Origin of the sequence: Nocardioides sp. NPDC057767 (assembly GCF_042798275.1) — a bacterium.
GTDB lineage: Bacteria > Actinomycetota > Actinomycetes > Propionibacteriales > Nocardioidaceae > Nocardioides.
Genome location: NZ_JBHVKJ010000043.1, coordinates 1 through 49,197, shown reverse-complemented (window position 1 = coordinate 49,197; position 49,197 = coordinate 1). Strand labels below are relative to the sequence as shown.

Below are 49,197 nucleotides of genomic sequence, written 5' to 3'. Positions count from 1 at the left end.
GTCCGGGAGCGAACTGCCCATTTACCGGCGAGTAATAGGCAGTTCGCTCCCGGACTACCCCGACAGACCTCACGGCAGCAGCAACCCCGAGTCGCCGAACTCGTGCCACAGGTAGCCCTCGGCGACCGCGGCGTTGTAGGCCCTCTGGGTGAGCTCGGGACCGGCGACCGCCTCGACGAGCAGGAGGTGGCTGGCCTGCGGGTCGTGCCAGCCGGTGATGAGCCCGTTGACGACGTACGGCGGGTTGGCCGGTGTGATCACGCGATCCGTCCAGCCGCTCGCCGCCTGCACCGCACCGGTCGCCGGGACGACCGCCGACTCCAGGGCCCGGGTGACGGTGGTGCCGGCAGCGACGATGCGGCCACCGGCGTACCTGGTCTGCTCGACCAGCCGGGCCGTGGTCTCGGGGACCTCGAACCACTCCGCGCCGGGGGCCTCGCCGGCCTCCTGCGAGGAGACCCCGGTGTGCAGCGTGATCGGGGCGATCTGGATGCCGCGGGTGACCAGCTCGGTGACCAGCGGGTGGGTGAACGGACGGGCGGCCGAGGGCATCTCGGCGCTCCCGGGACGGTGCCCGAAGACCGTCTGGTAGGCATCGATCGGGTAGCGGCGGTCCAGATAGCCGTACGCGATCGGGCGGCCGGACCGCTCGAGCTCGGCGGCCACGTCGCCGGTGACCTCGGCACGCCACAGTCGGTTGCCCTCCCCGGTGGGGGAGGACGGGCGGCCGTCGGGATAGGGCTCGATCAGCGTGACCCGCAGGCCGGCGGTCACGACCACGTCGCCCTCGGCCGCGTCGAGCACGGATCGTGCAGCATCGGGAGCGGAGCGGATCTCCACGGCCCAGCCGGTGTCGAGTCGCTGGGCGAGGTGGAGCACGACCCGGCCACGCCCGATCAGGTCGGCGTCGAGCTGACGCGCCTCGGTGACCGAGTCGTTGACCACGACCAGGTCACCGGGGGAGAGGTGGTCGGCAAGGTTGCGGAACCGGGCATGTCGTACGCCGCCCGGCGTCGCCACGAGCAGGCGCACGCCGTCGCGTTCGAGGCCGCGCCACTCCGCGGGTGCAGGGGCGGTGGTGTCGTCGGGGAAGGGGAACGTGGTGGTCGGTCGTTCGGCGAGCATGGTCATCGGGTTGCTCCGATCGGTGCGAGGTCGGTGGCGCGGTAGCGCCCGGACGGCTGAGTGCCCGCGAGCAGTGCGAGCAGGTGCGGAACGACCGATTCCGGGAGCGGCCGGTCGGAGATGTCCTCGCCGGGGAAGGCGGCCTGGTGCATCGCGGTGCGCATGTCGCCGGGGTCGACGGCGTACGCACGGATGCCGTTCTCGTCACCGAGGGTGAGGACGAGGTGGTCGAGGGCGGCCTTGCTCGCTGCGTACGTTCCCCAGGTCGGGTAGTGCTCGACCGCCGCGTCGCTGGAGATGCCGACGAGGGTGCCGCGCGAGGCGATCAGGTAGGGGAGGAGTCGCTGGGTGAGCGCGAGCGGGGCCACCAGGTTCGTCTCGAGCACGCTGGAGAAGAGACTCTCGGGGACCTCGGCCAGGGGAAGCATCGGGCCGAGCTCGCTGGCGTTGTGCACGAGCAGGTCGAGACGCCCGTGGCGGGCGACGGCGGCGGCGATCGCGTCCTGATGGTCCTGGTCGCGTACGTCGCCGACCAGGGTGGTCACCCGGTCGCTGTCCGGGAGAGAGGTGTGGAGACGGTCGGCGTCACGAGCGTCGGTGACGACGTTCCAGCCCTTGTCGAGGAGTGCCGTGGCGAGAGCGAGACCCAGCCCGGCGGAGCCGCCGGTGACGACGGCTACTTCGTTGTGTGATCTGTTCATGCTGGCTAGCATTCAACCTAAAGTGAACTTGAGATCAAGGCCTGTGACAGAAAAGAGTGACATGAACACCCACGACCTGCTCACGATGGGCGAGGTGACCCGGCGCAGCGGCTACGCGGCCTCCGCGGTCCGTTACTACGAGAGCCAGGGTCTGATCCAGGCCGAGCGCTCGGCCGGGGGACAGCGCACGTTCGAGCGCAGCGTCCTGCGCCGCCTCGCCTTCATCCGGGCGGCCGCGAACGTGGGGCTCTCGCTCGACGAGATCAAGGCGGAGCTGGACTGCCTGCCGGGGGACCGTACGCCCACCAAGGCCGACTGGGCCCGGATGTCGAAGCACTGGCGCCGCCGCCTCGAGGAGCAGATCCACGCCCTGGAACGTCTGCGCGACAACCTCGACTCCTGCATCGGCTGCGGCTGCCTCTCGCTCCAGCGCTGCCGCATCTCCAACCCCGGCGACGCCGCTGCGGCCCAGAGCCCCGGCGCTGCGTACCTCCCCAAGGTCCTGCGCCGCGACCCACCCCGCCGCCGCGCCTGACCCCGCCGAATCCGCAGAAATGGCGGGCCGAGAATGCAGTTGTGGGCGACGAAACTGTTGTTTCGCCGCCCACAACCACCGATCCGGCACGCCAGAAGTGCGGATTCGGCGAAGGGTGATCAGCCGACGGTGATCGTCTCGAACTCGACGGGCGTCTTGGGGGCACCGGTGCCGTCGGCGCCGGCCTCGGCCACACCGGCCTCGCCGACCTCCTGGAGCGTCTTGATGCCGGCCTCGTCCAGGGTGCCGAAGACGGTGTAGGCGGGCGGGAGCTGGGTGTCGCCGAAGACCATGAAGAACTGGCTGCCGCCGGAGTTGGGCTGGCCGGTGTTGGCCATGGCGAGCGTGCCGGCGGGGAAGGTGTCGCTGTCCTTGAACTCGTCGGGGATGGTGTAGCCCGGGCCGCCGGTGCCCTGGCCGGTCGGGTCGCCGCACTGCAGCAGCGCGAAGCCGGGGTTGTTGCCGAGACGGTGGCAGCTGGTGCCGTCGTAGTAGTCCTGCGAGGCCAGCGAGAGGAACGAGTTGACGGTGCAGGGCGCCTTGTCGGCGTCGAGGGTGACCGCGAGCGGGCCGACGGAGGTGTTGATGGTGGCGGCGACCTTGCCGGTGTACTGCGCGGTCTCGTTCGGCGCGTCCACCTCCTTCGAGGCGCCCATCGGGTCCGCGGCGTAGTCACAGCTGGTGGAGCCGGCCTTCACGACCGACTTCCAGTCGCTCGACTCGCTCGACCTCGGGCCCTTGCTCTCCTGGGCGTCGCCCGAGTCTTCGGAGGAGCCACAGGCGGAGAGCGTCAGGAGCAGGGCGGCGGCGGCAGCGGCCGGGAGCATACGAGTCAGCATGCCCAGATGCTAGGGGAGCCGTCCGAATCCTCCCTCGACCGACCCTGCATGGCGATGCCGTCGACAGGCGTCGCCAGCATCGGAGCCGCGCACTATCGCACAGGATGGTTGCCGGCCGCGATACTGCACCAGCCTCGTCGCACCCCGAGAAGCCACGACAGGGAAGGGCCCGGATAGCCTCCAGCCGTGCCACTGCTCTCACTGCGTTTCGAGCTCGACGACCTGACCCGGCCCGAGGTGATCCGGATCCTCGAGGAGCATCTGGAGGACATGTACGCGGTGACGCCGGCCGAGTCGGTGCACGCGCTCGACCTCGAGGCGCTGAAGGTGCCCGAGATCGCGTTCTGGTCGGCCTGGGAGGGCACCGAGCTCGTCGGCTGCGGCGCGCTGAAGTCGCTGGGCGAGGGCGACTACGAGCTCAAGTCGATGCGCACCACGGCCGCCGCCCGTGGCCGTGGCATCGCGACCGCGATGCTGCGCCACCTCGTCGAGCAGGCCCGGTCACAGGGCGCTCGCCGGGTGCTCCTGGAGACCGGGACCGAAGGCTTCTACGAGCCCGCCCGGCGCCTCTACGCGGGCAACGGCTTCACCGAGCGCCCGCCCTTCGGCAGCTACGTGCTCGACCCCAACTCGGCCTTCTTCGAGCTCTCGCTGTAGTCCTCGACCGTCGGGGTGTCGCGTCGGAACAGTAGGTCGTCGAGAGCGAGCTTGGTGCGGCGTACCAGGATCAGATAGACCGCGATCGCGAGCCACCCCAGGTCGCGGAAGGTGTCGGCGAGATAGGTGGGGTCCGCCGAGGCGCCACCACCGCCGAAGCAGCCGCAGTCGATGTTGAGCCCGCGCGCCCAGGCGGAGGTGATCCCGAGGATGAACGAGCACAGGCCGAGCGCCGTCGCCACCGCCGCCGTCCGGGTGAACAGGCCGAGGATGAGCAGCACGCCGAGGACGATCTCGGCGATCGGCATCGCGATGGCGTACGCAGGGGCCAGCTGCCACGGCAGCAGCTGGTAGCCACGCACCGCCTGCTCGGTGACCCCCGGCTCGGGCAGCTTGGCGAGCCCGGCGGCGAGGAACACGAAGCCGAGGTAGAGGCGGCCGGCGAGGCCGATCCAGCCCAGCAGATCTGCCCGGGCCCTCATGAGAGCACCACCCACGAGGTGCGCAGGACGCCGAAGACGACGAACGCCGCCACGACGGCGTAGCCGGTCCACAGCAATGGCGCCGGCGAGACCTCGTCTCTGATCTCACGCCGCACGAACCACACCCCGAGCGCCAGCACGGCCACGGAGACCGCGACCAGCCCGACGACGTACCCAACCTCGTTCACGCGGCCAGCGTGCCACAGTCCGGGCCCGTGACCACTGCTCCGAGGCCCGACTTCAGCGCATCTTCAGACTGGAGGGCGCCTTCTCAGGAAACACAGCTCAGGGTTGCAGCCACCACGGGCTGGTGTAGGCGATACCGAGGTCGTTGCACGGATGCCCCTCCGGCCCGGGCGTCGCGTTGGCCTGGGACGGATCGCTGACGCGCAGCAGCACCCAGTCGCCGTCGTCGTAGGAGACCGGCACGATCACCGAGACGGGCTCGCCGACCCGGAACGCCACGACGTCCGTGACCACCGGCACCGACGGTCCGGGCCGCAGCACCTGCAGGTGGAGCTCCCGCCCGATCCACTCCTCGTCGCGAGCCAGGTCGAGGGTGAACCGCATGTCGCCGCCGCGGCCGGGGATCACCGAGCCCATCCGGTGCTCGACGCCGTCCAGCGTGGCCACGGCGTCGATGCGGAGCCCCGAGGTGCGAGTGGCGAAGAACCGCCGCGCCCGCATGGCCTCGAAGACGCCGGCGCGATCGTGGGAGGCCACCCACAGCCCGGTGCGCCCCTTGCCCTCCGGATGGCCCCAGTCGGTGCCGTGCTCGTCGGTGACGCCGCTGATCCCGGTGCGCCAGCCGGCGTTGAGGCACTGGCACAGGGGAGAGGTCTTGCCGTCGGCAAAGCCCTCGAAGAGGTAGTCGTCACCGCGGTTGAACATCTCCAGGGACACCATCCGCTCCCGCGCCCGCGCGTCGAAGCGGAACTCCTGGAACCGGAACGGCTCGCGCCCGGGATGGTTGAACCCCGCGATGCCGTCCGATCCGCCATCGATCAGCGGCGTCGACGGCGAGCGCATCAGCCAGTCGAAGAACGGCCGCATCGCACCGACATCGACGATGTCGGTGAAGTGCTCGCTTCCCCACACGTTGATATGACCCAACAACGGCTCGGACCACTCGAAGCCGCGGATCGCGGTGAAGGTGCCGTCGGCGTTGGCCGCATCGGCCAGCTCGCGCGTGCGGGCCCAGTCGGAGCGGGTGATCCCACCGAGCTGCTTGTACGCCGGCGGCAGCAGTCCTGCGAGCGCGTCGCCGAGGATGTTGTCGGAGACGGTGGCGTGGTCGGTGAGCGCCGCGACGTCCAGCCCGGCGCTCCGCATCGAGTCGAAGGCGAGGTCCGGGTCGCCGGAGCCGTCCGACATCAGGGTGTGGTTGTGCAGGTCGGCATGGACCAGCGTGGTCCCGTGCGAGAGCCGCGACATCCGGCTCGCACCCACGCCGGGCCGAGCGGTCGCCGAGGCTGCCGCCCCGGTGAACGCCGACGACATCGACGCCAGCAGCAGCCCGGCTCCCGCGGCCCCCAGGGCCGTACGCCGGGTGAGCGGCCCGTTCATCGCCCTCAGGGGCTGGTGCTGATGTCCGTGCTGATGTCCGGGTCCGAGGCACATGGCCCCTATTTGACGCAGATCCCAACGGCCTACGGGAGGCTTTCAGGTCACAGGTCGGTGAAGTCGGCGTAGAGACAGGCGTGGTCGGAGGCCGCGTGCTGCTCCGCGGTCAGGGTCGGGAAGAGGTCCCACGGGTCCTTGGTGCGCGGGCCGTGCCAGACGCCCTTGCGGAAGACGCCGCCGCCGGTCTGCTTCGCACGAAGCGCGGGGGAGAGGAGCAGGTAGTCGATCTTGTCGTCCTCGTTGCCGGAACCGTACGTTCCGCGCCGGTGGTTCCAGTCCCAGTGCTCGTGCTCGCTGGCGTCGACGAGCCCGTCCACCGAGAGGAGAGGCGAGAGCGACTCGCTGGTGGGGGAGTCGTTGAGGTCGCCGGCGACGCAGATGTGCTCGATGCCCTCCTCGAGCAGCCCGCGGTAGATCTCCGCGACCCGCGCCGCCTGCCGGCCGCGGCGCTTGGCGCCCTGCGGATCGCCCTTCTCCGAGTAGCCCTTGGACTTGAAGTGGTTGGCCAGCACGACGATCCGCACGCCGCTGGGAGCGTCGAGGTGGTACTCGCAGCAGTCCCGCGAGAAGATCACGCCCTCGTCGTCGCGGTCGAAGATGTGGGTGCGCATCTGCACGAGGCGGTAGCCGTCGCCGACCATCACGCCGACATCGATGCCGCGCTCGTCGTTGCCCTCCAGGACCATCACCTGCTCGTACGCCTCGGCACCGACCTCCGGCAGGAGGGTCTGGGAGAACATGTGCAGGCCCGGCCGGTCGTCGGCCTCGACGACCACCGCGACCTCGGCCCGCAGCTCGGCGAAGACGCGCGCGATGTTCTCCGTGGCGACCTCGTCGACGGCGGTGGTCTTGAGCTCGACGAACCCGACCCAGTCGTTGCGTCCCTTTGCGACCAGCTGCACGTCGCCCGACCGTGGTCGCTTCAGCAGCGCGCCGCGCAGCTTCCGCAGCCGTGCGAACCGGGCCTCGTCGCTCCTCAACAGTCCGACCTTCTCGAGGTTCTCCAGGATCTCCTGCTCATCCCCCTCGTAGCTGGGTTGGGCGAGAAGAGTCGAGACCCGGGCGTGGGCGGCCAGGATCGTGCGCCGCGTCTTCGCATCGGCCTCATCGGTGTCCATCGCCTTCGGCCGGGCGAAGAGGTTCTCGACATTGAAGGATGCGAGCCGCATACCTCCAGGCTAGGACACCTTGCCGGTCAGCGGGTCGCGATCGGTGAGGCAGTAGACCTGCCCGTACGGAGCCCGCATGACGGTCCACCACTCGAAGACGCCGACCGTCTCGGCGCCGAGCGCCTCATGACGGCAGGTCTCCGAGGCACGGTGGGCGACCGCCAGGTCGGGATGTGCCCGGACGTCGCCGTTCTCGTCCTCGAGCAGCTGCAGCAGGATCCGGAGTCCGCCGTGGGCGTCGGGGTCGACGAGGCGTACGAACTCGGGGGACTTGGTCTGCTCCGGAGTCCGCCCGGTGATCCCGGCCCAGAAGGCGACCTCTTCGTCCCAGCGGGACCGGGGGATGTCGATGCAGATCTGGTCGACCACCCGCTCCGGCTCCGAGCGCGCGAACCGCTGGTCGGTCCCATCGCCGAGGGTGTGGCAGAAGAGCAGTCCACCGGGGGAGCGCATGACCGGCACCCCGTCGTACGTCCAGGCCGGGTGCGCTCCGAGCGTCGTCGACCGCTCGACGGCGGCCTCGCGATCGGCCGAATCGAGGTCGACATGGATCCGTGGCTCGCTCTCGTCGAGAGCCTGCAGCTTCAGCCAGGCGTCGCCTGCCTGCGGCACCAGGGTCACGAACTGCTCGTCCTCGCCCCTGGGCGGCGAGACCGCCCAGCCGGTCGCGGCCGACCAGAACTCGACCGCCTCCGCCCACCCCGGACGCGGGACGTCGAGGAAGAGGTGGAACCAGGCAGGTACGCCAGCGGTGCTCATGTCTGCCGACACTACGCGCGTGGCGAGCCGTGCGCAGGCACACAAAGGGACACGCCGGGGCACGCCGCGAGTGCGGCGCGCCCCGGCGTGTCCGGGGTCGGGATCAGCCCTGCTGAGAGATCCCGAACTGTACGTTGCCGGAGGCATCCATCCCGGCGTCGAGGACCTTGTCGTCGAGCTCGGCGGCGGCGCCCTGGTCGAGGAAGACCCGCGCGCCCTCCTGCTCGATGACCTGGTCCTCGGCCTCGGCCGCAGGGACCAGTGCGGCGCTCAAAGCACCGTCCGGTTCTGCGTTGGAGGCGAGCCGGAGGCCAGCGCCCTGGGACTGCTCGGAGATCGAGCGGACGATCGTGGTGGCGTTCTCGGTCAGCTGAAGCATGTCGAGATCTTCCGTGGTTGGGTTCGGAGTACCCGCTCCACCATTCCTCACCGATCGGCCTCATTCAAGCCCGGCACCCCGAGATCACGCGTCTGGCGCAGGTCCACGGGCACCGGATCGATAGGACCTTTTGCTCTCGAATGCCACCGAGATGGGTGGTTTGAACGCGCTGTCGCGGACCTAGAATCAGGGCAGGACACAGTGTTTCCTCTGGCATTGGGCTGAGGAGGTGAATCAAAATGTCGTCTGAAAACCTGTCCATTCAGGAACACCCAGACATCGCGGCACTTCGGGACCGGTTCGATCTGACCGGATCCTCCGCCACCGCTCAGGTGGTCGATGGTGTCACGATGCTGGCCGGCCTCTATCTGGCCGTATCGCCGTGGATCGTGGGCTTCAACACCACGGCATCTCCGCTGATGATCAGCAACCTGATCATCGGTCTGACGGTGGCACTGCTGGCGCTCGGGTTCGCGTCGGCGTTCGGCCGCACACACGGTCTGGCCTGGACCGTTCCGCTCATGGGGGCATGGGCGATCGTCTCGCCGTGGCTCATGAACGGCGTCGACACAACCGGGGGGATGATCGCCTCCAACGTCATCGTTGGGGCCGTCATCATGCTGTGCGGGCTCGGCTCGTCCGGGTTCGGCACGTTGTTCAACCCGCGTAGGTAGCGCTCGCGGATCCGTCCAGAATCGACCGGCCGAGCGAGGAGCGCTCGGCCGGCCTCAGGCGGATTCAGCCCAGGTCGGCGCCGTACACCTTCGTGACCGCGATGGTGACGAGCACGCGGCGGTCCTTGACCATCACCTCGCGATACTCGTCCCAGTCGGGGTGCTCGCCGGCAACCCGACGGTAGTAGTCGACGAGCGCGTCGACCTCCGGTCCATCGGGTGCGGTGCCCGGGCCGGTCAGCGTGACGGTGCCCTCGGCCGTCGCCCAGGATCGCCCGCCCGGACCGTCGACCTCGATCGCCGCCCGCGGGTCGCGGCGGAGGTTCTTCGTCTTCACCAGCCCCTCGCGGGTCGAGATGAGGATCTCGCCGCGCTCACGGTCGTAGTACTGCCACACCGGCGAGAGCTGCGGGAACCCGTTCGCCTTGATCGTGGCAAGGATTCCGTGGCGGGTCGTGGCGAGCAGCTCGTGCGGGTCGAACGTCATGGTGAAAGCGCCTCCTCGTCGGGCGTTGCCCAGATGGTCGTTGCTTTCTAGAAGGCAACCGGACGCGACTTCCTTCCCGGGTCCCTAATTCGGAGGTGCGTCCCGCGCGGGTCGGCTAGGTTGCCGAGCACCCCGCACCGAAGGAGACCCCACATGCGTGCATTGATCGGCCGGATTCTGGTGGCGATGGGGCTGGTATCCCTGCTCCTCGTCACACCCGCCAACCCCGCGAACGCCGCCGAGGAGGACATTCTCGACCGCCTTCTCGCCATCGAGGGCGTCAGCCTCATCCAGGAGAAGCCGGTCACCGGCTACCGCTACTTCGTCCTGAGCTTCACCCAGCCGGTCGACCACCGGCGGCCCGACGGCGACACCTTCCAGCAGCGCTTCACGGTGCTCCACAAGGACACCGCCCGCCCGACCGTGTTCCACACCAGCGGCTACAACGTCTCGACCAACCCCGGCCGCAGCGAGCCGACCAGGATCGTGGACGGCAACCAGGTCTCGATGGAATACCGCTTCTTCACCCCGTCGCGCCCCGACCCGGCCGACTGGGACGATCTGGACATCTGGCAAGCGGCCAGCGACCAGCACGCCATCTTCAAGGCGCTGAAGCCGATCTACTCCGCGAACTGGCTCGCCACGGGCGGCTCCAAGGGCGGCATGACCGCGACCTACTTCGAGCGGTTCTACCCCCGCGACATGGACGGCATCGTCGCCTACGTCGCACCGAACGACGTGGTCAACAGTGAGGACTCCGCCTACGACGAGTTCTTCGCCACCGTCGGCACGGAGGACTGCCGCGACCGGCTCAACGGCGTCCAGCGCGAGGCGCTCGTCCGCCGTGAGGCGCTGAAGGCGAAGTACGCCGACCTGGCCGCCGCCGAGGGCTACACCTTCGACACCGTGGGCAGCCTGGACGCTGCGTACGAGATGGTCGTGCTCGACTACGTCTGGGCGTTCTGGCAGTACGCCGGCACCAACCAGTGCGCGAACATCCCCGCCGACGCGGCGACCGCCACGGACCAGGCGATCTGGGACTCGATCGACTACTACTCGGGTTTCGGCTTCTACACCGACCAGGGCCTGAGCCCCTACACGCCCTACTACTACCAGGCCGGCACCGAGCTGGGCGCGCCGACGATCGGCTTCCCGCACATCGAGGACGAGCTGATCCGCTACGGCTACGCGCCGCCGCGCAGCTTCGTCCCGCGCGACATCGACATGCGGTTCGACCCGTCCGTGATGCGTGACGTCGACTCGTGGGTGCGCAGGCACGCCCACCAGATGCTCTTCGTCTACGGCGAGGCCGACCCGTGGGGCGCCGAGCGCTTCCGCCCGGGCATCTTCGCGAACGACTCCTACGTCTTCACCGCCCCGGGCATGAACCACGGTGCCAACGTGGCCGGTCTGGTCGCCGACGAGCGTGAGCTCGCCACCGCCCGCATCCTGGAGTGGGCCGGCGTCGCGACCGCCGCGGTCGAGGCCGACGCGACGAAGGCGAAGCCGCTGGCTGCGTACGACGCGAAGCTGGACAGGCGCGACCTGCGTGAGGAGCGGCGCATGCGTCCGTGACCGGGCGAACCGATGGAAATGGGGCTTGTCTTCGAGCGCGCTCGAAGCCATAGCGTCTGAGGTATGGATCTTGGACTCCACTACTTCACGTTCACCCACCCCGAGTGGGAGACCACGCTCGCCGACAAGCTGACCGAGACAGCCCGCATCGCAGACGAGGGTGGCGTCGACCTGCTCACCGTCATGGACCACTGGTTCCAGATGGAGCAGGCCGGCGGCCCCTTCGAGCCCATGCTCGAGGGCTACACCACGCTGGGCTACCTGGCAGGGATCACCGACAACGTACGCCTCAGCCTGCTCGTCACCGGCGTCACCTATCGGCACCCGGGGCTGCTCGCCAAGACAGTGACCACCCTGGACCGGCTCTCCGGCGGCCGCGCGCTGCTGGGCATCGGTGCGGCGTGGTACGAGCGTGAGCACCAGGGTCTCGGCGTGCCCTACCCGCCGACCGCCGAGCGGTTCGAGCGCCTGGAGGAGACCCTCGAGATCTGCCGTCAGATGTGGTCGGACAACGACGGCGCCTACGAGGGCAAGCACTACCAGCTCGCCGAGACGATCTCGCTGCCGCAGCCGGTCAACGGCAGGGTCCCGGTCCTGATCGGTGGGGGAGGCGAGAAGAAGACGCTGCGCCTGGTCGCCAAGTACGGGCAGGGCACCAACCTCTTCGGCGCTGCCGGGCCCGAGGCGGTCGAGATCGTCCGCCACAAGCTCGAGGTGCTGCGCGGCCACTGCGACGACCTCGGCACCGACTACGACGCGATCGAGAAGACGATGCTCTTCCAGGGCCCCGCGGTCGAGGACCCGGACGCGTTCCTGAAGTCGATGGAGGAGTACGCCGCCCTCGGCATCACCCTCGTCGGGCTCATGCCCACGCCGTACGTCGACCCGGTTCCCTGGGCCACCGCCGCCGTCGATCTGGTGCCGCGCCTGAAGGGCCTGTGATCGGCAGAGGTGAGTGACCCGCTCTGAGCCTCATCGCCGATCAACGGGCACTAGGGAACGGTGAACCTGAACCTTTGGCTCGGACTGCCCATGGCTGGCACGATTGCGCGATGCTGACGAAGGACGAGTACCTCGCACGTGCAAAGGCCGAGACGGACTGGGCCCCGGGCTGGGACGCGATCGATGAGGCATTCTCTGCTCTTTACCCGGGGGTCATCCCGCCGCATCTCGGTGCGGACATTCATGCGCGGGCAATTTTCGGAGGTCCCGAGTTCATCGATGGCTACAGCATCTTCCCGAGTCCTCACGGGTATCAGCATCTACTCACATACGGTATGACTTCGCTGTACGTCGATGAGGATGCGTTTGGCGAAGAGTTCAGTGGCTGGGGCTACGAGATGACCATGAAGGTGAGGGCCGACGGCCCGGATGAATGTCGATGGGCGGTCAACTCGCTGAGCAATCTGGGCCGCTACACGTACATGGCGAAGCGGTACTTCGAGCCGTTCGAGTTCATCAATGGGCAGGGTCGACCACTTCGACCCGACGGTGACACGTTGCTTACTAGCTATTTGATCGCACCTGACACGGAAGTCGCTGGGATCGACTCCATTCATGGTCGCGTCGACTTCCTACAGCTGGTCGGGATCACTCAGGATGAGCTTGATTGGATAGCTGGCGAATCACCGGAAGGCGCGGCAGACCGTGCCAAGACGCTCGTCGACCGGATGCGCCAGAGTGGCAATGCTCATCTGGTGACGGACCTCGGTCGAACCGAGAACTTCGTCTGAATCTTGGGCCCGGGTGCGGATCCCAAAGGACTGTGAGCGACAGGCCAACGGGAGGTCACCCGCCTCGGAGAGACATCGCTGGTCAACGCACGCTGGCCTGCGTCAGGCCGAGGCCGATCATGGTGAACAGCGCACCGAACGCCGCGAACGCGATCGCGAACGGGATCACGCAGCCGATGGGGGTGCGCTCGCCGGCCACCATCGAGCGACTCGGATCGAGTGGGTCGACGACGATCGGTAGCGTGACGGGGGAGCCGTCGACCGCGAACCGCTTGCCGGAGAGGGTGCCTTCGTCGGCGTACTCCTCGCCGTTCGGACCCCGATACTCGTAGTGGGCGACCAGATAGGTGCGGGATCCGCCGTTGGAGCTGCTCCTCGTGCGGGTCTCGAACTCGCGGACGGTGGCGGTCGTCGGGGTCCAGCTCCGGAGGCGCTGTCGCTGGACGACGGTCGTCACGACCATCGCGATGCCGAAGCCGACGAAGGCCAGCCCGCCGAGGGCGAAGAACCATCCGATCCACATGGACGACATCGAACCACGAGGATCGGTGAGCGCCGCGCCGAACGCGCCTACCGCGCCCGGCGCAGTGTTGCGGCGATGACGGTGCGGGTCTCGGCGGGGTCGATCACGTCGTCGATCTCGAACACGCGTGCGGCGTTGAGGGCGCTGGCCTGCTTGCGGTACTCATCGGTGAGCGCGGCCACCCGCTCCTCGCGCTCCGCCTCCGGCATCGCCGCAAGCTCGGCGGCCATCGAGAGGCGCACGGCACCCTCCAGGCCCATCGGGCCGAGGTGGGCGTCGAGCCAGGCGACGGTGAGCAGCGGGCGGTGCGTGCTGCCGCCGAGCATCGCCTGCGCGCCGAGGCCGTAGCCGCGGCGCAGGATCACCCCGACCAGCGGGGTGGACAGCTGCGCGCCGGCGACAACCATCCGGGAGGCATGGCGGACCAGGCCGCCGCGCTCTGCCTCGGGACCGACCATGAACCCCGGGGTGTCGACCAGCGAGACCACCGGGAGGCGCCAGCGCTCGCACAGTGCGAGGAAGTCGGCGGCCTTGACCGAGGCGTCGCTGGTGAGCGCTCCGGCCAGGTGAGTGGACTGGTTGGCCACCACGCCGACCGCGATCCCGTCGATCCGCGCCAGCGCGGTGACCAGCTCGGGCGCGAACGCCTCCCGCAGCCAGGTGACCGAGTCGACGTCGGCGAGCGTCTCGACGACAGGGCGTACGTCGAAGCCCTCCCGGTCGTTGCGGGGGAGGATCGTGCGCAGATCGGTCTGGTCGACGGCCTCGCCGCCCTCGGCATTCGGCTCGAGGCAGGCGAGGATGCTGCGTACTGCCTCCACGGCAGCCGCCTCGTCCTCGACGACCAGGTCGATGACGCCGTTGGCGGCCTGGTCCTTGATCGGCCCGATCTCCTCGGGGGCGAAGCTGCCGAGACCGCCGCCGGCGATCATCGCGGGGCCGGCCATGCCGAGGTTGGCGTCGGGTGTGGCGATGCGGAGGTCGGCGCAGCCGGCGAGGACCGCGTTGCCGGCGAAGCAGCGCCCGGAGACGACCGCGATCCGCGGCACGACGCCTTCGAGCTCGCCCCAGAGCGCGAACGAGCCGACGTCGAGCGCGGAGACCAGCGGGATGTCCGTGTCGCCGGGACGACCGCCGCCGCCCTCGGTGAAGAAGACGGTGGGCAGCCGCATCCGGCCGATGATCTCGATGAGCCGGTCCGACTTGCGATGCCCGCGCATCCCCTGCGTACCGGCCATCACCAGGTAGTCGTAGGACAGCACCGCGCACGGCTTCCCGTCGATCGTCGCGGTGCCACCGATGATCCCGTCGGCGGGTGTCTCGACGACGAGGTCGGCCAGGTCGCGTCGCCGCTCCTGGGCGGCGGTGATGAACCTCCCGTACTCGACGAACGAGCCCGGGTCGACCAGGTCGGCGATGTTCTCCCGAGCCGTACGCCGCCCCTTGCCGTGCCAGCGGGCCACCTTGTCGGCGCGCGCCGCGTCCGTGGTGAGGAAGCGGCGCGCGTGCAGCTCGGTCAGCCCGGTCGCGGGTGTGTCGTCGGTCACCCGGACACGATAGGGAACGCCGGGTCGGGCGCCTCGAGCACCCCCAGCAGCCGCTGGAGCACGCCGAGGTCACCGGAGTGCTCGATCCCGTCGAGGCTCCGCGTGCCGAGCAGCCCGGCGAGCCGGCGTCGGGTGAGGGTCAGGGTCAGGTCCGCGGTCGGGTCCGGGGCACTGTCCCGCCGGTGCACGAGCACCCCGTTGCGCAGCCGGGCGTGCCACCAGCCGCCCTCGGCCGCGTCGTCGTGATCGGTGAGGTGCCAGTCGATGCGCAGATCGAGGTCCCATGCCCGAGGGCCGTCGACCCGGATCGCCAAGGATTCCAGCAGCTGCGTGACCATGAGGGCGGCGAGCAGGCCCCGACCGCCTCCGCGGGGCGGCACCTGCGGGCCGTCGAGGAGCTCGCTGGCCCCGGTGAGGTAGACGTTGCGCCAGGTGGCGTTCTCCGCGCCGTGCCCGAGCCGGGTGTAGACCTCGGCCAGCAGCTCCCGTGCCGCACGCTCCGACGGCTCCGCGAAGACCACGTGGTCGAGCAGCGTCGCCGCGAACCGCAGGTCTCCGCCCTCCCCGCTCGCGACGAGCGCCCGGGCGTGGTCCACCGCGGCATCCACGCCACCGAGCAGCCGCACCCAGTGCCCGCCCTCCTCGGCAGGAGGCAGCTCCCACAGATGGGCCGGGTTGGCGTCGTACCAGCCCAGGTAGCGCTGGTAGATCCCCTTCACGTTGTGGCTCAGCGAGCCGTAGTAGCCGCGGGTGGAGGGCTGCGCGTCGAGCGCCGGCGGGAGGACGAGCTCCTCGGCGATCTGCTTCGGCGTCAGACCACGGTTGATGAGACGTACGGTCTGGTCGTGCAGGTAGGCGTAGACGTCGCGCTGCCCGGCGATGAACGCCTCGATCCGCTCCGCGCCCCACGTCGGCCAGTGATGGGTCGCGAACGCGACGTCGGCGCGTGCGGCGAACAGGTCGATCGCCTCGGTGAGGTAGCGCGCCCACAGCCGGGCGTCGCGCACCTCGGCGCCGCGCAGGGTGATGATGTTGTGCAGGGAGTGGACGGCGTTCTCGGCCAGGAGCAGTGCCCGCCGGCCGGGGAGATAGATGTTCATCTCCGCCGGGGCCTCGCTGCCCGGTGTCAGCTGGAACTCCATCTCGACGCCGTCGATCACCCGTGTCTCGCCGGTGCGGGTGATCGAGTCGGTCGGCTCGGCCAGCCCGATGGTGCCCGACGCCAGGCGCGGGCCCAGACCACAGCCGATGTGGCCGTCCGGTGCGATCGGCAGCACGCTGCCGTACATGAAGGTCGATCGCCGGTTCATCGCGGGACCGACGTAGACGTTCTCCGAGACCGCGTGCTCCAGGAACCCCTCCGGTGCCAGCACAGGTACGTCACCGCCGGCGGCCGCGAGCACGCCGGCGATCCCGCCGAAGTGATCGGCGTGCGGATGCGTCAGCACCACCCCGGTGACCGGCCGGTCACCACGGTGCTCGCGGTAGAGCCCGAGCGCGGCCGCTGCGGTCTCGGCCGTGGTGAGGGTGTCGATCACGATGATCCCGCGCTCGCCCTCGAGGATGGTGAGGTTGGCGAGGTCGAGGCCGCGGACCTGGTAGATGCCGTCGGTGACCTCGAACAGACCCTGCAGCGAGGTGAGCCGGCTGTGCTGCCACAGCCCGGCGTGCGCAGTGTCCGGGACGGGGGAGTCGAGGAAGGCGTCGGCGCCCGCGTCGAACACGACGGTGCCGTCGGCCCGCGTCACGACGCCGGGCTTCAGCGCGGCCACGAACCCACGGTGGGCGTCGGCCTCCTCCTGGTGGAAGTCGGTCATCATGCCCCCAGCGCCTTCACCAGATCGCGGATGACGCCGTTGCGCTGGATCTCCGAGGAGCCGGTCAGCACCCGGAACATCCGCAGTCGCCGCCAGATCACCTCGATCTCCGCGCCCCGGACCATCCCGGCCTTGCCGTGCAGCTGCAGAGCCGCATCGGCGATCTCGAAGGACCGCTCGGCCACGAACAGCTTGCACATGAACGACTCGATCCGCGGGCGCCTTCCGGCGTCCAGGTCGGTCAGGGCGGCGTAGGTCATCGACCGGGCGGCGTAGTAGTCGGTCGCCATGTCGGCGAGCCGGTGCTGGATCGCCTGCTTCTCCAGCAGCAGCCCGTCGAAGACGGTGCGGTGGGCGGCGTGGTCGAGCGCCAGCGTGAGCGCCCGCCGCGCCGCACCGAGCGCGGTCGGGCAGTGCAACAGACGATTGGCGGTGACCCGGCCGAGTGCGATCCGCAGGCCCTGGCCGACCTCGCCGAGCAGGTTCTCCTGCGGCACGAAGCAGTCCTCGAGCACGACGTCGCTCTCGATGTTCTGCCCCGACAGCGGCAGATCGCCGGGCAGCACCCGGCAGCCGGGGGAGTCGAGGTCGACGAAGAACGCGGCGTACGACTCCTCCTCGCCCGCCATCCGGGCAACCAGGATCGCGAAGTCGGCGAAGGTGCCGCCGGTGCTGAACACCTTGTGCCCGCTGACCAGGAAGCCGCCCGGCGTCGGGGTGGCGGTGGTCCGCATCCGGCGCACGTCGGAACCGGCGTCGTCCTCGGTCATCGAGAAGCAGCAGGCGCGCTCGCCACGGACGACCGGCATCAGGTACTTCTCCACCTGGTGCTCGGTCGCGTGTTCGAAGATCGCACCGACCCGGAGCGGGCCGCCCATGTCGCCGAGGACGCTGGTGGCGAGCTGGCGGCCAGAGGCGCCGATCTCCTCCTTGAGCGCTGCCAGCTCGGTGAAGCTCAGACCTTGTCCGCCGAGCGACTCCGGCAGGTGGATGCCGTAGAAGCCGAGCTCGCGGCTGCGCCGCCACACCGGCTCCAGCATCGAGCGCTCCAGCGGCGTCTCCGGGCCCAGCCCGAGGCCGCGCTCGTAGTCGGCGAGCTCGCCGTCGAGGTAGTCCCGCAGCCGGGTGACCAGCTCGTCCAGGCGTGGGTTGTCGGGGTAGGACGGGATGAGGGAGAAGGTCATCTCAGCCGACCTTCCGCTCGGTGCCGGCCCAGTCGCGCTCGCGCAGGGCACGCCGGTCGACCTTGCCGTTGCGGTTGACGGGCAGCGCGTCGGCGAACTCGATGATCCGGGGCACCTTCACCCCCGAGAGCCGGGTGCGGCAGAAGTCACGCAGCTCCTCCTCGGTCGCGGTGGTGCCGGCGGTGAGGCAGACGTACGCCTTCACCGTCTCGCCCCACTTCTCGCTGGGCACGCCGACGACACAGGCCTCGCTGACCGCCGGGTGCTCGTAGAGCGCGGCCTCGACCTCGGAGCAGTAGACGTTGTAGCCGCCCGAGATGATCATGTCCTTCTTCCGGTCCACGATGAAGACGAACCCGTCCTCGCGGATCCGGCCGAGGTCACCGGTGTGCACCCAGCCGTCACGGAAGGTCTCGGCGGTCGCCTCGGGGGCGTGGAAGTACTCCCGTACGCAGTCGGGTCCGCGCGCCACGATCTCGCCGATCTCGCCGGCGGGCAGTGGGTTGTGGTCCTCATCGACCACGATCACCTCGGTGTCGTAGACCGGACGCCCGCAGGAGAGCAGCAGCTCCGGGTCCGACTCGATGCCGCGGACGACGTCCTCGGAGCTGAGGAACGTGATCGCACTGGTGGTCTCACCCTGTCCATAGCCCTGGTTGACCACGGGGCCGAACGTCTCCACGGCCTCGCGCAGCCGCGCCGGGCTGACCGGGGCGCCACCGACGGTGATGCTCTGCAGCGCGGAGAGGTCGCGATCGGGCAGTGTGGGGGAGGCGAGGACCAGGTTGAGCATGACGGGGACGACGAAGGTATGGGTCACCCGCTCGCGCTCGAGCGTGTCGAGGTAGGCCTCGACCTCGAACGCCGGCAGCACGACCACGGCCGCACCGCGGAAGAGGCAGCCGAGGATCACCATGCCGCTGGCGTGGGTGATCGGACCAGGGGCGAGGTAGACGGCCTCGGCCGACAGCGAGCCGTAGGGGTTCATGGCCAGCTTGCGCATGTTCGCGAGCCGGTTGCCGACCGTCTGGACTGCCGCCTTGAGCGTGCCGGTCGAGCCGGAGGTGAAGTTGAGGACGGCCGGGGCGTCCTCGTCGACGTCGACGGCGACCGGTTCGGTGGAGCCTTCGGCGAGCAGTGCGTCGTACGCCGCGATGCCGGTGGCGCTGTTGTCGAGGTCGACGATCAGGCAGTCCAGGCCGTGCGCGTCGACGATCTTGCGGACCAGCTCAAGGTGGGCGCCGCCGGTGAAGACGACCCGCACGGCCGCGTCGAGCAGCACGTGCTCGACCTCGGCCGCCGCGAGCCGGGCACTGATCGGGACCCGGAGCGCGCCCGTCTTGCAGATCGCCATCTCCGCGACGACCAGCTCGCCACGGTTGGTGGCCAGGGTGGCGACGGGAGTGCCCGGCGTGCAGCCGCGGGCGATGAGTGCGGCGGCGAGGCGGTTGGTGTCGTCCTCGAGCTGGCGGTAGGTCCATCGGTCGGTGCCGGAGACCAGGGCTGTGGCGTCTGGGGTGAATGTCGCGGTGCGGGTCAGATAGCTACCGAGATTCACGGGTGCCCTCCTGGTGGTCGGGGTTCGCTGCTGTGAGCGCGGTCACCAAGATAATAGACATCGTGTCCAGAAACAGTCCAGCCGTCCGGCATAGTGCTAGAACAGTGCCCATGACGGTGGTTGAAGACCGGCGCAGCCGGCGAACCCGAGGAGCGCTCCGTGATGCGCTCGTCTCCCTGGTGCTCGAGTGTGGCTATGCCGCGGTGACGGTGGAGGACATCGTCACCGCGGCAGACGTGGGGAGGGCGACGTTCTACACGCACTTCAAGGACAAAGAGGCGCTCTATGACCATGTGGTGTCCTCGGTGCTGCAGGAGCTCGAGGCGCGGTTGGCGGAGGTGCTCGCGCCAGAGGACGCCGGGTTCACCGGGCAGCCGGTGGCCGAGGTCTTCCGGCACGCCAGCGAGCGGCCCGATGCGTACCGGATGATCCTGCGGGGAGAAGGGGACGGCCGTGGCCTGCGGGCGTTCGAGGACGCCTGGAGCGCGACCGCCCACGAGATCTTCTCGGCACGGGTGAAGGCGAACGCCGTGCGCCCACGGGTGGATCTGCAGGTGCTGGCCCGGGCCTGGGTCGGCGAGCAGATGGCGGTGCTGCTGTGGTGGCTGGATGCACCGGAGCCGCGGCCGGCCACCGACCAGGTCGTCGAGACGCTCGTCGAGCTCTCGCGTCGGGGCCGCCTCTGGGCGACGGGATTCGACCCCGACGGCCGCTGACATGGGTGCGGTGCTGGGCGCGGTGTTGGACGCGGTGTCTTGTGTGGTGCGGGTCACTCGACCTACAGTCAGACGTGACGACCGTTACTAGACATCGTGTCTAGCACCTTGAAGGGCGGATCCCCGTTGTCCTACCGCACCCTGCTCACCGAGTACCCAGTCGGAGCACGCCGCCGCGTACTGCTGGCTGTCGTCGTGCTCGCCCTGTTCATCTCGGCGTTCGAGGGCCAGCTGGCTCCCGTGCTGCCACTGCTGCTCGACGACCTCGGGATGTCGCTCGAGACCTACGGCCTCATCACGGCCACGTCACTGGTCTTCGGGGCCCTCGCCGGCTACCTGGGCGGCGAGCTCGCCGACCGGGTGGGCCGAGTGAGGATCCTGGTCCCGTTCATGTTCCTCTCCGCTGCCGCCTGCCTGTTCATGGCGACCGCGGACTCGGTGGGCCACTTCGCGCTCGCCCGGGTCGTGCTCGCGTTCGTCGAGGGCGTCGCTGTCGCCGGCACCCAGCCGCTCATCCGCGACTTCACCCCGCGCATGGGCCGCGCCCAGGCCTTCGCGTTCTGGAGCTGGGGCTCGGTGGGGGCCAACTTCTTCGCCGCCGCCGTCGCCTCGGCCACGCTGGGTATCTTCGGCAACCAGTGGCGATCGCAGCTGTTCATCATGGCCGGGGCCGCGCTGGTCGGAGCGATCGTGGTCGCCCTCACCCTGCGCGACCTCGCCCCGGAGGTCCGCCGCGCCGTACGCCTCACCGAGCGGGAGGCTCACACGGTCCAGGTGCCGCAGGGCACGAAGGGCCTGCGCCTCCTCCTCGCGCGTCGCGCATTCTGGACGCACGTGCTCGCGATGTCGTTCCTCTACGTCCTGCTGGCCACGATGAACGCCTATGCCCAGACGATGCTCGTCCAGCAGTTCGGCGTCTCGGTGCGAGCCGCGTCGGCGATGACGATGGTCTTCTGGCTGAGCAACCTCGCCCTCAGTCTGGTCTTCGCCCGACTCTCCGACCGTACGCAGCAACGGAAGGTGTTCATGGTCGGCGGCGGCGTCGCCGCGGCGGTCTTCCTCGGCGCCTTCCTGGCGCTGATGGGCCGGGGGAGCGAGGCGTCCTCGAGCGTGGTGGTCGTCCTCTTCGTCGGCATCGGCGTAGCCCTCGCTGCGACCTTCGGTCCGTGGATGGCGAGCTTCTCCGAGCATGTCGAGGAGGTCCACCCCGACATCCAGGGGCGGGCCTTCGGTCTCAACCACCTGCTCAACCGCACCTTCATCCTGGCCACCGTGCTCTTCGCGCCGCGGGTCGTCGAGGCGACGGGTGGCTGGGAACGGTGGATGACGCTCGCCTGGGTGGCCACGGTCCTGTTCGCTGTCACCGCGGCGCTCGTCCCCGGACTGACCATCCGCCGCCCTCGGGTCGACGCGGACGCCGAGGCCGTCACGCAGCCCGCCTCGTGATCCGCGGGCTCCGCGGTCGGCTGGACAGCTGGCTCTACGGCGAGACCGAGGAACCCGATGTCAGGTTCACCCTGGCCAACGAGCGCACGTTCCTGGCCTGGATCCGCACCTCGCTCGCATTCCTCGCCGTCGCGGTCGCCCTCGACACCCTGGAGGTCGGCGGCGGCACGACGCTGGCCGTGCTCGCCCCGCTCAGTCTCGCGATCCTCGCCGCCGGCTGTGCGGCCTGGTCCTGGTGGAGCTGGGTACGCAGCGAACGCGCGATCCGCCGGCGCGCTGCCCTTCCGACCCGCCGGGCCCCGCTTCCCCTGGTGTTCGGCGTGCTCGGGTCCGTCGCGCTCGTCTCGATGGCACTGCTGGTGTGAGTGGGGGAGACCCGGGGCTGCAGCCCGAGCGGACCGAGCTCGCCTGGCGGCGTACGCACCTGTCGCTCGTCGTCGCCGCGCTCGTCGTCGTCCGCCATCCGCTGACCGACGGTCAGCTGTGGTGGCGTCTCGGTGCGGCGCTGGCGGTGGCCGGACTGGCTGCGTACCTGCTTCTGGGACGCCGTCGCGTCCTGGCCACCGCCGCGGTTGCGACCGCGATCGCACTCGTCGAGGTGCTCGGGACCGCGGCCGCCGTGTAGCCGCCCTTGAATTCGTCTCGTCGCGGGGTAAGCATGATTACATGCTTACAAGCGAGTTGCGCGGGTGGTTCAGCGGACGGCTGCCCGATGGCGTGTACGACGAGATCGTCGATGTGGTGGTCGACCGCGAGGAGATCACCGTCGTCGGGCGGATCCAGGAGCCGAAGACCGCCGAGGGCGCTTCGGACGAAGAGAGAGCAGCGGCCAACGAGGGGCGAGCGAGCGAGTTCCGCGAGCGCACCCGCGAGGACCGGATGGCCGTGGCACGGCAGGCGGAGCGGCGGTTCGACCGGAAGGTCTCCTGGGGCGTGGAGATCGGGGGAGAGCGGCACATGTTCACCACGGTCTCCGCGCCGGTGATGACCCGGCTGCGTCAGCCCGAGCGTAAGGTCCTCGATCTCCTCGTCTCCGGCGGTGTCGCCAGGAGCCGGAGCGATGCGCTCGGCTGGTGCGTCAAGCTGGTCCAGCAGCACTCGAGCGAGTGGCTCGAGGAGCTCCAGGAGTCGCTGGTCAACGTCGAACGGGTACGTGCCAACGGTCCCGACAAGGGATGAGACCTCCATCGGGGCCGGCCCGATGGAGGTCTCGACAGCGGTGTCGCGAAGAGGTCGTCAGTCGACGGGTTCGCCAAAGGCGTGGGTGCCCGGGAGGGCGATCGTCGCCAGGGTGTCCTCATCGGCGATCGAGATGCTCGACCACGTCGACACCGTGTGCTTCGCCGTCTGCCCTCTGGGGCAGTCGAGCACGGTGCCGGGGGCGGGTGCGGTCACCGTCAAGGACCCGGTCACGTTGCCGTTCCTGGCGGCCTTGAACTCGCCGGACTTCGAGTAGTCACCGCTGACCACGGTCTTCTTGGGGTCATCCGGATTGTGGCCACCGCGGTTGACGCACTGATAGGTCGCCTCGAGGTGGGCGGTCACGGTGATCGTCTCGACCGCACCGCTCTCGAGGCCGGCCTCCTTGAACGCGACCGTGATCGAGGAGAGGTCGGCGTCGGTGACCTTGGTCAGGTGCTTGATGAAGTGCGGGCTGCCGCTCGCCGATGCCGGCGCGGCAGCCAAGACCGTGACGCCGGCAGCGACAGCGATCGCCGTGCAGATGCTCTGGATGCGCATGCTCATGTTCCCCCGATAGATGAATGTGCTGGGCGCAGTTGCTCGGACGCCGGGAGTCTGACACGTCGATTCGAGGCGGAGCCATAGTCATTTCAGTTCATTTAGGCGACGACGACGGGAAACGCGCCCAAACACGGTTAAAGGATTTTCAATGAACGAAGCCGGACCGCATCGATGAGATAGGTGCGTCGTTCGTCGCCTGACTGCTGACCTTCGTCCTTGCGGCGGCCGTCGCGGCAGGACCACGATCGGATCGGAGCCATCGGTGCGCACAGATGGGGGTGACGGCGTGATGTCCGGACCTGCAGCGCCACCGCCTGCAGAGGCGGGTGGATCGGCTCGCCGTGTCCTGCGTACGGGCTGGGTGGCGTTCGCGCTTCTTCCTGTCGCGTTCGTGGCAGCCGAGATCTTGGGTGATTGGCTGCTCTCGGTCCAGGGATACTCGAGCGGAGACGAGGACGTGCCCACGGCCGTCGCGCTCAGAGCGGGGCTTCCCGCGCTCCTGGTGCTGATCACGCCCCCGGTCGCCGGAGCTTGGTGTGGCCGCAAGGCTGAGCGTCTTGGCCACCCAGGAGGTCGCCCGCTGTTCATCGTCGGAGCTGTGGTGGCGGCAGCCTCGGTCTCCCTCAACCTCGTGCAGGTGCTCGCCTCATGGGTTCTCGAGCTCTGACCTGTGCCGGCCACGGGCGCCGAGGCTTCGATACCCCTAGGGCTTGATGTTCTGGTTGTGGCTGAACAGATTCCCCGGGTCGTAGGTCTGCTTGATCTGCCTGAGTCGCGCGTAGTTGCTGCCATAGGTGTCGGTGACGCGGCCCTGGTCGTCGTCGGACATGAAGTTCACGTATCCGCCGGCCTCGGAGTGCGGGGTGAGGGCGGCGGCGTAGTCGCGGACCCAGGCGATGTTGGCGGCGTCCTCGGAGGCGTCGGGCCAGGCGGAGACGATGACCGTCGAGAACGTCGCGTGCCGGTAGGAGAACGCGGTGTCCGTCGCGCCAACGCGGGAGGCGGCGCCGTTGATGGGGTACAGGTGCATGGTCGAGCTCGCGTTCGGTGCCTTGGGGCCGTGGGCCAGGTGCACGTCGATGGCCTCGTCGGTCAGCTCGGTGACGTAGTTGCCCTTCCAGTAGCTGCGTACGCCACGGGGGAACAGGTCGTCGAAGGCGCCGTTGAGCCACGGGTACGGCATGGGCTCGACGAGCTCGCCCACGCGTGGCGCGAGGTCACGGAACGGCCGCATCACTGCCTCGCCCTCCTCGATCGGACCGCACCAGTGGACGATGGCGACGCAGAACGTGTCGCCGTGGCGCTTCTCGGGGAGGAACGGCAGGGGAGGAGCCACCTGGAATGCCGGGAAGCCGCCGCACCGCTCGTCGGCTTCGGTGACCCAGGTGCGGAAGAGGCGGAGCAGGTCGCCGGCGTGCTCGAGCTCGTAGAAGAAGAGTCCGACGACCACCTGGTCCACCGGGTGCAGGTCGAACTCGAAGGTGGTGACCACCCCGAAGTTGCCGCTGCCACCACGAAGCGCCCAGAACAGGTCGGGGTTCTCGGAATCGCTGGCGCGACGCAGCTGCCCGTCCGCGGTGACGACGTCGGCCGAGCGCAGGTTGTCGATCGTGAGCCCGAAGCCGCGGGTGAGATAGCCGATGCCGCCACCGAGCGTGAGGCCGCCGACGCCGGTCGTCGACACGATCCCGCCCGGCACGGCCAGGCCGTGCGCATGCGTGACGTCGTTGAGGTCGGCCAGCGTCGCGCCGCCAGCCACGCGAGCGGTCCGAGCGGCGGCGTCGACCTCGACGGAACGCATGGGGGACAGGTCGATCACGAGGCCGTCGTCGATCGTCCCGAAGCCCGGAGCGCTGTGCCCGCCGCCCCGTACGGCCAGCGGCAGGCCGACGTCTCGTGCGAAGTTCACCGCGGCGGTGACGTCGTCCGAGCTCTCGGCCGGAACGACAGCGGCTGGCCGCCGGTCGATCATGCCGTTCCAGACGGCTCGAGCGACGTCGTAGTCGGAATCCTCGGGCGTGATCACCCGGGTCACGTGCTTGCGAAGTTCGTTGATGGATGTCATGTCGCCAGCGTCATCCGCTGCCGTCGCAGCGATCTGTCCTGAAGCACCACGTCATCGAGTTCCGGTACGCAGCCCCGAAAGCGCGGGGGACCACCCGAGAGAGGTGCCTTCCCGTGGAGATTGACATAATGTGCATTATCGGCGACTAGATGCTGAGCGGCGAGGCCGTCCTGCGGCGGTTAGAGTGCACTGCTGTGAAAGAGGACTTCGACCCAGTTGCGCACAACCGGGTCGCCTGGGACGGACTGGTCGACAGCGACAACGAATGGTCTCGGCCGGTCGGCCCCGAGGTCATCGCCCGGGCACGTGCCGGCGACTGGTCCGTGGTGCTCATCGGCCACGAGCCGACGCCACGTGAATGGCTGCCCGCCGACCTGAGCGGCGTCCGCGTGCTCTGTCTCGCGTCCGGCGGCGGTCAGCAGGGTCCGATCCTTGCGGCAGCGGGCGCCACGGTGACCGTCTTCGACAACTCGCCCAAGCAACTGGCACGCGACGACGAGGTGGCCGCTCGTGAGGGCTTGGCGCTGCGTACCGTGCTGGGCGACATGCGTGATCTGGGCGCCTTCGACGACGCCGACTTCGACGTCATCGTCAACCCGGTCTCGAACGTGTTCTCCCCGGACCTGGCGCCGGTGTGGAACGAGGCGTTCCGCGTGCTGCGTCCCGGTGGGACGCTCCTGACGGGATTCATGAACCCGGATGTCTACATCTTCGACGAGGTGGCGCTCGACCGTCGCGAGCTGGTGGTGCGCCACCGGCTGCCGTTCAGCTCGCTCGACCTCTCCGAGGCGGATCGTATGCGCGCCTACGGAGACGGCCCGATCGAGTACAGCCACTCGCTGACCGAGCAGATCGGCGGGCAGCTGGCCGCCGGGTTCGTCCTGACCCATCTGACCGAGGCCCCGCACCATGCGGACGTCACCGCGCAGCACCTCTCGGCCTACATCGCCACCCGGGCGGTCAAGCCACCCGTCGCCCCGGGTCACTGAGGTTCCCTGGCAGCCGTTTCCCGCAGCACCTCACGCGCTGGCGAGAGCAGGACGGCGTCGCGGGTGTCGGCAGCGGTCGCCTTGACGTAGATCCCTGTCGTCTTGAGGTCTTCGTGGCCGAGCAGTCCTTGAACGGCAGGCACTGGTACGCCGGAACGGATCAGTCCCTTGGCGGCGCTGTGCCGGAAGGCATGCGCGGCTTCACCAGGCTGCTTAGGGACGCCGGCGAGGCGGATCCAGGTCTCGACCAGGTGGTTGAGCGCGCCCGGACGCAGCTGCTTGCCCGAGGTCAGCACGAACAGGCTGTCGGCCGCGTCACGAGCGCCGAAGCGTGCCTCGAGCTCGGCCAGATAGAGATCGACGGCCTCGACGGCCTCTGGTGGCAACGGCAGGTTGCGCTGCTTGTCTCCTTTGCCGATGACCCGCACCAGTGTCTCGCCGTCTGGCTCGCGGCGGATGGAGCCGACGGTCAGGCCGCAGAGCTCCGCGGCACGTACGCCGGTGGTGACCAGGACCGCGAAGATAGCCCGGTCGCGGGCCGGCCAGCGGCGCCGGTCGGTGCCTTCGCGTGGGGTCGAGGCGACCCGTGCCAGCCGGCGGAGCTCGTCGACGCTCCAGCCGGCCGGCAGGCGGCTGGGTCGTTCCGGAGCCTCGATACGCAACGTGGGATCCACCAGCAGATGCCCCTCCAGCTGCAGCCAGTGGGTGAAGAGCCGCAACGTGCCGACCCGGCGCTGGCAGGTCGCCGCGGCAGAGTTCTCACGCAGTGACCTGTAGGCGATGCGTACGTTCTGGTCGGTCAGCTCCGAGATCGGGACCAGCGCCAGCACGTCGGAGTCAGGCTCGCCACCGGCGTCGACGTGGAGCTGCCGGGCCCAGGCGGCGATGTCCTGCCGGTAGGCACGGCGTGACCTGTCGTTGAGGCCGCGCCGCGTGAGGGTGGCCCGGTCGGTCAGGAAGTCCTCGACGACGTCGCCGAACATCACACCATCGTCAGGTACGCTCACATTCCCCGATATTACACTCTTTTCGAACATTTCTACGATAGGGGGTACTATCGCGGATCTCGGATGAGGTGGCAGACTCCAGCCGTGCCCGACACCGCTGTGACTCACCACACCGAGAACGTCAACGGGATCGACCTGCACTGGGTGGAGGCAGGGCCGGCAGACGGCCGGCTCGTGATCCTGGTGCACGGGTTTCCGGAGTCCTGGTACTCGTGGCGGCACCAGATCGCCGCGCTCGCCGATGCGGGCTACCGGGCGGTCGCGATCGACGTGCGCGGATACGGCGGATCCTCGAGACCGAGTGCCATCGAGGACTACCGGATGCTGCGCCACGTCGGCGACAACGTCGGCTTGGTGCATGCGCTGGGTGCGGAGACGGCCACCATCGTCGGACACGACTGGGGCGCTCCGATCGCCTGGACATCGGCGCAGCTGCGGCCGGATCTCTTCACCGCTGTGGCCGGTCTGTCGGTGCCGTTCAGTCCCTCCGGGCGCCGTCGGCCGACGGAGGCGATGGCCCAGGCCGGCGGTGACGACGAAGACTTCTACATCTCCTACTTCCAGGCTCCGGGTGTCGTCGAGGCCGAGATCCTGCCCGACGTACGCCGCTGGCTGCTGGGCATCTACTACTCGATCTCGGGCGACGGCGTGCTCGCCGCCGGTAGGGGTCCGCGCGGGGCGCTCGGGCTGGTGCCACGTGGCGACCGGCTCTCGGACCAGTTCGTCTACCCGGTCGGGATGCCCGAGTGGCTGACCGAGGCCGATGTCGACTTCTACGCCGGCGAGTTCGCCGGCTCCGACTTCTTCGGTCCGCTCGCCCGCTACCGCAACATCGATCGCGACTGGGAGGATCTCGCGGCCTTCAGCGACGTGCCGATCACCGTGCCGTCGCTCTTCGTCGCCGGCGAGTACGACGGCCCGGCGATCACCGGTCGGCGTCAGATCGAACGTTTCGACAAGACCCTGCCCGGCCTCACGCGGTCGGTGGTACTCCCCCGGTGTGGGCACTGGGTCCAGCAGGAGCGTCCCGCGGAGACCAACCAGCTCCTTCTCGAGTTCCTCACGGCGGCTTCCCGGCGCAGCTGATGCAGGTGCGGGCCACCGGGCGCGCTTCGAGCCGCCCCTCGGCGATCGGACGGCCGCATTCCTCGCAGATCCCGTACGTGCCCGCGCCCAGGCGCTCCATGGCCGCCTCGATCTCGGCGAGATGCTCTCGCGCCTGACGTACGAGTGCTTGGACCTGGGACCGCTCGAAGGCGATCGTCGCTCCCTCCGGATCGTGCTCGTCGTCGGCGTTGGTGTCGCGCGAGGCCGCGACGACTGCGTCGAAGTCGGCGCTCAGGTCCGCCAGGCGCGCAAACGTCTGCCGGCGCTCCGCCTCGAGCCGTACGCGAGCCTGTTCCATTCGGAGGCGCTTGGCCGACCCTCTCCCCGAGACGGCTGCGTCCGCGCGGCAGCAGCGCGAGTCCGTGCTCTCCTCGGCCGGGATCATCGCTCTCCTCGGTTCATCGGGTGGTCGGGTCCGGGACCGTCGGGGTGGGTGAGGTCGTAGGCCGCGGCGACCTTCTTCGGTACGCAGAGCCGCCAGGCGTCCACGACGAACTCGCACGCCTCGATCGGGTCGAGCTCACCGAGAGAGGACTCGACCCAGTTGAACCGCATCTCCGACTCCCGGGGCAGGTGGAACTTGTCGGGTGCGCCGGCGACCAGCGCGGCCCGCTCCTCCTTCGGGAAGCCGAAACCCATCTCGGTCTCGTCCAGGGAGAAGGCGACGTAGACGATCGAACCGACCCGGAACTTCAGCCGGCCGCGTACGAAAACCTCGTAGGACCTTTCGAGGCTCGAGCCGAGCCACCGGACATCTTCCACAGTTGCCATGGTTCGGAGCGTACGCGTGTCGGAATGGCGACGGCGTCCGTTACCAATCAGTTAAATCCCTCCGGCGACGGACAAATCTGGAGACGTTACATTCCCGTGCAATGAAATTTGGTGTTGAGTCAGCGTTCGAAATCCGTGCCCCAGACCCCGTGGGCCCGGACTGAGTGAGAGGACCTCATCACATGACGTTGAACCGTTCAGCTCGCATCGCAGCCACGGCGGTCAGCCTGGCGCTCGGTGCCGCCTCGGTGGCCATGACCGCCGTCCCGGCAGCGGCGTGGGCACCGCAGGAGTCGAAGGCAGCCTGCATCGAGCCGACTGACCATGACGAGGCCGACGCCGCCCGAGGTGGCTCCGGCGGGGACCACCGCGACATCTCCGCGGCGGAGCAGAAGCGGATCGAGGCCCGCACCGCGGCGATCCTGGCCAAGAAGGGCAGCAACGCGCGCACTGCGGCCACCGTTCCCGTCTATGTCCACAAGATGCTCGGCACGGACGGTTCCGGCGACGTGACCCAAGCGCAGATCGACGCGCAGATCGCCGAGCTCAACCAGGACTTCGCGGGTCAGGAGCTGCCCGGCACGGCTGCGGACACCGGGTTCACGTTCACCCTCGCCGGCGTCGACACCTACTACAACAACCAGTGGCACAAGGACCGCCAGTCGACGACGTACCGCACCCAGACCCGTCTGGGCGGCAGGAACGCGCTCAACATCTGGCTCGTCGACTTCGGTTACCTCGGCATCGCGACGTTCCCGTGGGACTACGCGCGCAACCCGGGCATCGACGGTATCCGCGTGCAGTACAGCTCGCTTCCCGGCGGCTCGGCGACCAACTACGACCAGGGCAAGACCGCGACCCACGAGGCCGGTCACTGGTTCGGGCTCTATCACACCTTCCAGGGCGGCTGCACCGCGACCAACGACGAGGTCGAGGACACCCCGGCTCAGGCCAGCTCGACCTCGGGCTGCCCCACCGGCCGTGACTCCTGCAGCCTGCCCGGCCTCGACCCGATCCACAACTACATGGATTACAGCTACGACAGCTGCTACAACCAGTTCACCCCGGGTCAGAGCACCCGGATGGACCAGATGTGGGCGGCGTACCGAGCCTGATCATCGGGCCTCATCATCACTGCTGCTCGCCTGGCGCGTCCTGCGTGACTCGCCAGGCGAGCAGCTTCCCCGTCCGGAGCGTCATCATGTGTCCATGGCGACGAAGACGGATCTGAAGAAGACGCTCGACGGCTATCGGGCGCGGCGGGGCGAGTTCCGGGTGCTCGAGGTGCCGCCACTCCCCTACCTGATGGTCGACGGGCACGGTGATCCCAACACCGCCCAGGAGTACGCGGACGCGCTCGCGGCGCTGTACCCGGTGGCGTACAAGCTGAAGTTCGCCAGCAAGAAGGACGGCCGCGACTACGTGGTGCCGCCACTGGAGGCGCTGTGGTGGGCCGAGGACATGGACGCGTTCACCCGGGCGCGGGACAAGTCGCAGTGGGACTGGACGGCGATGATCATGACCCCGAACTGGATCACCGAACAGATGATCGAGGCCGCGCTCGCGACGGTCGCCGCCAAGGACCGCCCGGCAAGCCTGGACAAGGTCCGCCGGGAGACGCTGAACGAAGGCACCTGCGTGCAGACCCTGCACATCGGGCCGTACGACGCCGAGGGCCCGATCCTCGAGGAGATGCACGAGCGGTTCATCCCCGAGCGCGGACTGCGGATGACCGGGAAGCACCACGAGATCTACCTCGGCGACCCGCGTCGGGTCGAGCCCGCGAAGCTGCGGACGATCCTGCGTCAGCCGGTCATGACTGCATGACCGAACCGGCACCGTCATTTCGGTGTACGAATGTTGACTGAAACTCTTGTCGGCGTGAGCGCGGTCACATTACTCTTCAGTAACTCGGGACGGAGCAGTCCCGCTCACGTGAGGAGAGTTCCCCCATGCCTCTGCACGCATCGAGGATGTTCGTCAAGCGTCCGGGCCGGCACGCGGTACGCATGCTCGCCACTGCCCTGGCTGTCGCCGCCGTCACCCCGGCCGCACTGGCCGCCCCTGCCGCAGCCGCCGAAGCCGGCACCTCCGTGGTGTCCCGCGGCGTCGAGATCCCACCGTTCTACAACCCGCCGGCGAGCCTTCCGGCGGCCGACGGAGCGCTCGTACGCACCGAACCCCTCCGCCTCGGCTTCGGACTGTCGATCCCCGGCGTCGGGTCACTGCCCGGCACCGCGACCCGGGTCATGTACAAGACGACCGACAACAACGGTGCCCCCACCGCGGTGACCGGTGCCTACATCGAGCCGTTCGCCGCCTGGAGCGGTGCCGGCGACCGTCCGCTCGTGGTCGTCGCGCCCGGCACCATGGGCCAGGGCGACCAGTGCTCGGCCTCGCTCGGCCTCGAGCGACCCATCTTCTTCAACGGCAGGACCGTCTCGGTGGGTTACGAGGACATCGGGATCTACCGACTGCTCCTTCGCGGCGTGGCGGTGATGGTGACCGACTACGTCGGCCTCGGCGCCACCGACAGGCTGCACACCTACGTGGACCGGGTCGACGGCGGCCACGCCGTCCTCGACGCGGCGCGCGCCGCCCGCAGCGTTCCGGATGCGTCGGTGACCAGCGGGTCGCGGGTCGCGCTCTACGGCTACAGCCAAGGTGGCGGCGCGACCGGGTCGGCCTCCGAGCTCGCCGCGGAATATGCACCCGACGTCAACCTCGTCGGCGCCTATGTCGGCGCACCACCGGCCGACCTGCGGGCGACAGCGGAGGGCATCGACGGGTCGGCCCTGGTGGCGGCGCTCGGCTGGACGATCAACGGCCTGGCCCAGTCCAACCCGGAGCTGCAGCCGATCCTCGACGAGAACCTCAACGCCAAGGGGAAGGCGGCCCTCGAGGACCTGGCGACGGCCTGTGTCGGGGACGGGATCATCCGCTATCCGTTCCAGCGGAGCAGCAGCTGGACCACGACCGGCGAGAGCCTCGACGACATCATCGAGCGGGAGCCCACGGTGCAGGCGATCATGGCCGAGCAGAAGCTCGGGAACCTGGCGCCGCGGATCCCGGTCCGCCTGGCCACAGGCACCGAGGACGACATCGTCCCGCACGACCAGGCCCGTCAGCTGGCCGTCGACTGGTGCGGTCAGGGATCCAGGGTGACCTACCAGGCCGTGGTGCTGCCCGACCTCGGCGACGGGCTGATCACCAACCACATCACGCCGCTCCTGGTCGACCAGACCGCCGCGGTCAACTGGATCACCGACCGCGTCAAGGGCGTCGCGGCCGGATCCACCTGCGCGACGCTGCCGAGTCAGCCCTGAGCGGCTCGTAGCCGCACGGACAGGCAGGTGACACAGCCCTCGAGCTTCTCGAACTCGGAGATGTCGACCGCCACCACCGTGTAGCCACGCTCCTCGAACATCGCCCGGCTCAGCGGCGCCGAGGAGGCCATCAGCAGCGTGTCGTCGTCGAGGACGACGACGTGGGAGCCCGACTCCTCCGGGACCGGCAGGAACCGGGCTCCCCACACGGCCGGGTCGTCGACGAGCGGTTCGTGGCCGATCACGGTGCCGTCGGGTAGCGCGGTGACGGCCGACTTCAGATGGAGCACCTTCGAGAGCGGGACGGCGACGACCTCGCCGCCCAGCGGCCCGAGCAGCGCGCGGAGCTGGGCGATCCCCTCGGCGTTCGTGCGCCCGCCCTCCCCCACCCAGACGGTCCCGCCGTGCTTGAGCACGTCGCCGCCGTCGAGCGTGCCGGGCTCCTCGATACGGGCGATATCGACGTCGACCGGCGCCCGCTCGATGTGGGTGACGAGCCCGTCGGCGAGGCGGGGCGAGGGGCGGCGTACGAGAGCGTGCATGGGTGAAGTATCCCTACCCGATCCAGAAACCGGAGCTCGTTCCCGAGCTGCTCGTCGGGACAGGCGAGGTGGTGCGGGCAGCGTGATCATCGCCGGTCGGGGAACCACACGCCCTGCTGCGATCGCACCAGGATTTGCTCGGGACGCGGGCTAGATTGAGGCCATGAGCGAGCACGAGGGACGCGAGATGTTCGAGCCGGAGTCGTGGGAGGAGCGCTACGCCGGTGAGGAGAAGGTCTGGAGCGGCAACCCCAACCCTCAGCTCGTCGCCGAGATCGCCGCGCTGACGCCGGGGACGGCGCTGGATGTCGGCTGCGGCGAGGGCGGCGACGTCATCTGGCTGGCGCAGCAGGGCTGGACGGTCACCGGCGCCGACTTCGCCGCGAACGGGCTTGCTCGAGCCAAGCGGCACGCCGAGGAGGCCGGGGTGGCGCAGCGTACGTCGTGGTGGCAGGTGGACGCCCGCACTCTCGACGCCGAGGGCCGAGCGTTCGACCTGGTCACGTGCCACTTCCTGCACACGCCCGACGGGAGCATGGTCGAGGTCGCCGGGCGCCTGGCAACCGCGGTCGCGCCCGGAGGCCATCTCCTCGTGGTCGGCCACGCACCGTCGGAGGTCTTCGCGCGCCACAGCCACCACGACGCGATGTTCCTCGCCGCCGACCTGCTCCCCGGGCTGCCGGAGGACTTCGAGCCGGTCGTGGTCGAGCAGCGCCCCCGCCTGACCATCCGCGACGGCGTCCCGGTCGAGATCGACGACTCGACGCTGCTCGCGCGGCGTACGGCCTGACTAGGCCCGGACCATCCGTCGGTGGAGGCCGACGGACTCGGCCTTGGTCTCACCGTCGAACCGAAACCCCTGGCGCTCGTAGAACGCGATCGCCCGCTGGTTGCCGTCGAGGACCCACAGGTATGCCGCCGACGACCCGATCGCCTCCTCGAGCAGCCGACGACCGAGGCCGGTGCCGTACCTCTCCGCGCGGACGTAGAGGGCGGAGAGCTCCAGCGGCGGCACCCCGGCATCGGCGTCACGACCCGGTCCGGCGCTCGCGAAGCCGAGCAGCCGGCCCGGATCGTCGCCCTCGGCGACCAGGGTGGTGAACGGGCCGGTCCCGAGGTTCGTACGCCACCGGTCGACCCGCTCGGCCCGCAGGGAGCGGCGCTCGGTGAAGATCGGGTCCGGTATCAGGCCGGCGTACGCCTCCTCCCACACATCGAGGTGGAGATCGGTCAACGCCTCGGCGTCATCGGCGAGAGCCGCTCGGATCAGCATGTCGCGAGGATAGGGAGAACCTCAGTCGAGGCACCACTCGTTTCCCTCGGGGTCCTGCATGACGATGAAACCGTCGCTCATCGGCGGCTCGGGCTCGGAGCGGCGCACGCGGGTGGCGCCGAGCGCGACGACCCGCTCGCACTCCGCCTCGAGCGCCGCCATCCGCTCCTCCCCCTGCAGCCCCGGAGCCGCCCGGACGTCGAGGTGGACGCGGTTCTTGGCGGTCTTCGACTCCGGGACCCGCTGGAAGAAGACCCGCGGGCCGGTGCCGGCGGGGTCCTCGATCGCCGAGGCGTTGTTGCGCTGGTCCTCCGGCACCCCGACACGAGCGAGGAACTCGTCCCAGGCGTCCAGCGGGTCGCTGCCCTCGGGGACCTCGACTCCCGGCGGACCCGGGTGGACGTAGCCGAGCACGTCACGCCAGAACGTGGAGAGCGCGCGGGGGTCGTGTGCGTCGAAGGTGATCTGGAAGGTTCGAGTCTCGAGAGCCATGGGTCCACCATGGCATCGAATCAGGACAGTCTGCGTCCGCTATCGGCGGTGGGCGGGGCCGGGCAGTCCGAGGCCGCGGCGCTCCTCCATCCGGAGCGCGATCATCGGCACCACGATCGCGGCGGCGACGACGTGCGTCAGGCAGAGGAAGCCCACGAAGGTCAGGTCGAACTCGAAGACGGGCAGCACGTCGGGGATCAAGGAGAGCCCGGTGAGCACGATCATGGTGATCTGGAAGGTCGAACGGGGCATCGCTGCCACCCGGATCATCACCTCGGCGATGATGATCCCGATCAGCGAGCAGTAGATGGTGAGCATCGGGAACGCGGAGAGCGGTACGTCACCGAGACTGCTGCCGAAGTCGACCCCGGCCGACTTGGCGACCAGAGCCATCACGGTGGTGGTGACCGCTGCGATGGCCGTGGCCACCAGCCCACGCGGCCATACCGGCGCCGGTCGCTCCCGGACCGGCGTGATCTCCACCGCCGTGGTGCGCCTGTGGTCGGGAACGTAGAGGGTCATTCTCGGGTGCTCCTTGATTGATGCTGCAACCAATGCACACTAAGCGTGATCCTCCACCGCGACCGCATCCAGATGGCCGCAACCGGACGTGATTCGCACCACCCGGCGGGTCGGATCACGCCCCCACGTACGCCGCCAGGTGCTCGCCGGTCAACGTCGACCTCTTCGAGACGAGCTCGGCCGGCGTACCTTCGAAGACGACCAGGCCACCGTCGTGACCGGCGCCCGGACCGAGGTCGATGATCCAGTCGGCGTGCGCCATGACGGCCTGGTGGTGCTCGATCACGATGACCGACTTCCCGGCGTCGACCAGCTTGTCGAGCAGGGCGAGCAGGTTGTCGACGTCGGCCAGGTGGAGGCCGGTGGTCGGCTCGTCGAGGACGTACGTCCCGCCCTTCTCCCCCAGGTGCATGGCCAGCTTGATCCGCTGCCGCTCGCCGCCGGAGAGGGTGTTGAGGGGCTGGCCGAGCTTGAGGTAGCCGAGGCCGACGTCGGTCATCCGCTCCAGGATCTTGGCGGCCGGAGGCACCTTCGACTCGCCCGCGGAGAAGAACTCGTGCGCCTTGGCCACCGACAGGTCGAGCACCTCGGCGATGTTGAGCCCGCCGAGGCGGTACTCCAGCACCAGCGCCTGGAACCGCTTGCCACCGCAGTCCTCGCACGGCGAGGCGACGGTCTCCATGAACCCGAGCTCGGTGTAGATCATCCCGTTGCCCTTGCAGGTCGGGCAGGCACCTTCGGAGTTGGCCGAGAAGAGCGCCGGCTTGACCCCGTTGGCCTTCGCGAACGCCTTGCGGATCGGCTCGAGCAGGCCCGTGTAGGTGGCCGGGTTGCTCCGGCGTGACCCCTTGATCGCGCTCTGGTCGACGAACTCGACGTCCTCGCTCGCGGGGATGGAGCCGTGGATCAGCGACGACTTGCCCGAGCCGGCGACACCGGTGACGACCGTCAGCACGCCGAGCGGGATGTCGACGTCGACGTTGCGCAGGTTGTGGGAGGTCGCCCCCCGGATCTCCAGCTGTCCCTTCGGCGTGCGGACGGTCTCCTTGAGCGAGGCCCGGTGGCCGAGGTGGCGTCCGGTGAGCGTGTCGGCCTTCGCGAGGCCCTCGTAGGTGCCCTCGAAGCAGATCGTGCCGCCGTCGCTGCCCGCGCCCGGGCCGAGGTCGACGACGTGGTCGGCGATGGCGATCGTCTCCGGCTTGTGCTCGACGACCAGGACGGTGTTGCCCTTGTCGCGCAGGTCGAGAAGCAGCTTGTTCATCCGCTGGATGTCGTGCGGGTGCAGCCCGACGGTCGGCTCGTCGAAGACGTAGGTGACGTCGGTCAGCGCGGACCCGAGGTGACGGACCATCTTCGTACGCTGCGCCTCACCGCCGCTCAGGGTGCCGGAGGGCCGGTCGAGGGAGAGATAGCCCAGACCGATCTCGACGAACGAGTCGAACAGGTGCAGCAGGCCGGCGACCAGGGGCGCGACGCCCGGGTCGTCGATGCTCCGCAGCCACTCGGCCGCGTCGGTGACCTGCATCGAGCACACGTCCGCGATCGACGTGCCGCGGATCTTCGAGGAGAGCGCGGACTCGTTGAGCCGGGTGCCACCACAGGCGGGACACGGCTTGAAGACCGCGGCCGCCTCCACGAACTTCTTGATGTGGGGCTGCAGCGCCTCGACGTCCTTGCTGAACATCGACTTGCGGATCTTCGGGATCAGGCCCTCGTAGGTGGCGTTGATGCCCTCGAGCTTGATCTTGCGCGGCTCGGCGTAGAGCAGGTCGTGACGCTGCTCCTCGGTGAGGTCCTTGATCGGGACGTCCGGCGGCACGACCACCTTGAACGCCGCCACCATCCAGCCGTCGGCGGTGTAGCCGGGCACCAGGATCGCCCCGTCGACCAACGACTTCGACTCGTCGATGATGACGGCGAGGTCGAGGTCGGAGATGGTCCCGCGTCCCTCGCACTCGGCACACATGCCGCCGAGGTAGACCGCGTCCTTGACGATCGTCTTCTCACCCTTGGGTCCGGTCATCACTCCCGACGCCCGGGTGGTGGGGATGTTGAAGGAGAACGCGGTCGGACCGCCGATGAACGGCTCCCCCAGCCGGCTGAACAGCGAGCGCAGCATCGCGTAGGCGTCGGTGACGGTGCCCAGGGTCGAGCGCGGGTTGGCGCCCAGCCGCTCCTGGTCGACCAGGATGGCGGTGGTCAGCCCCTCCAGGGCGTCGACCTCCGGCCGCGGCAGGCTGGGCATGAACCCCTGGATGAACGTCGAGTAGGTCTCGTCGATCAGCCGCCGCGACTCCGCCGCGATCGTGCCGAAGACCAGCGACGACTTCCCCGACCCCGACACCCCGGTGAACACCGAGAGCCGGCGCTTGGGGATCTCGACGGAGACGTCGTTGAGGTTGTTCTGCCGGGCGCCCTGGACGCGGATCAGATCGTGCGTGTCGGCGTCGTGCGCGGCCGTGCTGGGATCGGTCATGGCGGTCAGGCTAGCCGGAGGATTGAACCCGGGCGTGCACATTTTTTCCAGGCTCACTTGATCTGCTGGAGACGGACCGTGTTGCCCGCCGGGTCGCGGAACGAGCAGTCCCTCATCCCCCAGTCCTGGTCGGTCGGCTCCGACATGATCTCGCCGCCGGCGGCGTCGATGCCGGCCTGGATCTTCTCGAAGGCGGCGTCGACGTCCGGGGAGGAGAGCATCAGGCTGGCGAAGGTGCCCTTGGCCATCATCTCCTGGATGACACGGCCCTCGTCCTCGCTGATGTTCGGGTCGGCGAGCGGCGGGTAGAGCACGACGCTCACGCTCGGCTGAGACGGCGGTCCGATGGTGAGCCAGCGCATCGCCTCGTACCCGACGTCCTTCCTGACCTCGAAACCCAGCAGGTCGCGGTAGAACCGCAGCGAGGCATCGGGGTCGGTGTGGGGAAGGTAGCTGTGGCAGATGTTGATGTCCATGGCCCTTACGTTATGTAGGGGTCAGGCACCTTCGCTTCTCGATTTCTGACCGGTCTGGTGACCTGTTTCGAGACGCACGGCGGGATGCCGGCGCCACCGCTCGTCGCCTTGTCCCGGTAGACGCTCGGCGACATCCCGACGAGCTCGCTGAAGCGCGTCGAGAACGTACCCAGCGACCCGAAGCCGACCGCGAAGCAGATGTCGGTGACGCTGAGGTCGCCACGTCGCAGCAGCGTCATCGCGCGCTCCACCCGCCGGGTCATCAGGTAGGAGTAGGGCGGCTCGCCGTAGGCCTTGCGGAACTCCCGGCTCAGGTGCCCGGCCGACATGTGTACGCCGCGGGCCAGTGCCTCCACATCGAGGGGCTGCGCGTACTCCCGGTCGATCCGGTCCTTGACCTTCCGCAGCAGCTTCAGGTCACGAAGTCGCTGCTCCTGGTCGGGTTTGGTGGTCACCCGGCGATCCTCCCATTTGATGAATCTGCCGCGTGTCGAAGTAAAGGTGTCGAAATCGGCCGCGCACACTCGTGGAGTAGGTGAAGGCACGAACACGGATAGGAGAAAGTCATGTGGGACACAGCTCAGGACACCGAGAACACCAACGTACGCAGCTTCCCGATGTCGCACTTCCTGCCGTGCCCGCGATGCGGCCACGAGGTGCACACCTACCTTGCCTGCAGCGACACCTGCCCTTGCGCGCCCGTCGTGATGCCCGGCAGCATCCCGCAGGCCGCCTGAGTCCGGCGCCCGGCTAGACCTTGAGGCCCGACTCGATCGCGAAGACGACGAGCTGGGCACGGTCACGGGCATGCAGCTTCACCATCGCGCGCGAGACGTGGGTGCGTACCGTGTCCGGGCTGACCACGAGCTCGGCGGCGATCTCGGCGTTGGAGCGGCCGGTCGCCACCCAGGCGACCATCTCCCGCTCACGCTCGGTCAGGTCACCTAGCCGCGGATGCGGATTGGCCGCCCGGCGGGATGAGCCGAACTCCTCGATCACCCGCCTGGTCACCGTCGGTGCGAGCAGTGATCCGCCCTCGGCGACGACCCGGATCGCATCGAGCAGCGCGACCGGCTCGGCGTCCTTGAGCAGGAAGCCACTCGCTCCCAGTCGCAGTGCCTCGAAGACGTACTCGTCGAGCTCGAAGGTCGTCAGCATCACCACCCGTACGTCTTTCAGGGAGGCGTCTCGAGTCACCTGCTCGAGCATGCCGAGGCCGTCGAGGACGGGCATCCGGATGTCGCAGAGCACGACGTCGGGGTGGGCGCGGCGCAGCATCGGCAACGCGGCACTGCCGTCGGAGGCCTCGCCGACGACCTCCAGGTCGGGCTCGGCGCCGATCATCGTCGCCAGGCCCATCCGGACCAGGGGCTGGTCATCGACCAGAGCGACCTTGATCAGGGTGTGATCACTGATGCTCATGCCAGCCCCTCCGCGCCACCCGCCGAGGACCCAGTAAGCGGGATGGAAGCCCGCAGCCGGAAGCCCCGTACCTCCGGCCCCGCCTCTAGCCTGCCGCCAAGTGCCTCCACGCGCGACCGCATTCCCACAATTCCCATCCCAGAGCGCCTTTCTTTGCTCGGAATGTCCGATCCCCGCCCGTCGTCGTGCACCGTCACGACCATCTCGGCGGTTTCCCCGATGGTCGAGACCAGGAGCGAGACCTCGGCACGGGACGCTCCCGCATGCCGCAGCACGTTGGTGAGCCCCTCCTGGACCACGGCGTACGCAGCCCGCTCGGCCTCGGCCGGAGCCGAGGTCACCTCGAGCCGGAGCGAGACGTCCAGACCGCCGGTGCGCACCCGCTCGATCAGTGCAGGCAGGTCGGCGAGCCCGTGCTCCGGCGCTCGTGGTGCCGCCGACCCGGCGGTCTCGGTGTCGGTCAGCCGGGCCAGCTGCCGGCGCAGCAGGTCGAGCGACTCCTTGCTCTCGGCCCGGATGGCCTCGAGGTTGCGGCGGGCCGCGTCCGGGTCCCGGTCGAGCACGTGCAGCGCGGCACCTGCCTGCATCGCGATCACCGCCAGCCCGTGACCGACGCCGTCGTGCAGGTCGGCGGCCATCCGCACCCTCTCGTCGCTGACCGCGCGGCGCTGACGCTGGGCGCGAGCCTCGTTGCGCGAGCGCATGGCGGACGCGATGGCGCCGCACGCGGCGATCAGCGCCACCTGCCCGAAGGCCTGCCACTGGGAGAGGTCGCCGTCCGGGCCGCCGGGTCCCCACGGACCACGGCTGCCGTCGAACCGCGGACTCTCGGTCGGGTTCAGGATGATCCCGGTGGCCACGAGCGCTGCCCCCACCACCGCCCAGCCGATCCACCTGCGTGGCGGCAGTGACAACGCCGTCGCGAACGTGACCACGGGCATCGCCATGAAGATCGGCCCGTCGGCGTAGCCGGCCGTGAAGTAGCCGCCGACGCATGCCCCGCTCGCCGCGAGCGTCCACGCGGGCGGCCGATTCAACAGCACCGGGAGGACGGCGACGAGTGCGATCAGCGCCGGCAGCACGGCCGGCCCCCGGGTGTCGGCCTGGGCGTTGCTGCCCAGCGAGCCGACGAGCTCCACCACGACGATCAGCCACGGGAGCCAATGACGACGGATCCGGGACATGGACACACCGTAGTTCGATCAGGGGCCCGGGACGTACGACACAGGCGGCCGGCGGGGTACGCAGATCTGCGTAACCCGAAGCCTCCGCCGCGCCGATGTCGACCCGGGGTCGGCCACGAGAGCGTGGGAGGCATGAAGGAACTCGTGGTTGAGACCGACGGGCTGACCAAGCGGTACGGCGACAGACTCGCCGTCGACCGGGTCAGCATGACCGTCAAGCGTGGCGAGGTGTACGGCTTCCTCGGCCCCAACGGGGCCGGCAAGACGACGACCTTGCGGATGATGCTCGGCCTGATCCGGCCCACCGCCGGATCCGCCAGCGTCCTGGGCCGTCCCGCCGGGCGACCCGAGGTCACTGCCCGCATCGGCGCCCTCATCGAGGGTCCTGGCTTCTACCCCTACCTGAACGGCCGGGACAACCTGTGCACGATGGCGCGCTACCAGGGGCTGCCCGACACCGAGGTCGACCGGGTGCTCGAGATGGTGGACCTCGCCGACCGGGCGAAGGACGCCTTCAAGGGCTACTCCCTCGGAATGAAGCAGCGCCTCGGCGTCGCCGCCGCGATGCTCGGCTCTCCCGACCTGCTCGTGCTCGACGAGCCCACCAACGGGCTGGACCCGGCCGGTATGGCGGACATGCGGGCGCTGGTCGTCTCGCTCGCCGAGGCCGGCCAGACGGTCATCCTCTCCAGCCACATCCTCGCGGAGGTGCAGGAGATCTGCGACCGCGTCGGTGTGATCGACAACGGCCGGCTGCTGCGCGAGTCGACCGTTGCCGACCTGCGCGGTGGCGCGACCCTCCGGGTCCGGGCCACCCCCGAGGACGCCGCCCTGGCGACACTGATGCGGATGGCCGGCGACGAGGGCGTACGCCGCATCGGCAACGAGACGCTCGAGGTCGACCTGCCCATCACCGCGGCCCCCGATGTCGTACGTCACCTGGTCGCCCATTCCATCGATGTCCACGAGGTCACCGCCGCGGAGCGCTCCCTGGAGGACGTCTTCTTCGAGATGACCAGCTCCGAGACGAGCAGGAAGAAGGAGGCCGTGTCATGAACGCCTTGATGAACAGCACCCGCGCCGAGCTGCTGCGGCTGCGCAAGTGGACGGCGGTCTGGGTGATCGTCGGCGCCTGGCTGGCGCTGTCGCTCTCCTTCGGCTACGTCTTCAACTACGTCGCCTACAAGACCGGCGATGACAACTTCGCCGGCGACGGTGCCAGCAACGCCCAGCTGTTGGCCGAGCTGATGCCGAGCGCGATCCCGGACGTGATCGTCAGCGGGTTGCCGATGTTCGGCGGTGCGCTGGCGATGGTGGTCGGAGCGCTGGTGGCCGGCAACGGGTTCGGCTTGGGCACCTGGAAGACCGTCTTCACCCAGGGGCCGAGCCGGTTGGCCGCCGTCGTCGGCTCGCTGGCCGCGGTGACGATGTTCATCGTCGCGATGATGACCGCGACCCTGGCCCTGTGCGCCGGCGTCTCGGTGGCGATCGCCGCCACCGAGGGGCAAACGATCGACATGCCCGCGCTGAGCGACCTGGCGCAGTCTTTCGGCGCCGGGTTCCTGGTGCTGGAGATGTGGGCGCTGCTCGGGTTCCTGGTCGGCGTGCTGGCCAAGGGGCCCGCGCTTGCCGTCGGCCTGGGCCTGGTCTGGTCGCTGGTGGTCGAGAACCTGCTGCGCGGTGTCGGCAGCCTGCTCCCCGGCATCGAGACCGTCACCGACGCCCTCCCCGGCACGGCCGGAGGCTCACTGGCCGGCTCGATCGTGGGCGGGCCCAACGGCACACCAGGAATCCTCGACGCGATCTCCGGCGAGCGAGCGCTGCTCACCGTCACGGCGTACGTCCTGGTCGCCGCTGTCGCGGCGGTGATCGTGATGAGGCGACGCGACCTCGCGTGAACGGCGCCTAACACACCTCGAGGCATGTCGATGACATGATCTCGGGGTGTGGCCGCGTGCGCGGGTGTGATCCTTGTTAAGTCTACTGTGTTGGTGGACAACAACCGCGTTGTCCCAGCATTCTCAACGTCCAGAAGAGGTTCCCACCCGTGTCCTCCAACACGCCTGAGCCCACCCCGCTCATCGAGGCTCCCAAGTCCAAGCTCCCGCTGATCATCGGCATCGTCGTCGCCGCCGCGATCGTGATCGGCGGCCTCGTCTTCTTCCTCACCCGCGACGACGACTCCGCAGGCGACCTGACCAAGGTCACCATCGGTGTCGTCGGTGCCGACGACCCCTACTGGAAGACCTTCCAGGACGCCGCCCGAGAAGAGGGCATCGACCTCGAGGTCAAGAACTTCGGCGACTACAACCAGCCCAACCCGGCGCTCTCCGAGGGCGAGCTGGACCTCAACCAGTTCCAGCACATCATCTTCCTGGCCGACTACAACGTCCAGAACGACGACGACCTGGTTGCGCTCGGCTCGACCGCGACCTACCCGCTGGGTCTCTACTCCGCCAAGTACAAGAGCCTCGACGACATCAAGGCCGGCGAGACCGTGATCGTCCCCGACGACGAGACCAACCAGGCCCGCGGCCTGGTCCTGCTCCAGTCCAAGGGCCTGATCGAGCTGACCGACGGCGGCACCCCGTTCAGCACCATCAAGGAGGTCGACACGGCCGCCTCGAAGGTGAAGGTCAAGGCGGTCCAGGCCTCGATCACCGCCTCCTCGCTGCCCGACGTCGCCGCGGCGATCATCAACAACGACTTCGTCGAGGACGCCGGCCTGAAGTTCGAGGACGCGCTGGCCACCGACGATCCCTCCGACCCGAAGGCACTCCCCTACGTCAACGTCTTCGCCGTACGCGCCGAGGACAAGGACAACGCGACCTACAAGAAGCTGGTCGAGATCTTCCAGACCGACGAGGACGTCCAGCAGGGGGTCTACGAGACCTCCGGCAACACTGCCGAGCTGGTGAAGATCCCGGTCGGGGACCTGCAGAAGTCGCTCGATGAGACCGAGAAGCAGGTTGAGGAGCGTCAGTGACGACGTCCGCCACCGAAGCGGTGCCGCTGGTGCGGCTCCGCAACGTCACCAAGAGCTATCCGGCGGCCAAGGGGCGCACGGAGGTCCGGGCGGTCGACGACGTCGACCTGGACATCGCCGCCGGTGACGTGCAGGCGATCGTCGGATACTCCGGCGCCGGCAAGTCCACCCTGGTACGCCTGCTGAACGGCCTCGAGCCGGCCACCTCGGGCTCCATCCAGGTCGGCGGCACCGAGCTCGTCGGTATGCACGAGCGTCAGCTGCGGCCGATCCGGCTCGGCATCGGGATGATCTTCCAGCAGTTCAACCTCTTCGAGTCGCGTACGGTCTGGGGCAACCTCGCCTACCCGCTGCAGATCGCCGGCGTCGGCAAGGCCGAGCAGCAGCGCCGGATATCCGAGCTGCTCCACTTCGTCGGTCTCCCCGACAAGGCCCACACCTACCCGCGCAACCTGTCGGGTGGGCAGAAGCAGCGTGTCGGCATCGCCCGCGCCCTGACCACCAACCCGTCGCTGCTGCTCGCCGACGAGGCCACCAGCGCGCTCGACCCGGAGACCACCCACGAGGTGCTGCGGTTGCTGAAGCGGGTCAACCAGGAGCTCGGCACCACGATCGTGGCGATCACCCACGAGATGGAGGTCGTCCGCGAGCTCGCCGACCACGTCGCCGTCATGGAGAACGGGCGGATCGTCGAGTCCGGCGCCGTCTACGACGTCTTCTCCGCGCCGCGACAGCCGGTGACCCGGCGCTTCGTCGGCACCGTCGTCGACGACGAGCCCTCCCCCGACGCCCTGGCGGCGCTGCGGTCGCGTCATCCCGGCCGGTTCGTGAAGGTCGAGCTGCGCGAGGGCGGACCCCGCCAGACCGACGTCTTCGCCGTCCTTCTCCGGCGCGGGATCGCCTTCGAGCTCGTCTTCGGCGGCATCGAGGAGATCCGGGGCGCCACCTTCGGCAACCTGACCCTCGCCCTCGACGGGCCCGCGTCCTCGGTCGACGAGGCCGTACGTGAGCTGGCCGCCCTCGTCCCCGCCAAGGAGCTGTGATGCTGACCGCTCTCCCCACCGACACCCGGCTCGGCGAGCTGTGGCCCGACATCTGGCAGGCAACCGGCGAGACGCTGCTCATGGTCGCGCTGACGATGCTGATCGGCGGCACCCTGGGTCTGCTGCTCGCCCTGGGCCTCTATCTCACCCGCCGTGGCGGCCTTTACCAGAACGCGGTCGTCTCGACGGTCCTCAACGTGCTGGTCAACTTCTTCCGGCCGATCCCGTTCATCATCTTCATCGCCGCTGTCCAGCCGGTCGCGCGACTGATCGTGGGCACCGGGATCGGGATGCCGGCGGTGGTGTTCTCGCTCATCCTCGCGGCGATGTTCGGGATCGCCCGGATCATCGAGCAGAACCTGGTGACCGTCCCACCGGGCGTCATCGAGGCCGCTCGCGCGATGGGCGCAAGCCGTGCCCGGATCGCCGCGACCGTCGTCCTCCCCGAGGCGCTGGCGCCGATCATCCTGGGTTACACCTTCGCCTTCGTCGCGGTCGTCGACATGTCCGCGGTCGCGGGCCTGATCGCCGGTGGCGGTCTGGGCAGCTTCGCCCAGACCTTCGGCTACCGGCAGTACGACCCGACCGTCACCTGGGTCTGTGTGCTGATCCTCGTCGCCCTGGTGCAGGTCATCCAGCTGATCGGCAACACGCTGTCGGCGCGGATCCTGCGCCGCTGACGCGGAGCGCTCAGGCGCGAGCCAGGATCTCGCCGTGAAGGACGGAGAACCAGCCGTCCTCAGCCTCGGCCCACGACCGCCACCCGTCCGCGACCCGGGCGAGGTCGGCGGTCGTGGCATCTTTGGAGTCGACGAGCTGGCGGGCCACCGCCGAGTCGGTGAACCGGTCGGCCCACATCCCGCCCCACCAGGCCCGGTCCTCGGGATCGGCGAAGCACCAGGTGCTCGAGGAGACCTCGATGTCGGTGAACCCTGCGGCCCGCGCCCAGGAGACCAGTCGCCGGCCCGCGTCGGGCTCGCCGCCGTTGGCGCGGGCCGCCCGCTGGTAGAGCCGCAGCCACTCGGTCAGCTCGGCCGACTCCGGCCACCAGACGAAACCCGCGTAGTCGCTGTCACGCACCGCGACCAGGCCTCCGGGCCTCGTCACCCGCCGCATCTCCCGCAGCGCCTGCACCGGGTCCGCCACATGCTGCAGCACCTGGTGCGCGTGAACGATGTCGTACGCAGCGTCCTCGATGCTCAGCGCGTGCACGTCCTCGACCCGGAAATCGATGTTCATGACTCCCCCGGCCGAGGCCACCTGCCGGGAGAGCCCGAGCTCGGTCTCCCCGATCTCGGTCGCCGTCACCTGAGCGACCCGGCCGGCGAGATCCAGCGTGATCGTGCCCGGCCCGGCGCCCACGTCGAGCAGTCGCTGCTCAGGGCTCAGCCACGGCAGCAGGTACGCCGCGGAGTTCTCCGCCGTGCGCCACCTGTGCGAGCGCAGTACCGACTCGTGATGGCCATGGGTGTAGGTCGACATGCCTCGACTCTACGCACGGAATCCCGAAGAATGAGATGCGAATATCGCTATGCGGACAGGCGGGGAAGTGCTGTATCGGCGCAGCCCATCCGCCGGCGGGCGAACAGGATCCCGCCCACGAGCGCGCCCAGGAGCAGGGTGTTGGCCACGATCACCACACCGGTGTCGAACGGTGCCGCGCCGCCGCCCGGACGCGCGTCCTCGGGCGCCACCTCGTGACGGTCGAACACGACCTGGCCCTGGTCGGAGGCACGCGGCTCGTCGGCCGCAGCCGCGCTCAGCGCCGCGGCGGCGACGACGACAGCAACCATCCCGGCGAGCAGAATCCGCAAGGTGCGACTCATCATGCTCCCGAGCGTGGGCGCCGGTCCCGTCAGGAACCCGACGCACACCGCCCCTACCGGCAACAACCCGGTGAACAATCGGAACGGCTGCGGGTGGAGCCTCCCCCTCAGGTCCTGGCGTAGTCGTTGCTGATGTCGAAGAACCAGACCGTCGAGTCGGTGCACACGATCCGGTCGAGCTTGCCGACCGCCACCTGCGACCGCGGCGTCTTGCCCGAGGCCAGCACGACGTCGTACACGTCGCTGGTCCGCATCACCGACCACGGCTCGGACTCGGTGCCCTCGCCGGTGCTGATGATGCTGTCGAGCGCCGCCTGGGCCAGGATCGACTCGCGCTGCGCCTGCTCGACGTTGCCGAGGCCGCGCTGGGCATCGGCGAGGGCGGCGTGAGCCGAAGGGCTGAAGATCGCGCCGGGCATGAGCGCGTGGACGGCGGAAACCGCGCCGGCGTAGTCGCCGACCGACATCATCGGGGCGACCAGCTCGGTGATCTCGAGATCGGGCCTGAAGTTGGGAGCCTCGAGGATCGCCTCACGCAAGGCCCTCAATGACTCCGGGCCGGGTTCGCGAAGATAGACGTCAAGCAGCTCTGCGTACGTAGCCAACAGGGTCCCCCTTGAATATCGGTCGCCGTGCACGGTAGCCAATGGCGCGGCCACGTGGGGCGGTTGACAACGATTATGCGCCCTTTTGTGACCCGGAAGTTGTGCGGTCCCACCCACGCGATCTCCTGCTATCGCCAGCCGAGACCGGGTGCGACGTGGGTCAGGATGCTCTCCAGGACGTGGGCGTTGTAGTCGACGCCGAGCTGGTTCGGGACGGTGAGCAACAGCGTGTCCGCGGCCTGGATCGCCTCGTCCTCGGCCAGCTCCTGGATGAGGACGTCGGGCTCGGCGGCGTACGAACGTCCGAAGATGGCCCGGGTCTGGTCGTCGATGTTGCCGATCTGGTCCTTGGCCTGCCGGTCGAGGCCGAAGTAGCGGCGGTCCTCCTCGTTGACGAGGGCGAAGATCGAGCGGGAGACAGAGACGCGCGGCACGCGGTCGTGCCCGGCCTCCTTCCACGCCTCGCGGTAGGCCTCGATCTGCTCACGCTGCTGGATGTGGAACGGCTTGCCGTTCTCGTCGTTCTTGAGGGTGGAGCTCTGCAGGTTCATGCCGAGACCGGCAGCCCAGCGCGCGGTCGCCAGCGAGCTCGAGCCCCACCAGATGCGGTCGCGCAGCGTCTCGGAGTAGGGCTCGACGCGGAGCTTGCCGGGCGGGTTCGGGAACATCGGACGCGGGTTGGGTTCGGCGAACTGCGCGCCCTCGATGATCTTCAGATAGGTCTCGGTGTGGGCGCGGGCCATGTCGGCCTCCGAGGCGTTCCCGCCCGGCTCGTAGCCGAAGTAGCGCCACCCCTCGATGACCTGCTCGGGTGAGCCGCGGCTGATTCCGAGCTGCAGGCGCTCGCCGGAGATCAGGTCGGCCGCCGCGGAGTCCTCGGCCATGTAGAGCGGGTTCTCGTAGCGCATGTCGATGACGCCGGTGCCGATCTCGATCCTCGACGTGCGGGCACCGATCGCGGACAGCAGCGGGAACGGCGAGGCGTACTGGCGCGCGAAGTGATGGACCCGGAAGTACGCGCCGTCGACGCTGAGCTCCTCGGCGGCGACGGCGAGGTCGATGCCCTGGAGCAGCGCGTCTCGTGCGGACTGCGTCTGCGAGTAGGGCGACGGTGTCCAGTGACCGAAAGACAAGAATCCGATGTTCTTCACGGGTAGTGGAACTCTCAACGGAGCGACGGGATTCCCTCGACGCGGGGCCAGGCGGGGCCTGGTCATGTCCGGCGGGATGACCGGGACCTTCGCCTCTGGGCGTTCTGCACTCCGGAACTGTCTCCGTCCCGACACCACCTTGTCGGTGGTCGCGTGGCGGTCTGCGTTCTGTTTTCATTCCGTCCACACGCCAAGAGGCCCGTCGTACGTGCCGTAAAGCGGACGCCCACACGGCATCAACAGGAGCCCCTTATGAGTTTATCTATCGGTCGACCGAATAATCATATCGGTCGACTGACCAGGGAAAACATTGTCTCGGCGTGTTGTCCGAGCACTTCCGAAGTCGCGGATTATCGTGTTACATATCAGGCAGCTTCACCGATGCAGTTTCACCGATAAAGGCCGACCAACATTCTCTGGGGGATGAATTAGTTATGTGGGACACCGTTGAGGTGCAGAGCTTCACGCTTTCTCACGACATGCCGTGCCGCGACTGCGGTCACGCACGTCACCGCTTCTTGCCGTGTGACGCCGACTGCGACTGCCGCGCCCACGAGGTCGCGGAGCTACTGGAGGTCGCCGGCGCTCGCTGAACGACCTGACGTCAGCTGTCTCGGGCGTCCAGAACGGTGGCCACCGCATCGCCTTGGCCTACGTTATTG

57 protein-coding genes are annotated in these 49,197 nt (G+C 69.0%); 24 read left to right on the top strand and 33 right to left on the bottom strand.

Going from position 1 to position 49,197, the window contains the following annotated elements:
- Positions 1-69 precede the first annotated feature (69 nt).
- Together ACFVDI_RS20845 and ACFVDI_RS20840 are read right to left on the bottom strand one after the other, a co-directional pair.
- The gene (locus tag ACFVDI_RS20845) at positions 70-1,131 is read right to left on the bottom strand and encodes an S-adenosylmethionine:tRNA ribosyltransferase-isomerase (RefSeq protein WP_378909447.1); all 1,062 of its coding nucleotides are present in this window, start codon (positions 1,129-1,131) and stop codon (positions 70-72) included.
- On the bottom strand, positions 1,128-1,826 hold the full coding sequence (locus tag ACFVDI_RS20840; RefSeq protein ID WP_378909445.1) for an SDR family NAD(P)-dependent oxidoreductase: 699 nt from the start codon (positions 1,824-1,826) through the stop codon (positions 1,128-1,130). Before ACFVDI_RS20840 ends, ACFVDI_RS20845 begins: the two co-directional genes overlap by 4 nt.
- Before the next feature lie 61 nt (positions 1,827-1,887).
- On the opposite strand from ACFVDI_RS20840, the gene soxR reads away from it, so the two are divergent.
- The gene (soxR, locus tag ACFVDI_RS20835; protein WP_378909441.1) at positions 1,888-2,361 is read left to right on the top strand and encodes a redox-sensitive transcriptional activator SoxR; all 474 of its coding nucleotides are present in this window, start codon (positions 1,888-1,890) and stop codon (positions 2,359-2,361) included.
- A 119-nt stretch (positions 2,362-2,480) separates the two neighbouring features.
- On the opposite strand, the gene ACFVDI_RS20830 is transcribed toward soxR, so the two are convergent.
- Complete coding sequence (locus tag ACFVDI_RS20830) at positions 2,481-3,200, bottom strand: peptidylprolyl isomerase (RefSeq protein ID WP_378909439.1); 720 nt, start codon at positions 3,198-3,200, stop codon at positions 2,481-2,483.
- 186 nt (positions 3,201-3,386) lie between these two features.
- On the opposite strand from ACFVDI_RS20830, the gene ACFVDI_RS20825 reads away from it, so the two are divergent.
- Complete coding sequence (locus ACFVDI_RS20825) at positions 3,387-3,857, top strand: GNAT family N-acetyltransferase (RefSeq protein ID WP_378909435.1); 471 nt, start codon at positions 3,387-3,389, stop codon at positions 3,855-3,857.
- On the opposite strand, the gene ACFVDI_RS20820 is transcribed toward ACFVDI_RS20825, so the two are convergent.
- The 6 genes from ACFVDI_RS20820 to ACFVDI_RS20795 form a co-directional block, all read right to left on the bottom strand.
- Entirely contained in the window at positions 3,812-4,339 is a 528-nt protein-coding gene (locus tag ACFVDI_RS20820) for a MauE/DoxX family redox-associated membrane protein (RefSeq protein WP_378909430.1), read from the bottom strand. The genes ACFVDI_RS20825 and ACFVDI_RS20820 overlap by 46 nt on opposite strands.
- Complete coding sequence (locus ACFVDI_RS20815; protein WP_378909428.1) at positions 4,336-4,527, bottom strand: hypothetical protein; 192 nt, start codon at positions 4,525-4,527, stop codon at positions 4,336-4,338. The genes ACFVDI_RS20820 and ACFVDI_RS20815 overlap by 4 nt, the downstream gene beginning before the upstream one ends.
- Positions 4,528-4,624: 97 nt before the next feature.
- Entirely contained in the window at positions 4,625-5,905 is a 1,281-nt protein-coding gene (locus tag ACFVDI_RS20810) for a hypothetical protein (RefSeq protein WP_378909426.1), read from the bottom strand.
- A 101-nt stretch (positions 5,906-6,006) separates the two neighbouring features.
- Positions 6,007-7,131, bottom strand: coding sequence for an endonuclease/exonuclease/phosphatase family protein (locus ACFVDI_RS20805; RefSeq protein ID WP_378909422.1), 1,125 nt, complete (start codon positions 7,129-7,131; stop codon positions 6,007-6,009).
- 9 nt (positions 7,132-7,140) lie between these two features.
- Positions 7,141-7,890 carry a VOC family protein gene (locus tag ACFVDI_RS20800; RefSeq protein WP_378909418.1) on the bottom strand — a complete coding sequence of 250 codons (750 nt, stop codon included), beginning with the start codon at positions 7,888-7,890 and terminating at the stop codon, positions 7,141-7,143.
- 103 nt (positions 7,891-7,993) lie between these two features.
- A complete protein-coding gene (locus ACFVDI_RS20795) occupies positions 7,994-8,269 on the bottom strand; it encodes a Fe-S cluster assembly protein HesB (RefSeq protein WP_336737993.1) in 276 nt (91 codons plus the stop codon).
- A 239-nt stretch (positions 8,270-8,508) separates the two neighbouring features.
- Between ACFVDI_RS20795 and ACFVDI_RS20790 the strand changes: the two genes are divergently transcribed.
- A complete protein-coding gene (locus ACFVDI_RS20790; protein ID WP_378909413.1) occupies positions 8,509-8,943 on the top strand; it encodes an SPW repeat protein in 435 nt (144 codons plus the stop codon).
- A 64-nt stretch (positions 8,944-9,007) separates the two neighbouring features.
- Here the strand turns inward: ACFVDI_RS20790 and ACFVDI_RS20785 are convergent, their stop codons facing one another.
- Complete coding sequence (locus ACFVDI_RS20785; protein WP_378909411.1) at positions 9,008-9,430, bottom strand: PPOX class F420-dependent oxidoreductase; 423 nt, start codon at positions 9,428-9,430, stop codon at positions 9,008-9,010.
- 153 nt (positions 9,431-9,583) lie between these two features.
- Between ACFVDI_RS20785 and ACFVDI_RS20780 the strand changes: the two genes are divergently transcribed.
- From ACFVDI_RS20780 to ACFVDI_RS20770, 3 genes are all read left to right on the top strand, one after another.
- Complete coding sequence (locus ACFVDI_RS20780; protein ID WP_378909409.1) at positions 9,584-11,005, top strand: aminopeptidase; 1,422 nt, start codon at positions 9,584-9,586, stop codon at positions 11,003-11,005.
- Between the two features lie 63 nt (positions 11,006-11,068).
- Positions 11,069-11,947: an LLM class F420-dependent oxidoreductase gene (locus ACFVDI_RS20775; RefSeq protein WP_378909406.1), complete on the top strand. Its 879-nt coding sequence runs from the start codon at positions 11,069-11,071 to the stop codon at positions 11,945-11,947.
- A gap of 110 nt (positions 11,948-12,057) precedes the next feature.
- Positions 12,058-12,738, top strand: a complete 681-nt coding sequence (locus ACFVDI_RS20770) for a suppressor of fused domain protein (protein WP_378909403.1) — start codon at positions 12,058-12,060, stop codon at positions 12,736-12,738.
- Positions 12,739-12,820: 82 nt separating this feature from the next.
- Here ACFVDI_RS20770 and ACFVDI_RS20765 read toward each other — a convergent pair whose 3' ends face one another.
- Genes ACFVDI_RS20765 through ACFVDI_RS20745 form a run of 5 tightly spaced genes read right to left on the bottom strand, consistent with a single transcriptional unit; the run spans position 12,821 to position 19,367 of the window.
- The gene (locus ACFVDI_RS20765) at positions 12,821-13,261 is read right to left on the bottom strand and encodes a DUF3592 domain-containing protein (RefSeq protein WP_378909400.1); all 441 of its coding nucleotides are present in this window, start codon (positions 13,259-13,261) and stop codon (positions 12,821-12,823) included.
- Positions 13,262-13,308: 47 nt separating this feature from the next.
- Entirely contained in the window at positions 13,309-14,808 is a 1,500-nt protein-coding gene (locus ACFVDI_RS20760; protein ID WP_378909397.1) for an acyl-CoA carboxylase subunit beta, read from the bottom strand.
- Positions 14,805-16,628 carry an alkyl/aryl-sulfatase gene (locus ACFVDI_RS20755; RefSeq protein ID WP_378909395.1) on the bottom strand — a complete coding sequence of 608 codons (1,824 nt, stop codon included), beginning with the start codon at positions 16,626-16,628 and terminating at the stop codon, positions 14,805-14,807. Before ACFVDI_RS20755 ends, ACFVDI_RS20760 begins: the two co-directional genes overlap by 4 nt.
- On the bottom strand, positions 16,625-17,809 hold the full coding sequence (locus ACFVDI_RS20750; protein ID WP_378909393.1) for an acyl-CoA dehydrogenase family protein: 1,185 nt from the start codon (positions 17,807-17,809) through the stop codon (positions 16,625-16,627). Before ACFVDI_RS20750 ends, ACFVDI_RS20755 begins: the two co-directional genes overlap by 4 nt.
- A gap of 1 nt (position 17,810) precedes the next feature.
- Positions 17,811-19,367, bottom strand: a complete 1,557-nt coding sequence (locus ACFVDI_RS20745) for a class I adenylate-forming enzyme family protein (RefSeq protein WP_378909390.1) — start codon at positions 19,365-19,367, stop codon at positions 17,811-17,813.
- Positions 19,368-19,477: 110 nt separating this feature from the next.
- Here ACFVDI_RS20745 and ACFVDI_RS20740 point away from each other — a divergent pair, with 110 nt between their 5' ends.
- The 5 genes from ACFVDI_RS20740 (at position 19,478) to ACFVDI_RS20720 (ending at position 22,708) form a co-directional block, all read left to right on the top strand.
- Positions 19,478-20,083 carry a TetR/AcrR family transcriptional regulator gene (locus ACFVDI_RS20740; RefSeq protein ID WP_378909387.1) on the top strand — a complete coding sequence of 202 codons (606 nt, stop codon included), beginning with the start codon at positions 19,478-19,480 and terminating at the stop codon, positions 20,081-20,083.
- A 96-nt stretch (positions 20,084-20,179) separates the two neighbouring features.
- The gene (locus tag ACFVDI_RS20735; RefSeq protein ID WP_378909385.1) at positions 20,180-21,529 is read left to right on the top strand and encodes an MFS transporter; all 1,350 of its coding nucleotides are present in this window, start codon (positions 20,180-20,182) and stop codon (positions 21,527-21,529) included.
- Positions 21,526-21,894: a YidH family protein gene (locus tag ACFVDI_RS20730; RefSeq protein ID WP_378909383.1), complete on the top strand. Its 369-nt coding sequence runs from the start codon at positions 21,526-21,528 to the stop codon at positions 21,892-21,894. Before ACFVDI_RS20735 ends, ACFVDI_RS20730 begins: the two co-directional genes overlap by 4 nt.
- On the top strand, positions 21,891-22,154 hold the full coding sequence (locus tag ACFVDI_RS20725) for a DUF202 domain-containing protein (protein ID WP_378909380.1): 264 nt from the start codon (positions 21,891-21,893) through the stop codon (positions 22,152-22,154). Before ACFVDI_RS20730 ends, ACFVDI_RS20725 begins: the two co-directional genes overlap by 4 nt.
- Before the next feature lie 41 nt (positions 22,155-22,195).
- Positions 22,196-22,708: a hypothetical protein gene (locus ACFVDI_RS20720; RefSeq protein ID WP_328530817.1), complete on the top strand. Its 513-nt coding sequence runs from the start codon at positions 22,196-22,198 to the stop codon at positions 22,706-22,708.
- A 57-nt stretch (positions 22,709-22,765) separates the two neighbouring features.
- Here ACFVDI_RS20720 and ACFVDI_RS20715 read toward each other — a convergent pair whose 3' ends face one another.
- Entirely contained in the window at positions 22,766-23,275 is a 510-nt protein-coding gene (locus ACFVDI_RS20715) for a hypothetical protein (protein ID WP_378909376.1), read from the bottom strand.
- A gap of 286 nt (positions 23,276-23,561) precedes the next feature.
- On the opposite strand from ACFVDI_RS20715, the gene ACFVDI_RS20710 reads away from it, so the two are divergent.
- Positions 23,562-23,939: a hypothetical protein gene (locus tag ACFVDI_RS20710; protein ID WP_378909374.1), complete on the top strand. Its 378-nt coding sequence runs from the start codon at positions 23,562-23,564 to the stop codon at positions 23,937-23,939.
- Positions 23,940-23,975: 36 nt separating this feature from the next.
- Here the strand turns inward: ACFVDI_RS20710 and ACFVDI_RS20705 are convergent, their stop codons facing one another.
- A complete protein-coding gene (locus ACFVDI_RS20705) occupies positions 23,976-25,337 on the bottom strand; it encodes an FAD-binding oxidoreductase (protein WP_378909372.1) in 1,362 nt (453 codons plus the stop codon).
- 194 nt (positions 25,338-25,531) lie between these two features.
- Between ACFVDI_RS20705 and ACFVDI_RS20700 the strand changes: the two genes are divergently transcribed.
- Positions 25,532-26,326: a class I SAM-dependent methyltransferase gene (locus ACFVDI_RS20700; RefSeq protein WP_378909370.1), complete on the top strand. Its 795-nt coding sequence runs from the start codon at positions 25,532-25,534 to the stop codon at positions 26,324-26,326.
- Here the strand turns inward: ACFVDI_RS20700 and ACFVDI_RS20695 are convergent.
- The gene (locus tag ACFVDI_RS20695) at positions 26,320-27,333 is read right to left on the bottom strand and encodes a tyrosine-type recombinase/integrase (protein ID WP_378909367.1); all 1,014 of its coding nucleotides are present in this window, start codon (positions 27,331-27,333) and stop codon (positions 26,320-26,322) included. The genes ACFVDI_RS20700 and ACFVDI_RS20695 overlap by 7 nt on opposite strands.
- An 84-nt stretch (positions 27,334-27,417) precedes the next feature.
- On the opposite strand from ACFVDI_RS20695, the gene ACFVDI_RS20690 reads away from it, so the two are divergent.
- A complete protein-coding gene (locus tag ACFVDI_RS20690; RefSeq protein WP_378909365.1) occupies positions 27,418-28,419 on the top strand; it encodes an alpha/beta fold hydrolase in 1,002 nt (333 codons plus the stop codon).
- Here the strand turns inward: ACFVDI_RS20690 and ACFVDI_RS20685 are convergent.
- Together ACFVDI_RS20685 and ACFVDI_RS20680 are read right to left on the bottom strand one after the other, a co-directional pair.
- Entirely contained in the window at positions 28,394-28,825 is a 432-nt protein-coding gene (locus ACFVDI_RS20685) for a TraR/DksA family transcriptional regulator (RefSeq protein ID WP_378909363.1), read from the bottom strand. The genes ACFVDI_RS20690 and ACFVDI_RS20685 overlap by 26 nt on opposite strands.
- Entirely contained in the window at positions 28,822-29,211 is a 390-nt protein-coding gene (locus tag ACFVDI_RS20680; protein WP_378909360.1) for an MmcQ/YjbR family DNA-binding protein, read from the bottom strand. The genes ACFVDI_RS20685 and ACFVDI_RS20680 overlap by 4 nt, the downstream gene beginning before the upstream one ends.
- A 182-nt stretch (positions 29,212-29,393) precedes the next feature.
- Here ACFVDI_RS20680 and ACFVDI_RS20675 point away from each other — a divergent pair, with 182 nt between their 5' ends.
- The 3 genes from ACFVDI_RS20675 (at position 29,394) to ACFVDI_RS20665 (ending at position 32,537) form a co-directional block, all read left to right on the top strand.
- Positions 29,394-30,326 carry a zinc metalloprotease gene (locus tag ACFVDI_RS20675; RefSeq protein ID WP_378909357.1) on the top strand — a complete coding sequence of 311 codons (933 nt, stop codon included), beginning with the start codon at positions 29,394-29,396 and terminating at the stop codon, positions 30,324-30,326.
- 94 nt (positions 30,327-30,420) lie between these two features.
- A complete protein-coding gene (locus ACFVDI_RS20670; protein WP_378909355.1) occupies positions 30,421-31,038 on the top strand; it encodes a GyrI-like domain-containing protein in 618 nt (205 codons plus the stop codon).
- Between the two features lie 125 nt (positions 31,039-31,163).
- Entirely contained in the window at positions 31,164-32,537 is a 1,374-nt protein-coding gene (locus ACFVDI_RS20665) for a lipase family protein (protein ID WP_378909352.1), read from the top strand.
- Here ACFVDI_RS20665 and ACFVDI_RS20660 read toward each other — a convergent pair.
- Positions 32,528-33,079 carry a N(G),N(G)-dimethylarginine dimethylaminohydrolase gene (locus tag ACFVDI_RS20660; RefSeq protein WP_378909350.1) on the bottom strand — a complete coding sequence of 184 codons (552 nt, stop codon included), beginning with the start codon at positions 33,077-33,079 and terminating at the stop codon, positions 32,528-32,530. The genes ACFVDI_RS20665 and ACFVDI_RS20660 overlap by 10 nt on opposite strands.
- A 163-nt stretch (positions 33,080-33,242) precedes the next feature.
- Between ACFVDI_RS20660 and ACFVDI_RS20655 the strand changes: the two genes are divergently transcribed.
- Positions 33,243-33,869: a class I SAM-dependent methyltransferase gene (locus ACFVDI_RS20655; RefSeq protein WP_378909347.1), complete on the top strand. Its 627-nt coding sequence runs from the start codon at positions 33,243-33,245 to the stop codon at positions 33,867-33,869.
- On the opposite strand, the gene ACFVDI_RS20650 is transcribed toward ACFVDI_RS20655, so the two are convergent.
- The 6 genes from ACFVDI_RS20650 to ACFVDI_RS20625 all read right to left on the bottom strand — a co-directional run bounded on the left by ACFVDI_RS20650 (position 33,870) and on the right by ACFVDI_RS20625 (position 38,773).
- The gene (locus tag ACFVDI_RS20650; RefSeq protein WP_378909345.1) at positions 33,870-34,352 is read right to left on the bottom strand and encodes a GNAT family N-acetyltransferase; all 483 of its coding nucleotides are present in this window, start codon (positions 34,350-34,352) and stop codon (positions 33,870-33,872) included.
- 21 nt (positions 34,353-34,373) lie between these two features.
- On the bottom strand, positions 34,374-34,844 hold the full coding sequence (locus ACFVDI_RS20645; RefSeq protein WP_378909342.1) for a VOC family protein: 471 nt from the start codon (positions 34,842-34,844) through the stop codon (positions 34,374-34,376).
- Between the two features lie 39 nt (positions 34,845-34,883).
- On the bottom strand, positions 34,884-35,366 hold the full coding sequence (locus ACFVDI_RS20640) for a DUF6069 family protein (RefSeq protein ID WP_378909339.1): 483 nt from the start codon (positions 35,364-35,366) through the stop codon (positions 34,884-34,886).
- A 115-nt stretch (positions 35,367-35,481) separates the two neighbouring features.
- Entirely contained in the window at positions 35,482-37,842 is a 2,361-nt protein-coding gene (locus tag ACFVDI_RS20635) for an ATP-binding cassette domain-containing protein (protein WP_378909336.1), read from the bottom strand.
- Between the two features lie 53 nt (positions 37,843-37,895).
- Positions 37,896-38,318: a VOC family protein gene (locus tag ACFVDI_RS20630; protein WP_378909332.1), complete on the bottom strand. Its 423-nt coding sequence runs from the start codon at positions 38,316-38,318 to the stop codon at positions 37,896-37,898.
- A gap of 5 nt (positions 38,319-38,323) precedes the next feature.
- Positions 38,324-38,773: a helix-turn-helix transcriptional regulator gene (locus tag ACFVDI_RS20625; protein ID WP_378909330.1), complete on the bottom strand. Its 450-nt coding sequence runs from the start codon at positions 38,771-38,773 to the stop codon at positions 38,324-38,326.
- A gap of 111 nt (positions 38,774-38,884) precedes the next feature.
- Between ACFVDI_RS20625 and ACFVDI_RS20620 the strand changes: the two genes are divergently transcribed.
- The gene (locus tag ACFVDI_RS20620; RefSeq protein WP_378909327.1) at positions 38,885-39,055 is read left to right on the top strand and encodes a hypothetical protein; all 171 of its coding nucleotides are present in this window, start codon (positions 38,885-38,887) and stop codon (positions 39,053-39,055) included.
- A gap of 13 nt (positions 39,056-39,068) precedes the next feature.
- Here the strand turns inward: ACFVDI_RS20620 and ACFVDI_RS20615 are convergent, their stop codons facing one another.
- Complete coding sequence (locus ACFVDI_RS20615; protein WP_378909318.1) at positions 39,069-39,740, bottom strand: response regulator; 672 nt, start codon at positions 39,738-39,740, stop codon at positions 39,069-39,071.
- The gene (locus ACFVDI_RS20610; protein WP_378909315.1) at positions 39,737-40,924 is read right to left on the bottom strand and encodes a sensor histidine kinase; all 1,188 of its coding nucleotides are present in this window, start codon (positions 40,922-40,924) and stop codon (positions 39,737-39,739) included. The genes ACFVDI_RS20615 and ACFVDI_RS20610 overlap by 4 nt, the downstream gene beginning before the upstream one ends.
- Before the next feature lie 132 nt (positions 40,925-41,056).
- On the opposite strand from ACFVDI_RS20610, the gene ACFVDI_RS20605 reads away from it, so the two are divergent.
- The 5 genes from ACFVDI_RS20605 to ACFVDI_RS20585 all read left to right on the top strand — a co-directional run bounded on the left by ACFVDI_RS20605 (position 41,057) and on the right by ACFVDI_RS20585 (position 45,633).
- A complete protein-coding gene (locus tag ACFVDI_RS20605) occupies positions 41,057-41,980 on the top strand; it encodes an ABC transporter ATP-binding protein (protein ID WP_378909311.1) in 924 nt (307 codons plus the stop codon).
- Positions 41,977-42,822: an ABC transporter permease gene (locus ACFVDI_RS20600; protein ID WP_378909307.1), complete on the top strand. Its 846-nt coding sequence runs from the start codon at positions 41,977-41,979 to the stop codon at positions 42,820-42,822. Before ACFVDI_RS20605 ends, ACFVDI_RS20600 begins: the two co-directional genes overlap by 4 nt.
- Before the next feature lie 149 nt (positions 42,823-42,971).
- The gene (locus tag ACFVDI_RS20595) at positions 42,972-43,910 is read left to right on the top strand and encodes a MetQ/NlpA family ABC transporter substrate-binding protein (protein ID WP_378909305.1); all 939 of its coding nucleotides are present in this window, start codon (positions 42,972-42,974) and stop codon (positions 43,908-43,910) included.
- The gene (locus ACFVDI_RS20590; protein ID WP_378909301.1) at positions 43,907-44,953 is read left to right on the top strand and encodes a methionine ABC transporter ATP-binding protein; all 1,047 of its coding nucleotides are present in this window, start codon (positions 43,907-43,909) and stop codon (positions 44,951-44,953) included. Before ACFVDI_RS20595 ends, ACFVDI_RS20590 begins: the two co-directional genes overlap by 4 nt.
- On the top strand, positions 44,953-45,633 hold the full coding sequence (locus ACFVDI_RS20585; RefSeq protein WP_378909298.1) for a methionine ABC transporter permease: 681 nt from the start codon (positions 44,953-44,955) through the stop codon (positions 45,631-45,633). The genes ACFVDI_RS20590 and ACFVDI_RS20585 overlap by 1 nt, the downstream gene beginning before the upstream one ends.
- 10 nt (positions 45,634-45,643) lie before the next feature.
- Here ACFVDI_RS20585 and ACFVDI_RS20580 read toward each other — a convergent pair whose 3' ends face one another.
- From ACFVDI_RS20580 to ACFVDI_RS20565, 4 genes are all read right to left on the bottom strand, one after another.
- A complete protein-coding gene (locus tag ACFVDI_RS20580; protein WP_378909295.1) occupies positions 45,644-46,435 on the bottom strand; it encodes a class I SAM-dependent methyltransferase in 792 nt (263 codons plus the stop codon).
- A 47-nt stretch (positions 46,436-46,482) separates the two neighbouring features.
- Positions 46,483-46,782 carry a hypothetical protein gene (locus tag ACFVDI_RS20575; RefSeq protein WP_378909293.1) on the bottom strand — a complete coding sequence of 100 codons (300 nt, stop codon included), beginning with the start codon at positions 46,780-46,782 and terminating at the stop codon, positions 46,483-46,485.
- Between the two features lie 104 nt (positions 46,783-46,886).
- A complete protein-coding gene (locus tag ACFVDI_RS20570) occupies positions 46,887-47,384 on the bottom strand; it encodes a DUF4919 domain-containing protein (RefSeq protein ID WP_378909291.1) in 498 nt (165 codons plus the stop codon).
- Between the two features lie 128 nt (positions 47,385-47,512).
- A complete protein-coding gene (locus tag ACFVDI_RS20565) occupies positions 47,513-48,535 on the bottom strand; it encodes an LLM class flavin-dependent oxidoreductase (protein ID WP_378909285.1) in 1,023 nt (340 codons plus the stop codon).
- Between the last annotated feature and the right edge of the window lie 662 nt (positions 48,536-49,197).

Bases quoted from the DNA above. Each gene is read 5' to 3' on its own strand.
- ACFVDI_RS20845 (WP_378909447.1), bottom strand. From the start codon at position 1,131: ATGACCATGCTCGCCGAACGACCGACCACCACGTTCCCCTTCCCCGAC.
- ACFVDI_RS20840 (WP_378909445.1), bottom strand. From the start codon at position 1,826: ATGAACAGATCACACAACGAAGTAGCCGTCGTCACCGGCGGCTCCGCC.
- soxR (WP_378909441.1), top strand. From the start codon at position 1,888: ATGAACACCCACGACCTGCTCACGATGGGCGAGGTGACCCGGCGCAGC.
- ACFVDI_RS20830 (WP_378909439.1), bottom strand. From the start codon at position 3,200: ATGCTGACTCGTATGCTCCCGGCCGCTGCCGCCGCCGCCCTGCTCCTG.
- ACFVDI_RS20820 (WP_378909430.1), bottom strand. From the start codon at position 4,339: ATGAGGGCCCGGGCAGATCTGCTGGGCTGGATCGGCCTCGCCGGCCGC.
- ACFVDI_RS20810 (WP_378909426.1), bottom strand. From the start codon at position 5,905: ATGAACGGGCCGCTCACCCGGCGTACGGCCCTGGGGGCCGCGGGAGCC.
- ACFVDI_RS20805 (WP_378909422.1), bottom strand. From the start codon at position 7,131: ATGCGGCTCGCATCCTTCAATGTCGAGAACCTCTTCGCCCGGCCGAAG.
- ACFVDI_RS20800 (WP_378909418.1), bottom strand. From the start codon at position 7,890: ATGAGCACCGCTGGCGTACCTGCCTGGTTCCACCTCTTCCTCGACGTC.
- ACFVDI_RS20795 (WP_336737993.1), bottom strand. From the start codon at position 8,269: ATGCTTCAGCTGACCGAGAACGCCACCACGATCGTCCGCTCGATCTCC.
- ACFVDI_RS20790 (WP_378909413.1), top strand. From the start codon at position 8,509: ATGTCGTCTGAAAACCTGTCCATTCAGGAACACCCAGACATCGCGGCA.
- ACFVDI_RS20785 (WP_378909411.1), bottom strand. From the start codon at position 9,430: ATGACGTTCGACCCGCACGAGCTGCTCGCCACGACCCGCCACGGAATC.
- ACFVDI_RS20780 (WP_378909409.1), top strand. From the start codon at position 9,584: ATGCGTGCATTGATCGGCCGGATTCTGGTGGCGATGGGGCTGGTATCC.
- ACFVDI_RS20775 (WP_378909406.1), top strand. From the start codon at position 11,069: ATGGATCTTGGACTCCACTACTTCACGTTCACCCACCCCGAGTGGGAG.
- ACFVDI_RS20770 (WP_378909403.1), top strand. From the start codon at position 12,058: ATGCTGACGAAGGACGAGTACCTCGCACGTGCAAAGGCCGAGACGGAC.
- ACFVDI_RS20765 (WP_378909400.1), bottom strand. From the start codon at position 13,261: ATGTGGATCGGATGGTTCTTCGCCCTCGGCGGGCTGGCCTTCGTCGGC.
- ACFVDI_RS20755 (WP_378909395.1), bottom strand. From the start codon at position 16,628: ATGATGACCGACTTCCACCAGGAGGAGGCCGACGCCCACCGTGGGTTC.
- ACFVDI_RS20750 (WP_378909393.1), bottom strand. From the start codon at position 17,809: ATGACCTTCTCCCTCATCCCGTCCTACCCCGACAACCCACGCCTGGAC.
- ACFVDI_RS20740 (WP_378909387.1), top strand. From the start codon at position 19,478: ATGACGGTGGTTGAAGACCGGCGCAGCCGGCGAACCCGAGGAGCGCTC.
- ACFVDI_RS20720 (WP_328530817.1), top strand. From the start codon at position 22,196: ATGCTTACAAGCGAGTTGCGCGGGTGGTTCAGCGGACGGCTGCCCGAT.
- ACFVDI_RS20715 (WP_378909376.1), bottom strand. From the start codon at position 23,275: ATGAGCATGCGCATCCAGAGCATCTGCACGGCGATCGCTGTCGCTGCC.
- ACFVDI_RS20710 (WP_378909374.1), top strand. From the start codon at position 23,562: ATGTCCGGACCTGCAGCGCCACCGCCTGCAGAGGCGGGTGGATCGGCT.
- ACFVDI_RS20705 (WP_378909372.1), bottom strand. From the start codon at position 25,337: ATGACATCCATCAACGAACTTCGCAAGCACGTGACCCGGGTGATCACG.
- ACFVDI_RS20685 (WP_378909363.1), bottom strand. From the start codon at position 28,825: ATGATCCCGGCCGAGGAGAGCACGGACTCGCGCTGCTGCCGCGCGGAC.
- ACFVDI_RS20680 (WP_378909360.1), bottom strand. From the start codon at position 29,211: ATGGCAACTGTGGAAGATGTCCGGTGGCTCGGCTCGAGCCTCGAAAGG.
- ACFVDI_RS20675 (WP_378909357.1), top strand. From the start codon at position 29,394: ATGACGTTGAACCGTTCAGCTCGCATCGCAGCCACGGCGGTCAGCCTG.
- ACFVDI_RS20670 (WP_378909355.1), top strand. From the start codon at position 30,421: ATGGCGACGAAGACGGATCTGAAGAAGACGCTCGACGGCTATCGGGCG.
- ACFVDI_RS20665 (WP_378909352.1), top strand. From the start codon at position 31,164: ATGCCTCTGCACGCATCGAGGATGTTCGTCAAGCGTCCGGGCCGGCAC.
- ACFVDI_RS20660 (WP_378909350.1), bottom strand. From the start codon at position 33,079: ATGCACGCTCTCGTACGCCGCCCCTCGCCCCGCCTCGCCGACGGGCTC.
- ACFVDI_RS20655 (WP_378909347.1), top strand. From the start codon at position 33,243: ATGAGCGAGCACGAGGGACGCGAGATGTTCGAGCCGGAGTCGTGGGAG.
- ACFVDI_RS20650 (WP_378909345.1), bottom strand. From the start codon at position 34,352: ATGCTGATCCGAGCGGCTCTCGCCGATGACGCCGAGGCGTTGACCGAT.
- ACFVDI_RS20645 (WP_378909342.1), bottom strand. From the start codon at position 34,844: ATGGCTCTCGAGACTCGAACCTTCCAGATCACCTTCGACGCACACGAC.
- ACFVDI_RS20640 (WP_378909339.1), bottom strand. From the start codon at position 35,366: ATGACCCTCTACGTTCCCGACCACAGGCGCACCACGGCGGTGGAGATC.
- ACFVDI_RS20635 (WP_378909336.1), bottom strand. From the start codon at position 37,842: ATGACCGATCCCAGCACGGCCGCGCACGACGCCGACACGCACGATCTG.
- ACFVDI_RS20630 (WP_378909332.1), bottom strand. From the start codon at position 38,318: ATGGACATCAACATCTGCCACAGCTACCTTCCCCACACCGACCCCGAT.
- ACFVDI_RS20620 (WP_378909327.1), top strand. From the start codon at position 38,885: ATGTGGGACACAGCTCAGGACACCGAGAACACCAACGTACGCAGCTTC.
- ACFVDI_RS20615 (WP_378909318.1), bottom strand. From the start codon at position 39,740: ATGAGCATCAGTGATCACACCCTGATCAAGGTCGCTCTGGTCGATGAC.
- ACFVDI_RS20610 (WP_378909315.1), bottom strand. From the start codon at position 40,924: ATGTCCCGGATCCGTCGTCATTGGCTCCCGTGGCTGATCGTCGTGGTG.
- ACFVDI_RS20605 (WP_378909311.1), top strand. From the start codon at position 41,057: ATGAAGGAACTCGTGGTTGAGACCGACGGGCTGACCAAGCGGTACGGC.
- ACFVDI_RS20600 (WP_378909307.1), top strand. From the start codon at position 41,977: ATGAACGCCTTGATGAACAGCACCCGCGCCGAGCTGCTGCGGCTGCGC.
- ACFVDI_RS20585 (WP_378909298.1), top strand. From the start codon at position 44,953: ATGCTGACCGCTCTCCCCACCGACACCCGGCTCGGCGAGCTGTGGCCC.
- ACFVDI_RS20580 (WP_378909295.1), bottom strand. From the start codon at position 46,435: ATGTCGACCTACACCCATGGCCATCACGAGTCGGTACTGCGCTCGCAC.
- ACFVDI_RS20575 (WP_378909293.1), bottom strand. From the start codon at position 46,782: ATGATGAGTCGCACCTTGCGGATTCTGCTCGCCGGGATGGTTGCTGTC.